Origin of the sequence: Halococcus salifodinae DSM 8989, from assembly GCF_000336935.1 — an archaeon.
Lineage (GTDB): Archaea > Halobacteriota > Halobacteria > Halobacteriales > Halococcaceae > Halococcus > Halococcus salifodinae.
On record NZ_AOME01000022.1, the window covers coordinates 1 to 44,974 of the forward strand.

Here is a 44,974-nt window from a genome sequence, read left to right on the forward strand (position 1 = left end):
TCCGTACACGACAGAAGATCTGTGATTGGCAGCATCGTCCGCTACCCTCGCCTACAACGCGGCGCTACTTAACGTGCAAAGCTGAGTACCACACTGGATCAAATGGTTTTCATGCCCAATGGGTACGATGTTGTTATCGCTGGCGCTGGTCCCGCCGGCGCGCAGTGTGCCCGAGATCTCACGGAGCGCGGCTACGAGGTGCTCGTTCTCGAAACCGAACCCGAGAAGACGTTTCCGGCCCAGAGCAACAAGTCCACCGGCGGAACCTTCCCCTCGATGATGGGGTCGTTCGGTATCCCTGACGATGTGGTGATGAACTACACCGATAGCGTCGTCTTGGAATCACCAAGCGAAAGCTTCCAGTTCCTCCAGCCGGGCGCAGTTCTCGAATTTGCTGATTTTAAACGCTACCTCGTCCGTGACGGCCGCGAGCGCGGCGTGACCTTCCATTTCGACGCGCGGGTCTCGGAGCCCATCCTCGAAGATGGAGACATCACCGGTGTTCGTTACGATGGCAACGAGGAGGCCTACGCCGATATCATCGTGGACGCGACTGGCCCGGCCGCACCGCTTGCGAAGTCTCTCGGGGTGAGCGATCTTGAGCGGGACAAGCAAGCCGTCGGCATCGAGTGGGAATTCGAAGATGTGGACCTCAATCATCCCGACTACACCGACCTAACCGACACGATGATGCTTCGGCTCGACCACGACCTCGCGCCAGGCGGGTACTCGTGGATATTCCACACTGGCGCGGATACGGCAAAAGTTGGTCTCTGCTTCATCCAAAACGAGAAATACAGTTCGAACGCCGATCGTATTCTCATCGACGACGCGCTCACGCGCTGGCTTGAAGACGATCCTCGGTTCACGAACGCCGACCGTATCGACAACAGCCAACATCGCGGCTCCGCACATATCCAGCCACCCGGACGTCTCAGCACGGACGGGTTCATGGCAATCGGCGATACCGTCCCTTCTATCGACCCGCTGTGGGGACAGGGCATCGATAAATGCATGCGATCTGGGCGCGCGGCGGCCGTCACGGCCGATCGCTGTTTTACTGGCGGGATCGACACGTCGGCCGACGAGATGACGATCTACGACACCCTCTGGCATCGCAACGTGGCACCGAAGGCGTCGATGCGCCTGCTAATGGCCCACTTGCTCTACTACGCCCCGACCGAACGCTACAACCGCTTCATCCGCGACCTCCGCCGGCTCAGCGACGATACGCTCTCGGCGGCCAACGGAGGCAATCCGCTCGCGCTGGCGAAACTGTTCCATCCTGGCGATATCTCCCTACTCCGGAAGTTCGCAGCCGAACACCGCGACCTGATTAGCCAACTGCTCCCCAGTCTGTCCTCACTGCTGTCAGAGTGACTATAGCAACGGTGAAACTGTTGCCAGGTCGCTCTTACTTGTACTTCTGCGGTTAAGCGGCGGTACTGTTTTGCAACGGCTCATGCTTCCTGTGGAGGTCACCACAGTTGCAGAGAATGGGCGATTTCAGCGGATTCGGTGCAATGGTGCTCAGATAGCCTTCGTCCCAATGCCGATCGGGCGTCTGAACGTTCCCACACTCATACTTCCTTGCTACCGTCTACATGGATTCGGGGTCCCACTCAGTGGTTTCGCCGGGTGCAGGTGGCGTTCGATCGGAGTACCCTTTTCGCCCGATCGCTCTGTCATCAACCATGTTCAGTACTGCTTGGCGAGCATCCGCAGCTGAGTCGAACACCTCGCCTTGCAGTGGCTCGAAGAGATCTGCAAGCGTCTGTGTCCCATCTGGCAGTTCCACCTCCTGTTCACCGTATTCGTCGATGAGAGTGGTACTTGTCGCTGGATAACTATGGTCGTCGATCAACGTGGCCAGCGTGCCGAACTCTACGCCCTGCTCACGTGTTTTGTCTCTCCCCCATAGGATGACGACCTTCGAATCCTACACAAAAGTTCCTTATGGCCAGCACTACTTCACCGGTTGCCGCTGAACGAGTAGCATGATTTACCTTGAAGATGGTGCAGTTGTGCGGTTTTGCGGGTGCAAGCGGTGGTGGCTTGAATCAACCGTGGAAAGTCACGCGGGAGACACTTCGACTTTGACCACGCCGAAACTGCCCGGGAATCGGTCTTGTGACCGGTAGTTAATGGCCATGAATCAGCTTGAAACGACAGCCATCCCCAACCGACGAAGTAGTACTAATGAATTAAGTTTAATAGATAAATACTTCTTCGTTTAGGGTGAGTTCTTCGTGCATATCTCATCGAGCCAGACATATTCTGAAACGATCTCTGATTGAGATTACAGCAAAAATTACGGTAAACAAAATCGGGAATTGCCAGCTGTTGGCTGTGAAACATTGATGTGTCTGACGGCTTTGTTAGTACACCGTCCGTGTAGGGGGTCTTCTCGAACTGGTTCGAAGAGTTCGGCACAATTAACTCTGCAGAGGACCCACTACTTGGAGCATGATTCGCAACAATCTCAGCATCCTTGGTACCGTCTGTGGAGCCGTGTCCGGATATGCAATTGGTGGATTCGAAGCCGCGAGTCTGGGGACACTCGTTGGGTTTTTTCTTGGGAAGACTGTCAACAGTCTGCTGCGTGCTGTCGACGATTTTGATCTGTGAGGGAGAGATGTTCCCGATTCTTCGGCGACTCGGATATCGTGATCAGCTCTCTCCAGCCTCACTCTCTGAATCCGCTCCACCATCAGCGATCGCGGTCTCGGTCCGACGTTCGTGCCACTGCCATTCCTGGGTGAACTGGCCGCTCTCCTTCAGATTCCATGGGTCAGCGTCCTCCATCGAGGGGGCTTCGTACCACGACTGGACGAAATTCCAGACCCAGATGACCTGACCGACGAAGATGATCAGCGCGCCGAGCGTTGCGAGCTGGTGGAAGACGGTAATGATGTTCACCGGTCCGAGCGGGAAATCGTACGTCGCGTATCGACGGGGCATCCCGAGATATCCAAGGAACAGCATCGAGAAGAACGTGAGATTGGTTCCGATCATCGTCAACCAAAAATGGGCTTTCGCCAGTTTCTTCTGATACATCTTCCCGGTGAAGATCGGATACCAGTAGTACAGTCCAGCGAACACCGCGAAACCGATCGCGCCCATCACGATGTAGTGGAAGTGACCCACCACGTAGTAAGTGTCGTGGAGGACGAGGTTAACTGGGATCGAGGCAAGGAACACGCCGGTGACGCCGCCGATAATGAAGTTCGAAACGAACCCGATACAGAACAGCATCGGCGCGGTCAGCTTCACGTTGCCGCCCCACATCGTAGTGGTCCAGTTGAACGTCTTGACCGCACTCGGGATTGCGATCGCAAGCGAGACCGCCATGAAACTCGCCCGAATCCGCGGGTCGATCCCGGTCGCGAACATGTGATGCGCCCAGACGCCAAACGAAAGCACCCCGATCGCAAGCGTCGAGTATACCACGAACTTATATCCGAACAGTTTCCGATCCGAGAATTTCGGAATGATGAGGCTGACAAGCCCCATCGGCGGCAAGACGAGGATGTACACCTCGGGGTGGCCGAAGAACCAAAACAGGTGCTGCCAGAGGATCGGTCCGCCGCCCTCTCCGACCGCGAAGAACGTCGTCGCGAAGTTGCGGTCGAGCAGCAGCATGATGAGCGCGCTCCCCAGTAGCGGAAACGCGAATAGGATCAGCCCTGACTGGGTGAGCATCGTCCATGAAAACATATCGAGGTTCGCCCAGTTGACGTCGGGCCCCCGCTCGGCGAAGATTGTGGCGATGAAGTTGATCGCCCCGATCGTCGCCGAGACCCCGGTGAGGTGGAGGCCGAGTAGCATGAAGTCGACGCCGACGTTCGCCTGCGTGCCGGCCCCGACGCCGGCCGACAGCGGGGTGTACATCGTCCACGCGGTCTGGGCCGGGACGATGTCAAGGCTTGCGATCGGTGCGGTGAAAAAGCCGCCCCAGACCAAAAGCGCGCCCGGCGGCAGCAGCCAAAACGCGATGGCGTTGATCCGCGGGAACGCCATGTCGTCTGCGCCGATCAGGAGGGGAACGAAGTAGTTCCCGAATGCTGAGAGGATCGGTGTTCCAAATAGGAACAGCATCGTGATACCGTGACTCGTGAGCAGGGAGTTGTAGAACTCCGCGCCGATGACGTCGGTGGCCGGTGCGATGAGTTCCGCGCGCATCAACATGACCATGATGCCGCCGACGGAGAAGGCGATGAGCGCGTAGGCTCCGTACAACATCCCGATGTCTTTGTGGTCCACAGTCGTCAACCACCGGATGATCCCGCTTGGCTTCTCCTCGTGGGCGTAGTCAGTCTCCTCGCCGACGGCACCACCGCCAGCCAGCGGCGTGTACGACCGCCAGTCCTCGATTTGGGTGAGCCAGACCGCCACGCCCGCGAGGAACAGTCCCATCAGGACCGTTAGCGCGAGCTGGGCTTGTGCCATGTCTGTGACTGCGATCCAGAGCCTAAAGAAATCTTAGATTCGCTCAACCCTAGATCAAGAAGTGAGCGCGGAAGAATGATCGCTATGGTACAAGCCCCCGCGCTCCGTGATACTTTCTTGAGCAAGGATTATAATAGTATCGGGGCACTGCTAGATTGAGCCCTCCCGTCCGAGCGCTCCGATTGGCGGCTGTTTCTCCGGCGTTTGGTAGCTCCGGAGATAGTTGTTGTAGGCAGTCAGTCGGTGCTCCGCGCTGATCTGACTACCGTTCCACGTCTCGTGGAATCGACCGATGCGCATGATGTAGGCTGGAACAGCTTCTCGACGATATTGCGCTCGGAGTAGTTTGAGGTCGCCGAGAAGGTCGATTTTGGCCAGTACCGTCAGGTAGCTCATGCCGTCGACGAGGAATTCCGTCTCAGAAAGGTTGTGTCGCTCTTTCAGTTCGGCAGGGAATGCACTGGCGGCCGCGTGCCCCGCCAGTGCGAGACACTCACACCAAGCAGCAGCTTCGAATCGATATCGATCACCGCGTACACCCAGCATTGTTCGTGACCAACCCAAACCGTGATTTCGTCGATCGCGACTCGCGATAGCTCCACTGTCGGTGGATAAGGAGCTTTTTCGTCCACGTGGTGAACCCACTGAAACACAACTACGAGAGGCAGACGCCAAAGGTTTCGAGCGCTACGTCCGTCTCTCGCAGCGAAATACCTGTCGAATGGAACTGCACCGCGAGCGGCCTTAGTGACCTGCGTCACGTTCGGATGGTCGATAAGCACGGCTGTTTCTGTGTGGCGGAAAATAAGATGACAGGAGTGAGTCGGCTGGCACGCTCTTCATCCAGTTTTCATTTCTTACACAGACCACTCAGAGCGCTCGCGGTACTCTCGTCGTCCCAATACTCCTAGAGAGTCTGTCCGTTGTCTGTGATGAATTTTTGAAACTTACTCATGCCAATTAAGAACACCTCATGAATCGAATAGATAGCATCTCACTGACATCGAAGATGTCGAATCAATGACCGAGTCTCGGTGATTCCGGCGGTTTCGGTAGCCGTCCGGGAAGCGGAAAACACATGTGCTGCACTAACTAATCATATAGTCAGCCAACGAATGAACGTTGACGAAGCCGATGAAGCGGACCGCGCGGATGACACGGCGAGATTTGACTCGAACGCGCGCGAGGCGATCATGGAAGCGACCTACCGGGCGCTGTGTGCGCACGGTGCAGTCGACCTCACCACACGAGCCATCGCCGACGAGTTCGATAAGAGCAGGTCGCTCATCTTCTATCACTACGACTCGAAGGAGGACCTCCTCGCGTCGTTTTTGGCGTATCTCCTTGAGAGGTTCGAGGAACGTATGGGAACGACGTGCATGGAGGACCCGACCGAGCAACTCGACGCACTGATCGATGCATTGTTGTTCGGTCCCGCCGACCACGAAGACTTCCAGACCGCGATGCTTGGACTCCGGTCGCAGGCTCCCTACAACGGGGCTTACCGCGAGCAGTTCCGGATCAACGGCGAGTACGTGCATGGCCTGTTCAGGGGGGTAATCGAGCGCGGCGTCGAACGGGGAGCATTCGCCGAGGTTGATCCGTCACGCATCGCCACGATGCTTCTCATCACCATCGACGGTGCGCGGATGCGCTTTGTCACCCTTGGCGACGACGAGTCACTCCACACCGCGCGCAAGGTAATCGACGACCAGCTTGACCGCACGCTGTTTGCCGGGACCGGACCCGAGTGATTACATCGAAACGGTTCTATTGAATCCACCGAAGGCGTCGGGCTAAGCCATTAGAACGACAGAGATGAAGCGGAAGAAGCCAGTTGTGCAAAAGGTCCTCCTCCACTTTGTCACACAGGCTGTCTCGATAGCACTACTCGTCATCGCTAGATTTCTCTACCCGACTCAGAGGAAAACCATCTTAATACAGCAAATCTTGCTCGATAATTACCACAGCTTCGCTCTCCTGAGGTTGGCGGTCGGATCGTCGAGGCGGTTCGATAGTGTGGTGAGGAGGCGGTCGATCAGCAACAGGCCGACGTATGTTTCTATCCGATGACGGCCTTGTACGCGGAAGTCGAGGCGACGACCGTCCCCTTTGGCCGTGCTGAAAAAGCGTTCGACGGCGATGAGTGGTCTGCGTATGCTTTGAATACTCGATCGGCAGGGTCCAGAATTAGTACGGTAGAACCGAGCGCTTTGAGCTCTAAAGCGGTGATCAGACCTCGTGAGCAGTATCCAGACGTCGCGCATATCACTCTCTGCTGTCGAACGCGTCCTGTAGTGCAGTACGGTTGAGCTGGACACCGCTCTCTTCGGCAAGTGCTTCGATTCGAAACACGATGTCAAGTGGATCGGCCGTGTTCCGAGGATTGTACGTGCAGACCGGCAGGATCTGCCGGTCTACACACCGGTCGTGAAACTCTAGCGTATCAAACGCCGAATCGCCGAGAACCATCGTGACGTCCGTGTTTTCGACGAGACGCTCGAAGCATTCGAGCGTCGCGGTTTCTGGGTGCTGTTTGCGCTGGACAACGACTGCGCCAACGGGGAGATCGCTGGCGCAGTCGACCGCGACGAGCAATCCGTAGCCGTAGACCCACTCCTCGGCAGCTGATTCCCACATCCACACCCCGTCAGGATCGGTTTGTGAGCATGGGAGATGCGTCGAATCGAACGCGAAGCGATCGCCATAGAGGCCGACCGAATCGTGCTTGCTCGATTCGGTCGAAGACGCGTTGGATGTAGGGTTGGAGCCTGTTCCAGCACTCCCAGATAGTGCTGAGAACGGGCGTCTCATCGTCGAAANATTCGGTCGAAGACGCGTTGGATGTAGGGTTGGAGCCTGTTCCAGCACTCCCAGATAGTGCTGAGAACGGGCGTCTCATCGTCGAAATCACAGATGAGACGCCCGATCCCGAATCGAAGCACTCCTCGAGTTCGCGGAACTGGAACTTGACTTCGGCCGTACAGAGCAGCAGCCCGCGGAGTATCTGTGATCGGTCGTACTTTGGATTGCGGCTAGGACCGTTGTCCATCCACTCGTCGAGAAAACCGCGGTCAAGCGCCGATGCGGCGCTTTGTCGACCGCAGCACCTTTGCAACCGGCGTGTCATCCAACACATCGGCCGGCGAGGCAGTTTGAGAGGACACAGTTAAACTGCTACTGCCGGCCACTTTTGCCGTCTCATTCGATCTCCGAAGCAGCAGACGGCGATGCGATCACGAGTCGCGATCAATTACCGAACAGGGTCGCTGACTCTGGACCTACAGCCACTCCGCAGACCAGGCTTCGATTTCTTCGAAGACGGGGCGGAGCGACTGTCCTTTCTCCGTGAGCGAGTAATACGTGGCGACGGGTGCGTCTTCTTCGAGCCGACGTGTCACGAAGTCGGTTTCTTGTAAATCGTCAAGGACACGGGAGAGTGTTCGTGAACTCGCCCCGGTCGAGCGTTTGAGTTCGTTGAAGCGTTTCTCATTACCTTGGAGGTCGTGGAGGACGATGAGTCGCCACTGGGAGCCGATCTGGTTCAGCGAATCGATAACCGAACACGCCTCCTCGTCGTACCGTTCGTCAGTTTCGGACAGGCTGTTTGCTTGGGCCACTGGTTTGCTCCTTGGATGTTCGTAGGCGCTGCATCCGCAAATAGGTTCGCTTCCGAACCTGGTAGCATTATGAAACCTGAAGTAACACCAGCGTCACCGGCTAACACCGTCGCTCCCTGATATCACTGGTGTCAGATTAAGTATAAGTAGGTTCCAGAACGAACTAGATATCGTTGTGATGGCAGCTACGATCGCACCACTGACCGCACCGCATACCAACCAATCGCAGACGCAGGAGGTGAGCTGATAATGGCGATCGATGCAGGACTCGGCGCAATCGGCTTCCTCGTCGCACGGATACTCTTCGGCGGCCTCCTCGCGTTTCAGGGCCTCAACCACTTCCAGAACGTCGGCGCGATGAGCGGATACGCCCAATCGAAGGGTGTCCCTGCAGCCCGGGCGAGCGTCCTGTTTTCCGGTGGAATGCTCATCTTCGGCGGCCTCGGCATCGTCCTCGGAGTGTTCCCTGCGATTGCCGCGGGGGCAATCGCGGTCTTCCTCCTCGTTACGACGCCGATGATGCACGACTTCTGGGCAGTGCCCGAAGACCAGCAGCAGGATGAGATGACCAGCTTCATCAAGAACGTCGAGCTCCTCGGCGCGTCGGTGGTCTTCCTCGCCCTCAGTAGTGAGGCGTGGGCGTACGCACTGGGCATCGGTCTCGGACTCTAATCGGACACGAAACGATCGACTTCCGGGATAGCCTTTCGAACAATACACTCAAACAACACATGATTACCGAAACACCCGGACTCCACCACGTAACATCGATCGCGAGTGATCCCCAACGGAACGTGGATTTCTACACGGAAGTCCTCGGTCTGCGCCTCGTCAAACGGACCGTCAACTTCGACGACAAATACACGTACCACCTCTACTACGGTGACGAGGTTGGCAACCCAGGTACTGTGGTGACGTTCTTCCCGTTCGAGGGCGGTCGACAGGGCCGCGTTGGCCGCGGTCAGACAAGCGCGACCGCGTTCGTCGTTCCCGAGGAGTCGGTCGACTACTGGGTCGACCGGCTCGAATCGAGAGATGTCGACGTCGACACACCGCATACCCGGTTCGACGAGACGGTCGTCCCGTTCCGCGATCACGACGGCCAGCCGTTGGAACTCGTGACCGGCACGAGCGACATCGAACCGTGGGACGACGGGCCGGTACCCGTAGACAACGCTATCCGCGGGTTCCATAGTGTGACGCTGGATTCCCGCAACCCCGAGCAGACGAAAGCGGTGCTTGAGACGTTGGGATACGAGTCAACTGCACAGGACGGGGACCGGACGCGATATCGGGCATCCGGCAACGGCAATCGCGATTCGTTCATCGACGTTCTCGCTCGGCAGGATGCTCCGCGAAGCCAGCAGGGTGTCGGCACCGTTCACCACGTTGCGTTCCGAACGCCCGATACGCAGACCCAAGAGGAGTGGCGCGAGCAGCTTTCGGAAATCGGACTTCAGGTAACGCCGCAGAAGGATCGGCAATATTTCAAATCGATTTACTTCCGAGAGCCCGGCGGTATCCTGTTCGAGATTGCGACCGACGGGCCGGGCTTTACCCGTGATGAGTCCGTCTCGGAGCTAGGAGCGGAACTGAAGTTGCCGCCATGGTTGGAGTACGATAGGGCGATGCTTGAAGAACGTCTTCCGGAGATCGAACCCGCCAGCATACTGAAGATGAACTGACATGACTGGACCGCACCAAGACCAACCTCTCGTGACGGCCGGCGCACCTCTCGATGTCGCCGAGGTCGCACTCGTCCTTGTTCACGGACGGGGAGCGACCGCGCAGAGCATCGTCCAGATGGCCGACGAGTTCCACCAGGACGGAGTCGCGTATCTTGCTCCACAGGCCGCCCGTAACACGTGGTACCCGAACCCATTTACCGCTCCTGTCGAGTCGAACGAGCCAGGACGGACGTCTGGCTTACAGGCCATCGACGACACCGTGAGTACGGCCACCGAGGCGGGAATCCCACTGGACCGCGTCATGGTGCTCGGGTTCTCTCAGGGAGCGTGTCTCGCCAGCGAGTTCGTCGCGCGCAATCCCACGCGTTACGGTGGACTCGCGGTGTTGAGCGGCGGGCTCATCGGTAACATCGTCGATCAGGACGACTACGACGGTGACCTCGAAGGAAGGCCGGTGTTTCTCGGCTGCAGCGATGTCGACCCGCACATCCCCGAAGACCGGGTACACGAGTCGGCGGCCATCTTTGAGCAACTCAACGGCGACGTGACCAAGCGCCTCTACGAGGGGATGGGTCACGGCATCAACCAAGACGAGATCGACCAGGTCTCCACGATGGTTGCGGGGCTCGTCGAATAGGAAGATCACCGATCAGATGACGGCGAACGAGGCACGGACGCGCCTCACTGCCCTGAAAACGGTCGTCGCCGCGCATGAACGTGGGTATTACGAAACACCTCGCAAAATCACCGCCAGCGAACTCGCCGAAGAACTCGACCGAACGAAGAGACACTCTCTGAATATCTTCGCCGTGGTTCTTCGCTTAGCAGACGGATGGAGAGCAGACAAAGTCGGGCGACGAGTTACGTTTCGACTCGGAACCGAACCTCGATTTCATCCGGGCCGATGACTGAGATCCCATCGGTCGTCTCAGTCACGGCGAATTGACTGCCCGCTACTCGGTCTCGAATGGTCTCAAGCGCCTCGGTCTCTGGCAGGACCACTTCGAACCAGGACAGTCCTCTGCCACTGACTGGGCCCGTACGATGGTGCCACGTGTTTGCACCGATATGGTGGTGGTACCCTCCAGCAGACACGAACGACGCGTTCGGCACGGTCGTTTGGACGTCAAATCCGAGGGTATCGACGTAGAAGTCTCCGAACATCTCAAGCGAGGTGACCTCGAGATGCACATGCCCGACATCCGTTCCGACTGGAACTCCTGGCTTGCCTGTGGCAGCCGCTTCCACTGGTTCGAGGTCGATGGAGTAGGTCCCAATCTGAACTCTCCCGTCGTCGGCGATGGGCCACTCTTGACGGGGAAAGTCTCGGTAGATTTCGACACCGTTTCCCTCCGGGTCAGTGAGGTACAACGCCTCACTGACGCCGTGGTCGGACGCACCACCGAGATGCCAACGGTCCCGTATGCGCGTCAACGCGTCACCTAACGCGCCACGCGAAGGTACTCTGAACGCGTTGTGATAGAGTCCCGCTCCTGACTGATCTCGTGCGAGTGCGTTCTCATCTTCCTCCAGGACGAGGAGTGGTGTCTGCTCGACGCCGAGGATTGCTGTCGTCTCGGAGTGACTGAGAACGTTCAGACCAACGACCTCTCGGTAAAACTCAGCCATGTCACCGAGGTCCGACACCCGGAGTGCCGTTCGGCCTATCCGGGTCTTGGACGGAAGCACGTGCGAATCGGGGTCGGATTGCATTCTCGTTCTATCTCCAGTGCTGGACGCTCGTTCTGTCTGCTCCATCAAACCTCTTTCTCCGGCTGTCCGCCGGTCGTTTGGATGACCTGCCCCCTAACGCCCTCGTTCGCCAGCAGGTGGAGGACGATATCCGTGATCGCTTCGGGCGCGGTCCACTCGGAGAAGTCGGCGTCGGGCATCGCTTCCCGATTGCCTGGCACGTCGATAAGGAACGGGGCGACCGCGTTGACCCGCGCGTCGAGTTCGACATCGAGCGATTCAGCCAACGTTCGAACCGCACCCTTCCCAACATCGTACGCGAGCGTTCCTCCAACTGGATCGAGAGCGCGGTCGGAGCTGAACAGGACGACGCCGCTTTGCGAGTCGAGATGATCCGCGAAGGCCTTGGCGGTCAGGAACGCCGTCGTTGCGTGACGACTGAGCGCGGCTTCGAACGTGTCTCCATCGGTATCGCTGATGCCGCCCATCGAAAATCCGCCGGCGAGACCGACGATGTGATCCACCGACCCATATTCCTCGTGGACAGTCTCGGCGAAGGCTTCGACCGCTGGCTGATCCGTGAGATCGACCTGGTGATACGAGACTGCACCGGACTGGTCGCCATGTTCTTCGGCCTCGGTTCGGTCGGTTTCGGTGACGTAGGTACCGATGACGGTGGCCCCCTGGTTAACGAGTGCATCCGTGACGTATGGACCCATGTTGCCAGTGGCACCGGTGACGAGCACCGTCGCGTTTTGCAGTTCCATTACAGTACCTAGTTTGGTTCCAAACCCATATATAGATCAGGCAACAACAATGTGACCAGGTTATGGCGACCCAACCACCTTCGGCTGACACTGAGAAAGAGTCCGATGTCGAACAGCAGAATGCGGATGTCTGTACCGTCGTTGGAGCAGTCGAGGAAGTGGGCTCGAAATGGAAACTCGTCATCCTGAATGACCTCCGGGATGGCGAAAAGCGGTTTAACGAACTCAAGCGGTCAACCGGGGCGAGTTCGTACACGCTTTCGCGCGTCCTCGATGGATTAGAGGAGAACGGGTTTATTGACAACCGCAAGGAGTTGGAATCGCCAGTCGCAAGCTACTACATATTGACCGAGAAGGGAAGCGCACTCTGTCCCGTGTTTGATGCACTCGACGAGTGGGGAGCAGACTGGCTCGAATCGACCGGCGAGTGATCTGAAATCACCGAGTTGCTGCATATACTCTCTGTATCTTGCACGGCGATTTCAACAGGGGCATTTCGTGATGTAGGAACGTGCGAAGACTTCCGGTGCTTCCTATAGCAGGCCAGTACAGCGGATGTGGTCACTGTCTCACCTTCGGTGAAAAGCGTCTCGGTGACTCTCGATCAATCAGGGGACGGTGAAGCACTATCGGCGAGAATCGATGCGTAGCCCTCAATATATACGCTTTCGTAAGCGGAAGTAGTGATTCAAGGCTTCAGTGGAGTACTGTTCGTGGACCCATTTGCCGTGATGAACACGATCGGACTGGTCGCGTTCGCACTCGTCGGGTCGGCGAAAGCGATCCGCGAGGAGTTCGATTTATTCGGGATTGCTGTCGTCGGCCTCGCGATGGCGTTTGCCGGCGGGGTGACGCGAGATCTCCTCGTGAATCGTGTTCCGTTGGCACTCCAGTCGCCGATCGAGATCAGCCTCGGACTGCTAGGTGTGAGCTTGGCGGTCGGACTGAGCGTCGTGCTCGATTCCCCGGACGACCATCCGATTTCGCTTCTCTCCGATGCCGTTGGGCTCGCTGCGTTCGCGACGACTGGCGCTATCGTCGCAACGGACACTGGCGTTTCCGCGTTCGGTGTCGTCGCTGTCGCGACGATCAACGCGGCCGGTGGCGGCGCATTCGCGGATATTCTTCTGGACCGGTCCCCGTTTATCCTCTTTGATGACTTTTACGCGAGTTGTGCCGTGCTGGGCGGGAGCGCATACTGGCTCGTGGTCACTGCCGGCGGGGCTGGCAGTACCGCTGCGGGAGTGTGTGCAGCGGTGACCGTCGGGATACGACTGGCGGCAATCAACTACGGCTGGGGACTCCCTACAGCACAGATACTGGGACTGACGCGTCAAGAAGGCGATGACAACCCATAGTGCGATTCAATGGCACAAGCCCTGCTGGGCCGGTGTTGCCATAGATGCTGATTCATACTCATAGGGTCGTGCATAAGTAATTGCCACACTATGGGCAGAGATAGTTCCAGATATTCGGCTCTTCGACTGTTGGCAGACCTCGTTGTATCTGGTGTTTCAGCGTCGATAGGTCGGGGACAAGCCGGTGTTTGAACCATTCTTGGAGACGATCCCAGCACCCCTCCACAGGGTTGAGTTCCGGTAGTTTCGGCGGGAAGTACCAGACCTCAAGATCCTCTCCGCGCACGCACGCGACCGAACTGTCGGAGACAGTTTCGGTCGCTCGCTCGCCACTCACATACTCCCAGAGATCTCGTGTGTAGAAGTAGCTGGCTCGATCCAGAAACACTACCAGCTCCTCGCCAAACTCCTCCTGAAGTGCTTTGAGTAACCAGAGTCCGTGCTGTGTCTTCAGGGAATCTTCCGTCCAGCAGTAGAAGCTCTCGCCGTCGTCGGTGACAGCGCCGAGCGCTGTCACCTTGTCCCAAGAGTTCGTCATCTCGATCGACGGATCTGATCCGATCGGATACCACCCAAGCCGCTGAACGGTACCAACACGCTTGGTGAACTGGTCGACCACGACAACGGTCTTCTCGCTCAGCTCGGGCCGTTTTTTTGAACTGTTCGCTGGAACTCTCGCTTCTGCTCTAGGTCGGCTTCGTGATGGCGCGGCCGTGCTGTCCGATAGGACAGCCCGGCCTTGCAGAGGAGCTTACGCGCATGACCGCCGCTGTACTCAACGCCGTATGCCTCTTTGACGTGGTGGAGCAGCAGCTTCGTTGACCACGCCTGCTGCTCGTACCCGAGCTCGGTCGGTGAGTTTTGGAGGTGTTCGAACAGTTGCTCGCGTTGTTCGTTTTCGAGTTTCGAGGGACGGCCTGGACGCTGTTCATCGTAGGGTGCCTGCTCGATCGGTTCTTCGGCGAACCGATCGAGCCAGTTGCGGATGGTTTTCTCGACAACACCGTGGCGTTCAGCAAGTCGCGGTAGCGTATCTCCCTGCTTTCGGCCGATCGCCGCGAGAACGCGTTCTCGCGGCTTCTCTCCGTCTGTTTGCTCTCGAACTCTGTGGAGTTCTTCCAACGTGATATCGTCCAGGCGGCCCATTACGCCACATTCGCCTAACCCGGTAAGTATCTTCGCACACCCCTATCAGGGATGACGTGCATGTCCTTGGGTCCGACACCGAGAATGTACGGTTCGCTCCAGTCACGGAGCTGTTTGCGAAAGGACCGGAGTTCACCATAACCGGAGTCGGCCCCCACGCAGGCGTGGGGGACCGACGCCTCTCGTGCACGGGCGAGAAGCTCGAGTGCGATCTGTGGTTTCGTCCGGAATGAGAGGTCACGAGGAACGCCGCAGTCGTGGCGGCGTTCCGCGAATTCATCACTTGTCGCCCAGTTTTGTGGGAGGTAGAGTTCACAGCCAAGTGGCCAGGTGAGTTGATCGGCGTTGTAGTGGTCACCTGGGACGGCAAGAACGCAATCGACGCCAACCTGGCAAGAGGAAATTTTGCCAATCGAGCCAGCGTACTGTGATTTGACGCCGACACTGTCGTAACCGTCTTTGAGGATATCGACATCGTCGACGATCAGCATCGCCTCGGGCGATGCGATCGTCTCAGGGATGTGCTCGTTGAGATGATCTTGGACAGCGTTGTGTTCACAAGGACTCTCACTGATGAATCGGCGGACTCGATGCTCATTGATGTCGAGACGTTTGCCGATGCCACGGAGTGTCTTGTGACTGCCCGGACGAATCAACCCCTCAACGTAAGCGGGCGCGATACGCCAGGTGTTTGCTGCCCGTGGCCAAGAAAGCCCACCGGGACGCGTCGTGAACGCGTCCCTGAGGGGCGCAAGAAACCGACGGATATCGATCTTCGGCGTGTGATTCCTGTAGGGAATAGCACTCATAACTCATCTAGGTTAGATAAGGAGATAGCATCACCGTTTAACCGCAGAAGTACAGACAAGAGCGTCCGTGGTTTAGCAGAGAGGCGTTTCGAGGTCGTTTTCGCGTGTTACGGAGGAGGTCTCTCCGCAGCGTCTGTACCGTTTCAGCGGTAGTAGGTTCCCACGCTGGCTTCATGGTGAAGTGTGTCCAATCGGTGACGTCTCTCCCAACTCATCAATCAAAATCGACAGACTGCACCGCCTTCCAAAGAAATCGTGCTACTCGTTCCGATTAAACCGCGGAAGTAGGATTAGCCTAGAACGGATGTTCAATGTCCGTCTCACGCTTGTGATCACCGACACGCAGCCACTCGGTATTGGGAAGTGCATCGTCGCTCCAGTAGAGTTTCGGATGGGATGCGAGCACTCGGAGGCCGCTCCGGACCAGTAGCGTGATGAACAGGAAATTAAAGAAGTGTGTCACTCGGAGCCACCATGGGTAGTCGAGGGGCATATCGGCGTGCATAATCGTATCAGTAAAAAAGCACCGGCGAACGTGTTCTTCTGTGATTTCGCGGGAACAGTGTCAAGAGGTTCACAAACGAAATGATTCTGCATGCCAAATCCGAGTCTGACTGAACTCGACCTCGCCATGCTGGCAGAACTCTATCGGAACCCGACGGGTGCGACCACACTCGCTCAAAGCGTCGATATTCCACCGAATCAGGCCTCCAAGCGCCTCATATTCATGGTGGACAACGGACTCGTTCGCGAAACTGACGGCGCGTATAAACTCACTGCCAGCGGTTCGCGTGTACTCCGGACACCGGGGGATGAGAGCGCGGATGATTCCATCGACGCTCCACGATCAGTGCTCTGGTCGTTGCAATCGCGCGGCCTCCGTGCGGACCGGCTCGACGCTGTTCTCGCCACGTTCGCGTTTCTCCGGTACTGGGGAAAAGCTACCGCGGCGGAACTCAAGGACGGCGTATTCAGCGAGGTTCCTCTCGAATACAAAACGACCGAACGATGGTGGAGGGAATTCGTCCGCGATCATCTTGCTGTCGTGCCGACCATCGAGCCCCCTCCAACTGAGAGTGGTTTTTGGCGCTTCACCGGCACTCCCGGTATTGCTGACTTGAACGAGAATGGCTGGAGAGTAGTGTTCGGACGAGGAGCCGACACGCCGGGGCGGTACGCGAGTGCAACCGAGGCCATGGTGGATATGGGATTAACGGACGAGGATCGTCTCGCCGTCGCGGCGGCCCTTACGACTCTTCAACGCGAGAGGGAGGCCGACGTGGAATCGCTCCGGACAGTTGTGACGACAGTTCGAAATAGCGACGAGAATATCGACGAAAGTATCAATGACACAGCACTTAAAATTCTCGGTCGCCTGCCGGGTGTCGTTCGCTCAGGAAACTATTTACGGTACACGCTAACGCCCGATGGATACGAGTCGTGGGAGTAAGCCACTTGAATCATAGCTCCCAATTACTGTAGCAAATAGCACGGTTCGTCGTCCGGACAAAGTGACTCAAGAGTAGTTGAAGCAGCTACATATTTTTATGACAGACAGAGGAATAGGATATGCCTGCAACCAATCCTTCGACTCAAAGCTCGGAATCGTGAATGAGACAACAACTGAACCATATTGAGTGGGATGCCGTTGCGGGAATCCTTGCTGCCGTTCTCGACTTGCTCTCACTTTCTGCATATCATCGAAAAGAGCGTCCTTCTCAGGATTACGGTCGCTCTCATCGCACTCTCATAGTGGTCGTCGAAAGTACTTACCGCATGAGACAATCCCCGATGGCCAAGACAGACGGTAATTATCTACGCATCACCCTATCAGTACCTCGCAAAGCTCTTCGGCTGACTGTTTCTGAGATGTGAATCTAACAGAACAGCTGACCATGAGAAGTTGCTAGAAATACATGTTGAGATGCGCGAACGCATCACGCCGAGAAGTACCTGTTCTCTTCTCATGCCACTAGCTCAACGAGCGTGTCTAGCTGGGGTGGTCACCACCATATCCTGACCTCAAATGCAACCTGTCAATATACTTTCGGGATAGCCTTATCACGTATTAGGATGAATTTCTGGCCGCATGTACGAGCGAATTTTGCTCGCCACTGATGGAACTGCTGCTTCGAAAAACGCGGAATCCCATGCAATCGACCTTGCAAACACCCATTCCGCTGTCCTCCACGTCCTCTTTGTCATCGACGAGAACATCTATTCTGCATATAGCGGGGATGAGTATGTAGACGAAGCAGAGGGACCGGAACATGGTCTCCAGGAACTCGGCGAGGAAACAATAGCACACGTGCGCTCTGCCGCAGAAGATGTCGATATCGATGTTGTCACCGATGTAGAACGTGGCGATCCGGTTGAGACGATTCTCAACTATGGTGACCGTGAGAACGTCGATATGGTTGTACTGGGCACGAAGCATCGGCCAGCGGAATACCGTGCCTTGCTCGGAAGCGTGACCAATCGTGTGCTCAGACTGACTACTCGGCCGACCGTGGTCATAAAAACAGAGGTCAACGAATAATTGCGGCCATATGACCTTGTTTGGTAATCGGCCTCAATGCGTATCGTCTCCCATCTTGCCAATAATGTGGATAGAACGAGACAGAAATGCATAATGTTCGCTATATCTATTCTTCGGACGTTACAGAAGAATTCAGACCACTGTGGTCAATTTTGTGCAAATCTATTAGTCACCATTCACCAGAATTTAATATCATTCTTTATGCTTTCGCGTTTCATTTCCTGGATTTCTTCAGTGATTGGGATATCTCGTGGACAGACGGTCGTACACGAGAACTGAGTCTGACAACCCCACACACCATGCGCTTGTTCAAGAATCTCAAGGCGGTGTTCCCGTAACTCTTCTCCCTCGCGCTCGTCCATATAGAATCGATATCCGTTCACGATTGCAGCGGGACCGAGGTACTGGTCATCACCCTGTACGATGTTGCACGACGATGTACAGCAGCCACATTGGATACAGTGACTGGCCTTTTTGATCTTCTCGCGGTTCTCGCGTGATTGTTGTTGCTCTTCGAGTTCACCCTCGGGAAGGTCATTGGTCTGAAAGTACGGCTCGACCGATTCCATCTGTTCGTAGAAGTCCTCCATATCCACGACGAGGTCCTTGATAACCGGCATATGAGCCAGCGGTTCGACACGGATCGGCTCGTCGAGATCCGTGATCTGTGTCTGACAGCCCAATCGCTGGCGACCATTGATGAAAAAGCCATCACTCCCGCAGATCGCCATACGGCAGGAGTGACGAAACGTGAGCGCGGAGTCGAAGTTGTCACGGGCATAGATAAGCGCATCAAGAACGCTCATACTTTGTTCTTGAGGGACCTGAAAATCGTCGAATCGTGGCTCTTGTTTCTCCTCGACGTCCGGGTCGTATCGGAATACCTTGAGATGGACTCGATCTTCAGTCGATTTTGGCCCCGACTGCTCATCCTCAGCAGTGCGTGCTCGTGCCTGCTTCGCTTCGAGCCGACGCTGCTGTGGCGACCGCTCGCTCTCCGAGTCGGAGTCCGTCTCCGGAGTGGCTTGTTGGGAACTCATGCGTATCGGTGATGGATTCGGGGTTGATTTCGCCTTCGCTGCAATGGGGAACCGCGATCCACATACGGAGCGACACGACGAACAGGCAAATAGTTGACCCTGAACAGGGGCGTGGAGGTTATCACCGTGGCCGGAGAAGTCGGAAGGTGAAGACAAATGGCACCTGAGAAATTCGCGGAGATCGAGGGTATCGAAATGGACCGCGAAATGGTCGATGCATTCCTCCGTGAGCAAGGGCGGGGCATACTGTCGCTCACTGACGGCCGAGAGGGCTACGGTGTCCCGGTTTCGTTTGGCTACGATAGTGAGGATAGTCTCTACTTCGTGTTCCTCCGCGTCGGTGAGCAGAGCAAAAAGTCACGGTTCGCTGAACAGACTGAGCGCGCGAGCCTCACCGTCTACGACGTAACCTCGAAGCACGTCTGGACGAGTGTTATTGCCTCTGGTCCGCTTCACCAGATCTCCGACGATGAGTGGAGCGAACTCGAAGCGGCGGTCGAGGACAACGCGTGGTATCCGAGCCTGTTCTCTGAAGCCGAACCCATGCAGGACATTCAGGGCTGGGAACTCCGCATCGAGGAGGTCACCGGCCAGCAGAGCGAGGGATAGCCTCGCCAGCATCATCCATTGAGTACGCCACCCCGAGACGGCCACGACATCGGGTTACGGTACGGTTAGAGTTGGGCAAATGAATCATCAGGATATCCAGCTCGCCGCCGGGCCTGCCTCCGTTCATGATCAGTCAGCCGGTATTTCGCCAGTTCGTCTTCGACCGGCCCCAATTTCGCCCGCCGCTTCTGATGTGCATCGAGGAAGTCCGTGATCTGTTCTGCCGCGATTTCTTTCAGTTTGCCACTCAATAGCGACCCGTCGCGGTACTCGCGGGCAAGTCGTTCCATCCGCTCGTCGCTCTCCTCGAAGAAGTAATACAGAAACTGATATGAGATGTCGATCTCAGGATTCCCACCGAATTTCCGATGAGCGTCGATGCTCGATTGGCCACCGGAATACGCATGGGTGCGAATTTTCTCGAAGACCGTCTCACGGTTGTCGGTGAGGAGAATGCTGGGTGCATTGTCCGAGGAGCTCATCTTTCCCGGGCCGAGTAGACTCGGCAGGAACTTCGAGAGCAGGGCCCCCGGCTTGTCTACAGGATATCGTTGTTTAGCTGCGATGTCCCGGCAGACGCGAACGTGTGGGTCTTGGTCGACTGCAATCGGCACGAGCGTTGGATGACGACCCGCAACCAGTTGGGGAAGGAGGAGGTGTGCGGCTTGAACAGCGGGATAGAACGAGAGTCCGATGTTCTCAGGCTCACCATATGTCGCATCGACGGTCGATTGCGTGATTTCTTTCGCAAACGCGGCAGCGAGCGGGTATATCACATCTGCATCCGCCGTATCGACGATAATGCGCGTCCGTTTGGGGTCGAAGCCGATAGCGAGCAGATCCCGAAGGTTTTCGCGGGTGTGATCGCTGATTTCCGCGATGGAGCTGTCTTTGAGGAAATACTTCTCGTCGTCGGAGAACGGGATATAGACGAGTGTGTTAGTCTGGTCTTGGAGGTGTTTGGCGAAGTAAAACGGAAAGACGTGGCCGATGTGCATCGGTCCGGAGGGTCCGCGCCCAGTCACGATAGAATGAGGCTCGCCTGCATTGGCGGCAGCGAGAAACGGACTCATATCGCGTTCGGCGTAGAAGATCTTGCGCCGCACGAGCGGGTGAACTGGGTCTGGGAAGCTCGCAATCTGTTCGTCGGTGAGTCTATCTGCTCCAAACTGGTCAAGGAGCGTCTCGTAGTCGATATCACCTCTCACAGCATAGGGGGTGACGGTCGGTTCTTCATCGTCTGGTGCTGGCATACGTATTCTTGGGTGAGCGATCATTTCTGAGGCGGTACAACCAAGAAAGTATGGAAGCACCGTGGCCGATTGATTGGTATAGATCCACGCAACCCGGACCATGATACTGTCCACTTCCTAAGAAGTTGTTACGGACACCACCAGTGATTAGTCGCGTGGGAAGTGGATTCCATGCTTGAATGATGTCGTTTGAGGGATTTATGCATTCTGCTGCTTACGTCGGATTCGGGCGAGAGCGAACACTATCACCCTCCGCAAAGAGATGTCTGATCGAAGCAATGGTGAAGGTAATCGCGCTCGCAATGATAAGCGTATCACCAGGGAGCCGTGCCCACGACAGTTTCTGGACAAGCGGCCGGTCGTAAAACTCCACATCTCGTGCAGCAGCGAACCCTTCCTCATAGACGGTTTTCAACTGAAGAAATCCTACTGGGAGGAGTGAGGCAAAGACCATGATCGCAAGTCCAGCATTCGCTAACCAGAACGACCGGCGGAACCACGTCGGGTTCCAGACTGCTTCGGGTGTCACGACACGGAGGATATAGACGCCCAAGCCGAGTGCGAGGAGTCCGAATGCCCCAAACGTCGCTGCATGGGAGTGTGCCAGCGTCAGAAAGGTACCATGCTCATAGTAGTTGAGCACCGGGAGATTGAGGAAAAACCCGAGTACGCCTGCACCCACGAAGTTCCACACAGTGGCTCCAACGATGAACAGAAACGGTACCGAATAGGGGAACTCTCTCCCCTGTGCCGCGAACGAGCGATACTCCCCAAGCGCCCGGTAGAGGACGAAGACTATCGGTATGAATTCGAGCGTCGAAAACGTCGTTCCAATGGGCACCCAAAGGTCGGGCAAGCCGATCCACCAGTAGTGGTGAGACACGCCAATAACTCCCGCGCCCATGATCGCAAATACCTCGAAGCGAATCGCCCTCTCAGCGTCTACTTCTTCAAGGAGATTCATCGAAACCAGTGCAAGCGAGACGACCGCGACCATGAAGAACTCAAACGCTCCTTCAACCCACATATGGACAACCCACCACCGCCAAAACTCCGTGACAGCAATGTTCGTTTCCGGGCGATAGAGCATACTTGCACCGAACAATAGCGCAATGGAGCCACCCGCATACACGAGGAGGTGGCCGATCCCGGATCGAGATTCACGCTGAAGCAACGGGGCCACTCCGCGAACGACCAACCCCGTCCAGCCGACGAACCCCACCAGTAACAACAGTTTCCAGAGTCGTCCCACTTCGAGATATTCCAGCCCCTCGTTCCCAATCCACCACCACAGGTCACTCTCGGATAGCGGGTCGAAGACGCCCTGAATCCCGAGCCAGACGCCGACGAACGCACCGACAGTGGCGACAACGATCGCCCCCAGTAGTGCGGTAATCCCCTGTGCTTGGAATCGTGGCTCGTGATCGGTCAGCAGTCCGGGTAAAAAGAGGCCGCCCGCGAGCCAGAGCGTCGTGATCCAGAGTATTGCAAGGTTGAGGTGCCACGTTCGCGCCGCCGTGAACGGTACTAGGGAGACGATATCAACGTCTATCGCCTCGAAGATACCGAAAAAGCCCGTTCTCTCTACGTGATAGTGTGCGAGGAGTGCCCCCAACAGCGTTTGCACGGAGAACAGAATCCCGGCAACGGGAATATATCGGGCCGTGGCCCGCTGAGAAGGCGTGATCGACAGGTCATCAGGCCTCGGGACGTCGATTTTCTCGGTGGCAGGTTCAGCGAGGTCGAGTGTCTGGTGCGCCCATACGGCAATACCACCACCCGCGACGAGCAGGATAACGCTCACCGAACTCCAGAGCAATGACTGTGACGTCGGTCGATTTCCAGCCGCGGGCACGTATGGCCAGTCGTTGGTGTACGAATGGTTCGCTCCGGGTCGATCCGCGTGGGCGATCCACGCCGTCCAGAGCGCGAAATCCGCAATCCGTCGTGCCTGTGTCTTGGTATCGACAAATCTCGATGGAATCCCGCGGGCGGCATCGCCTTCGTAGTATCGGTCTACGTACTGTTGACGGATGTGACGGTGGGCATCGACCTCCGCGGGCGAGTATTGAGCAGTCGGACCGCTGGCTTCGTCGAGTTCGGTTTCGACGCGCGCTCGTACTGAAATCTGTCCGTCGTCATCGAGATTTTCAAACGACGAAGCGCCCCGTTCGCGAGCGTAGTAGTGGCGCATCCACGTCGCTTTCAACTCTAGTGCATCTGCTGTGAGATCGGTCCCGAAGTACGCGCCGTTTCCGAGGATCGACCCCTGATTCATCAACCCGGTTGCCTGAAACGCTTTCTTGCCTGCTCGGATCTGTTCGCCAGTGACAAGCGGTTCTCCGTCGGAATCTTCGATTTGCTCGGGGATCGGAGGTGCATTCCGACGAGAGACCCACGCTCCGAGACCCATTGCAACGAGGTTTGCAATGAACAGCGCACCAAGTGCCCTCGAACCGGAGTTTTGGTCAGTATTGTCTGACTCGTAATGGTCCAGTGTTCTCTCGATAGCGGTAGATACTATCGAACCAACTCTCCGGAATTCGTCACTGTCCGGTTCGTACTGGTTAAGCGCCGTTTTGAGAGCATTGAGAAATAGTGAGGCCGTTCCACGAGAGTCATCGTTGTTTGCTTCATACTGAGCGAAAATCGGCATGAGAACTGCGAGCGTCGGTCCGAGAGGATGGTGAGAGAGACCATTATCGGACCCTTCTCGATTCCGGATTCGATCAAGCGTGCGTTCACCAAGATAGGCGTCATTCAATCCGTACCGGTCCAGTACCGCTTCGAGGTAGTGTTCTCCAGTCGCATCGATATCTACATCAGGGTGTTCGGATACTATGTCGAGAATCAGTTCGAGCAGGTGGTCTTCGTTCGGATCGTATCGGCCGAGAACTTCCGCAAGAGCGCTATACAGCTTCGATTGGGATGATTCAGGACGGTTCTGCTCGACAGCCACCTCACACTGGTTGAGGAGTTCTTCGAGCATCCGTTCGTTTACGTCATCAAGCCGAAGGTCGTACTCGTCGAGTTTTCGCTCGATAGCGTGCTTGCTTTCTGAGCACGCCCGAGTGGCTAGTCTCTCGACGGTTGTTTTTCCACTGGCAACGAGTTCGGTGATACGAGCATCTATGCGATTGTTCCGGCCAGTACAGCTCCGATTTGAGGGAGTGTTTCTGTCTTTGCTGGAGAGAAACGATGGGATAGGCATCGATGCACCCGTTTCGGAGGGATTTTGTATAACAGTATCGGAATGTCAATTGATAATCGTTTTGTGGATATATGTCAGAACCCATCCAGTACTTACATGTGCCTGTGGCTAGAACTATTTGTATGACGCTTTACCAACAGCTTGCTGATCTTTCTTTGAATATCGAAGAATACGATTTCCGTATTGAACAGAGCGATACATCAAGTGGATTCACACGGGCAACCACTGTCGTTACCCTCCGTGGCGATGGCGAAACTGGATACGGTGAGGATGTCGCCACTGATACCGATGTCCACCACGCACTTGTTGGAAATAATCCTGACTTCCCTCTCATAGATGAATTCACTCACCGCGAGTTTTCTACGGTAATCGATTCTATAGATCTCCACCACGGGCACAACCCTCCTCACGAAATCTTCCGCAACTATCGTCGCTGGGCCTTTGAGAGCGCTGCTCTCGATCTCGCCCTGAAACAGGCTGATACAAATCTCGCAGCCGTTCTTGACTACGAGTATAATCCGATTCGATTCGTTGTGAGTACTCGTCTCGGCGAACCGTCGACGTTTGATCGTATCGAGACTCTCCTCCAGTACAACCCAGATCTAGAATTCAAGCTTGATCCAACGCCAGACTGGTCCGACCGTCTCATCAACCAGCTTACTGATAGTGGACGTGTTCAAATATTAGATCTGAAAGGTAATGCTCCAAGAACATCGCTCGCTCAGCCAGCAAATCCGGACCTCTACCAGCGAATCATCGATGCATTTCCGGATTCAATTCTTGAAGATCCAGTGTTCACTGATGAAACACGGCCACTCTTTGATGGTCACGAAGACCGTGTCTCGTGGGATGCTCAAATCACCGGGGTGGAAAGTGTTGAATCAGTCCCGTTCCAGCCTGAGTTTCTGAATATCAAGCCGCAGCGATTCGGCTCTGTCGAATCGCTTCTCGATACAATCGAATACTGTAAACAGAATAGTATTCGTCCATATGGTGGCGGTCAGTTCGAACTCGATGTCGGCCGCAAGTACCTCCACGAACTCGCCTCACTATTCTACCCCGAGGCACCGAATGACATTGCGCCGAGGATCTATAACAAATCCGAGATAACAGGTGATCTCCCAAGAAGCCCACTATCCCCACCGGCAGACTCTCCTGGACTGAGTTAGTATACCCATGATGGACATCGCTCATATCAAGAAGGAATAGATATTCAGCACTGTCGTGAATAGAAATCGAGCACTGCCTGTCCGATTTCGCCTCCATCAGAGGCGGGACATCGGCCACCGCGCGCTATGGCAGTCGGATTACTTCGCTGAAGTCGGTTCTGGCGGCGGTGCAGTCCGCTCGGTTCCCGACAAGTTGGGAAGGCTGAGGTCTGCCCGCCGAAGGAACTGGGCATTGACCGCGACGATCACCGTCGAGAGCGACATCAACACTGCTCCGACCGCGGGCGAGAGCAAAATACCGATTGGCGCAAGGACGCCTGCTGCCAGCGGCAAGGCCAAAACATTGTACCCAGCGGCCCAGACAATGTTTTCCTGCATTTTCCGATAGCTTTTCCGGCTGAGTGTGATCAGCCGAACGATGTCGACGGGGTTGTTCTGCACGAGGACGATATCGGCTGATTCAACCGCGACATCCGTGCCGCTGCCGATGGCGATACCCACATCCGCACGGGCGAGGGCGGGTGCATCGTTGATACCATCACCAACCATCGCAACCAGCTTGCCTTCCGACTGAAGTTCGGCCATCTTCTCATCCTTCTTTCCCGGGAGAACTTCCGCGAAGTACGTATCGATACCCAACTCGTCGGCCACTGAACGGGCGACTGCCGTCGAATCGCCGGTCAGCATCGCCACCTCAACGCCAAGATTGTGGAGCGCGTCGACGGCGTGGCGGCTTTCCTCGCGGATGACGTCCGCAAGCGAGATCGCTGCAACAGCCTCGCCATCCCGGACGAGATAGACAACCGACCGGGCATTCGCACCTGCGTCCTCGGCGAACACGGCGAGATCGGACGGTGGGTCGATTTCCAGCTGTCTGAGCAGATTCGGGCCACCGACATGAACCGTCTCGCCATCGACGGTCGCCTGTACCCCGCGGCCCTTGAGTGCCTCAAAGTTGCTCACGGCCGGCAGCGATAGAGCTCGCTCTTCAGCGGCCTCACGGATCGCACGAGCAACCATATGTTCAGAGTCGCCTTCCACGGCAGCTGTAAGAGCGAGTGCTTCATCTTCGTCGGTTCCTGTGGTAGTTTCGACAGCGACGACACCCTGTTCTCCTTTTGTGAGCGTCCCTGTCTTATCGAAGACCACGACATCGAGTTCACGGGCTTGTTCCATGGCGATCCGATCACGAATGAGCATTCCGTTACGGGCCGCGAGCGAGGTATTGATGGCGACGACGAGCGGGATCGCCAACCCAAGCGCGTGTGGACAAGCGATCACGAGCACGGTTACAACGCGCTCGATCACCACCACGTCGAATGATTGGACGAGGGTCCACGCAACACCGGTCACGACGGCAGCAGCGAGTGCGACATAGAAAAGCCAGCCCGCCGCTCTATCCGCGAGCATCTGCGTGTTCGATTTGCTTGATTGAGCATCCTCGATCAAACGCATGATGCCTGCGAGCGCGGTATCGTCGCCGGTTGCACTTACTCGCACTCGGAGGCTGCCCTCGTCATTGATTGCCCCAGCGATGACCTCGTCACCGGGGCGTTTCTCGACTGGCATGGATTCACCGGTGATCATCGCCTCGTTGACTGCCGATTCTCCCTCTTCAATCACACCGTCAGCAGGGATGTTTGCACCGGGACGCACAAGAACGACATCGCCCTCTTGGAGGGCGGTGGCTGGCACCTCTTCAATGTCCCCATCACTAGTAACCCGCTCGGCAGTATCAGGCATCAATTTCGCCAGTTCGGTGAGTGCGCTCGAAGCTCGACGGACGCTCCGCATTTCGATCCAATGACCGAGCAGCATGATGTCAATGAGTGTCACCAATTCCCAAAAGAAGCTCATTCCTGGAAGAACAACGACTGTTGCGAGGCTATAGACGAATGCGACAGTAATCGCTAGTGAGATGAGAGTCATCATACCTGGCGCGCGAGTACGGACCTCGGGAACCGCCATCTGGAGGAACGGCACTCCGCCATAAATGAAGATAATTACTGCGAAGACAGGGCCGAGCCACTCGCTACCCACGAATGCCGGCATAGAGAACCCAAGTAGCTCTTGGAGGGTTTCGCTGTAGAGCAAGACTGGAATCGATAGCACGAGACTGACGAAAAACCGGCGACGAAACATCTGTTCGTGGCCAGCGTGCATCCCACCACTGTCGTGACCCTCGTGCATACTGTGTTCCCCGCTACGGCTTGTGTGAGAGGTGGAGCCGTTGTTTCCATCATGGGTGGCAGGCCCTGCGTAACGGCGGTGTTCGTCCATGCGTGGATGATCGCTCTGGTGTGCCTCCTGCGTGCTGTCCTCCGGAGACGATCTATCAGCAGATGTCATACGAATTGTTTCGGATGGTGAAGTGTTGTACGTTGCGCCCACTCAATCGTAGCAACGGCGACGGAATAGACAGAGCCAGAACCACCGCAACCATGGTCATTCGACGCGCCCACTGGATGGGTTCCATTGACTACACTGATCTTACATGATCATCACTCAATCGGCAGGTAAAACTTCCTCAACCAGAGTTTTACCGACGGTGCCCGTAGGCAATGGTATGCCGTCAGATTCGCAGGATCATCCACCGTCGGATTCGCCAGAATGGGATAATCCCGACTTCTGCCCGTTCTGTGGCGCAGCATTACGAGACGGAGGCGCTGGTTTCATGGAGCATATCGAAACGGCCCCTACCTGTCGAGAGCGATTCGAAATCTGGCGAGGAAACGTTAGTGACGATATCGGCAGTGAATGGAGCGGCTAAAGGAGGATATAGCGAGAGCAGGACGGGGCGATTAACGAATGACGGTAACGTCCACCGGCGAACGGCGGACGACTGACTTGGCGGTGTTGCCAAGCAGCACGTGCGGGAAATCGCTTCGGCCGTGATTGCCGATAACGAGGTGATCGATATCGTGGTCCGACACGTACTCGACAATTTTCCGCGCGGGTTGACCGAACACGATGTCACTCGACACCGTCCGGTCGTCCTCGACGGCCCGTTCACGTGCCTGCTCGTGAAGCTCTTCAGCGTCGTTTCTTGCGCCTTCGTACCACTCCTCGGAGTAGCCGGGCATTCCTGGGACACCTGTTGGAGACTGATATCCCGGCGAAATCGGATTGGTATCGAACGGGTTGATCACGGTGAGGACGGTAATCTCCGTATCGTGAAACCGAAGGGCGTATTCGAGTGCCCGCTCGGCCTGTGGCGATCCGTCCATCGGGACGAGGAAATGTTCGCCACTGAACGAGTGCTCGCTCATAGGAGCGGATAGCCGTCCCATGCTAAAGCGGTTTTCCTCCCCCAGCACAGCGAGCATTCGTTCGTTTCTGTCGAATATCAGAACCCGAGCGCGAAGACGAGATATGACCCAATGGCGGAAATCGTCGGTGTAAGGAGCCACAGCGTGACGATGCGACCGGTGGCCGCCCGGTCAAACAGGGTTTCGGATACCAGCGCTTCCGGGTTTTCCTCACCAATCTTCGGGACAGCTTCGTCGGCCCCGCTCTCGTCGCTCGCCACGGATTCGTCCGGCATCTCGCCGGTAGCGAGGTCGCCTACTGTCGGACCGGGAGCGGTCGTTTGACCGACGCTCGTTTCTTCAGTGTCAGCGGCACTCGTGGCGATGAGCGCGCCAGCCGAGAGGTCCGGGCCGCCCTCACCCTCGATGGCGGCCTCGGCGGCGTCGGCCAGCGTGACCGCACGTGACGCTCGCCCCCAGCCAAGCCCGATGATGCAAGAGGTCATGCTCACTGCGAGGCTCGCTGGAATTCCAAAGCCCGACAGTACAGTGATAATGGTCGCACCAACGAGTGAGACGAGTATCGCCGCCAGAATCGGCAGGTCAGTAATACCATCACCGACCGTATCGAGCGTGCGCCGAGCGATGGTGAACGCGCCGATCGCCATCGCCCCGACCGCCAGCAGAACTCCTTGCTCGACGGTGATCGCGTTACTTCCCACCAGCGGTGCGACCGCGTTCACGGTGTTCGACGCACCTGCGCTGAAGCCGTTGTAACACGCGACCACGAGCACCACCCCCGCGCCGAGAACGTCACGGGTGGTCGCGTTCTCGGAGAGAACCGGCCGGGGTAGGACACCCGACCGATCGAAGCGGACGAGCCCGTCCTCAATACGACCGAACGAGACTCGCGCGTCAAGGTAGGGATAGATGTATCGGCCCAAGATGACCCCGATCCAGAACGCGACGAGGGGCGCGACGATCCACGCTGAGACGATCCCGAACATTACTGTTTCGTTGAGCGAGTCGGTTGCCACGCCGAGACCCGCAATTGCGCCGACCGCGGTCATCGAGGTCGAAGCGGGAACGCCGAAAAGATTCGAGATGAGTAACGAGAAGCCCGTGAAGAAGAGGACGACGACGCTGGCGGCGAGCGTGAACTCATCGGCAGGAACGATCTCGCTGCCCATCGTCTCGACGACTTCCCGCCCAACGGTCCAGCCGCCAAGCAGTGCGAAGCCAGTAAACAGCACGGCAGCGGCGGTCTTGCCGGTGATACGGCTTCCGACAGCCGGTCCGAACGCGACGCCCGTCGAGGACCCGCCGATGTTGTAGCCGACGAATACTGCGACGGCCAACCCGATTACGAGTAATGCTGTGACCATTACGGCTACGCTCATCCCGATAAGTCGTCACTCATAAACTCGGATCCTGAGATCCACAACTGAGGCGTTAAGATAACCGTGCACCGGGTGCACAGCTATCTTAGAGAGATCAATCATGGGACGAGAGAAATTCGGCGTGGCTGTTGCGGAAGAACTTGTAGACGAACTTGAAGAACTGGTCGATGAATGTGCCGATCTCGGAGCGAGAGGCTCCGAGATCGTGGAAGCCATCCTCACTGCGCACTTTCGATCAGACGTTGATCACGTAGCACGTGTTCGAGAGCTCATTATACGCCGCCGTGAAGAAGATATCTAACTGATTGTGAGCCTCGTACACCGAGTGCACGGAGTTCTCTAATCGTTACCGGCACAAACTCCGAGTAGTCCAAGATGACAGTCCCAATGCGTAGGATTTCGGGCGGAACCGTACTGGTCGAGTCGGTGGTGAACGTCAGTTCCTATGCGTTGGTCTGAGTGATCAGTGGGCCATCGGGTTCGCCGATGGCCCACACAGCCACCACACGCGGCGAAGCGTTCGAACCGTTGCGCGATCAATCAGACGACTACGCCCGCAGATGCTGGGGATTCACGGATAGCGATCTTGAGCAAGAACCCGTGTCCTGGCGAGGGTTCCACCTCGCATCGTACTGGTTTGGTCACTCCGATCACACTGACGTGGAAACGTTTCTCGCATGGTTTCCGATCACGATCGGCGGAACGCCGATCGCTGATCCATACGCCTCCTGGCACACCAATACGATCGATTTCGGCGTCATCTCGCGGCTCCATCTCATCCGTCTCTATCACGGCTGGGAGCACGAAACGGCACTCTGTCAGTATCTCGACGCCGAGCCGTCGCTGCTCGACGCGCTCGGCGTCGAGTTCTGTCCCGATCAGTCGACGCTGTACACTGCGTGGCATGAGCGGTTCACTGAGGAATACCGCGAAGTGCTCTATTGAAAATGCGGTACGGGAGTACGATCATAGCGTCTTGGCGAGTTTCTTGATGTTGTTGAGCGCGAACAGGAGAACGATCTCACGAAACTGGCGATACCAGAACCGCGAACGCAGGGCGGAGTCCTGCGTTCGCTTGACCGTCGAATAGGAGGTTTCAGACATCCACCGCTGGGTGTAGCCCTTCGCTCGGATGAGAGCGTTATTCGCTGTAGCCATCGGTTTCGATCCTTGATGCTGAACGAGGTACTCAACGTCCAGTGCGGCGATTTCGTATTCGGTGTGCCAGTCCTGGAAGCCGTTGTCAGCAGCCACGGACCGCAGGTCGTCCGCGTTCCGGCGGACGATCCGCGGGCCAGCCTTCGTATCGTGTTCGCGCTCGATACAACAGTGGACGTCCAGCACCGCAAGCGACTCCGTATCGGTCAACGTCGTCGCTTTGATCGTCTTGACGCGTCGCCCACATCGCTGGAGGTAGTACTGAGAGGCTTGCTTCCGCTCGAAGAACGTACTGTCCAACGCGGCGTGTCCAGACTGCGGGTGTTGCTGCGCTGAGATGCGCAGCAACGCCCGCCAGACGTACATCGCGTACCGATCGAGTGAGTGGTAGAATGCGGTAGGGTCAGGCAACGCATCCGGATGAAGGCCGAGCCGGTCACATATCTCCGGCATGAGGCTCAANTAGCCCTCTTCCTTGCGAATACAGTGTGCGACGATGTGAGCCTCGCGGGCAAGCCCGCCCGAGTCGGGCTTGCCCGCTCGCTTCCCCAAGGCTTGTTTGGCTACACGCAGTGCTGTCTCAACGAGGTCGAGAAGCGCGACTCCCATGATCGACTTCTCGACCTCGTTTCCTCAAACTCATTACGGAGTAATCCCGTCACCGTCGTCCATTTTCAATAGAGCATATCAGTAGACGGTCGGAATGCTTTCGGTTGGTCGTGAAGAACCACGAAACATGGCCACAACCGTCGAGATTCCCGATACAGACGAGACGTGTGCATACTGTGGTTCGCGTATCTTCGACCACGATCCCATCTGTGTACGCGACTGCACCGCCGATTGTGGCTCACCTCTCTACTTCTGTAACTACGCGTGCCTATCGGCGTATATCACCGAGAACGAACTGACCTACGGCGACGCCTGCGAGTGGTCGCCCGAGTAACACTCGTTTCCTCCGGGTCGTCAACCCTCTCAGTCCTCGGGGCCGCTCAGTCGCGAGAGGCGCATCGCGTTACCTGTCACACCCAGACTCATTCCCATATCACCCACCACGACCGCGAGCGCAACACTCACGTATCCCAGCGGGACGCCGACAGCGAGTAACGCCTTCACACCGAGACTCCCCCAGATATTCTGCCGGATCACTCCATTTGCCGTGTGCGACAGTCTGTATAGGTATGGCAGTTTCCCGATGTCATCGCCCATCAGTGCGATATCCGCGGTTTCAAGCGCCGTATCCGTCCCTGCTGCGCCCATCGCAATGCCGATGTCAGCGGTGGCGAGTGCAGGTGCGTCATTGATTCCGTCGCCGACCATTGCGACATCTCCGTGCTCGGCCTGCAACTCCTCGATGGCATCCACCTTTTCGTCCGGCAGCAGTTCTGCACGGTACTCGTCGACACCGACCTGCTCGGCGATAGCCCGCGCTGTCCCCTCGTTGTCGCCAGTCAACATCACCACGTGGCCGACACCACGGTCATGGAGACGCTCGACTGCACGCTGCGAGGTCGAACGTACTTCATCAGCGATTGCGATCCCACCGACCAACTCGGCTTCCGTTCCAACGAGGACGACTGTTCGTCCGTCTTGTTGAAGCTCGGTGAATACGCTCCCGGTGAATTCTTCCTGCTCTGGCGAAGGGTTTCGAGAAACACCGTCTGAGACAGTCCCTCCGTCGGTCACACCACGAGTTTGTGAGAGATCGAAGCCGAGTTCCTCGAACAGCGCTGGCTTGCCTGCATAGTATGTCTCGCCGTCGATTTCGGCTCGAATGCCCTTTCCAGTCAAACTTTCGAAATCAGACGGGGAAGGGAGATCGGTCACGGTAGCCTCGTCCGTGCGAGTGAGAATCGCCTCAGCAATCGGATGTTCACTACGCTGTTCCAACCCTGCGCCATATCGAAGGACATCCGTCTCGCTGTGCTCTCCGAGCGGAACGATGTCGGTGACCGTCAGTTCGCCCTTGGTGAGAGTCCCGGTTTTGTCCATCGCGACGACGTCGACCTCACCCATCGTTTCGAGGTGGTTGCCGCCTTTGATCAGTACGCCGTTTTTCGCAGCGCTCGTGATTCCGGAAACGACCGAGACAGGTGTCGAGATAACGAACGCGCACGGACACGCGATGACGAGCAAGGTAAGCCCGCGGATGAACCACGTCTCCCACGGCAACCCAAGCGCGAGTGGCGGCACCGCTGCCGTGAGGATCGCCAGCACGACGACTGCGGGTGTGTAGTAGCCAGAGAATCGGTCGACGAACTGCTCCTGTTCGGTTTTCTTCTCCTGAGCGCCCTGCACCATCTCGATGATCTGCGAGAGCGTTGAATCACCCGCCGTCGAAGTGACTTCCACTTCGAGATAGCCTTCCTCATTGATGCTCCCGGCGTAGACTTCCTCGCCTAGGGACTTGTCGACGGGGACGCTCTCGCCGGTGATCGGGGATTCATCAACTGCGCTCTCACCTTCGACAACCGATCCATCGAGCGGAATCTTGTCACCGGGACGGACGATGACGGTCTCACCCACTTCTACGTCTTCAGCCGGCACGGTCACCTCATCGCCATCCCGACGGACCGTGGCCTCGTCCGGCGAGAGCTCCATCAATTCACGTAGCGAGTTCCGTGCCCTGTCCATCGCGTAATCTTCGAGGAGTTCTGCGATACTGAACAGGACGGCAAGCGTCGCGGCTTCGACGAAATAGCCGATGCCTGTGGCTGCGATGATCGCCGTTCCCATCAGAAGGTCGATGTCGAGACTCAGATTCCGCGCGGAGTAATACCCACCACGAACGACGGGATAGCCGCTGACAGCAATTGCGACGAGAAACAGCCCATCCGCAAGCGTCAGTGGGTAGCCGAGAAGGGACGCTACCTCCGGATTCTGTCCGGCAAGAACGAACTCAAAGAGAAGGCCGAGGACGACGAAGGCTGCGCCAATCCATGTTTTGATCGCGCGAGGACTCGTCCAGATCTCCGACGGCGGCGCAATGTCCATTTCACTACCTGATGTCCCATTAGAATCAGCTTCATCGCCAGTAACCTCGTAACCCGCTCCCTCGATAGCTGCAACCACGTCAGCTTCGGCAGTACGGTCTGGATCATAGGTTACCGTGGCTGTGCCGGTAGTCGGTTGGAGTGTCGTCTCAGTGATTCCGTTGACGCGCTGGAGACTCTTGTCGACTTTCTGTGCACAGGAGGGGCAGTCCATCTCTGGGACAGCAAGACGGACAGATAATTGCCGTCCCTGCCCCGAGTTGCTCGCCTGCCCCGCTGCGTCCAGACCTTCAGTCATCGTCGTAAGATAGGGTGGACAGCTCGATAAGCCTTAGTTGGAATATTCCAAATCCGGACTTCGCATCAAAGCGGCGGCGATGGTTCGTCTGGTAACTGCTCACGGGTAATGTACTGCTTCGCCAAGTGTTCTTCTGCTCGCCTGAGTCGGTAGGTGAGCGTCGACCGTGGTATATTGAGATGCTCAGCTAGCTCACCGACATCGATTTCTCTGGGAGATTCGTAGTAACCATGTTCAACAGCGGCTTGAACCGCTGCCTGCTGTTCGGGTGCCAATTCAGTGTTGCTGTTGGAGGTGCCGTTTGTGGATGGTGAGGCGACCGCCGTTCGAAGCATCTCCATCTGGGCGCAATCGCCGACTGTCGTTTCAAGCTCATCGAAGAATTCGCTCACATTGCCCTCGCCGGAATGGATGATGCGCCACGTGTAGTGGCGGCTCTCGTGGCGTGTATCGAACAGTAGCCCGTCACCGAGATGATCGCGGGCAATGTGAGGGATAGAGGCACAGAGAGGGGTACGCTCCCAGTACGAGTAGAGAACGAGCGTCTCAGTGGTATGGTCAAGAACCTGTGTGGTCTGAGTCGCGTTACAGTCCTCGGTCGCGAGACAGTCCGCGTAATAGTCGCTGTTGAGAAAGGCGTCTTCGATGGCAGCGAGAGCATCGGGCGTCCCCGTAGCATGGTCAACGCGCCAGAGTCGGTCATCAGTAGCGTGCAGGGAGAGCGAGCGAACCGAAGCATCTGGATGGTTAGCGAGAGTATCAGCCACCCGATTGCACCCGGGTTCGTATTCGAGGGCAAAGACGAGTTCGCGCATAGGTTGCAATAGGTACTACAGTGCCATAACAGGTGGTTTCAGCCTGTTAGATTCGGCTGGTCGGGTCAGATCACATCGTCGGGGTCGTGCGTTTCCTGCATCCGCTGTGCCTCGGCGGCGTACCGCTCTTGGAGGTCGGGATCATCGACAGTGCCGAGATTATCCGATTCAGCATCGGCGGCCGCGGTGGTGTCGCGCACGTCGGTGAAGGAGGTGAGTGCCCGCTCCTTCCGGTAGTATTGTTCACCGTTAGTGGTCGCGTAAGTGAGGATGATCAAATTCTGCTCGTCGTCAGAGTAGGTGCGTTCAACCAGCCAGACACGCACATCGTCGTCCAGTTGATCCGGCATATTCGTCTGGTTATCGCTCCTAGGAGTTAAGTGGCAGAAATCACGTAATGGATTCCTCGCACCGGCAGTGTAGAAAACAGCAGTTTTCCATAGCGATGCGAAAACCACCGTTCTTGATATGCTGAATCGCGGTACGATTAGGACGTCCGAGCACGCCATGCAAATCGTCGCCTACGTCCGCGTTTCGACTGTCGGTTCTGTATCGGGATCATCAATCCTCACCAATGAGCGTTGGAAGCTTTTCCTCAAACAATCGATTTCCGGCTTCCCAGAGGATCTCTGTCGGGACGGTCTTGGAGAACTGCACACGCACGTGATCGTGCTCGCCCGTCGTTGAATTCTCGTACTGGAAATGAACCGGCCCGAGATCAGGGTGGTCATCATCGCGGTGCCATCCGCAGTTGAAGCCCGTATTCGGGTCGTAATAATGAATCTGATAATAGACTGCATCACCGTGGAAGCGCCACTCGACTCGGAGTTCTGGAGCCTCGGGTCCAGTCGGCGGATGTACTCGATCTGGATCAATGGTCGCCCGTAGCCACGCTTTGATGATGCTATCGGGTTCATACTGGACGGCCGTAATCTCCGGCTGACGGTCGAGTACTCCCCTCAATCCACGGTAAACACTCGGATCGGTTGTGCCTGGAAGACCCATCAAACGGATCTCAGGCGGTGATGGTTTCGCGTTCGGTCGCCCAGTCGTACTCGCGGAGGGCCGTTTGCACGAGTGGGAGGCGGGTTTCGAGTTGCTCCCACTCGCTGGCAGCCTCACGGCGGGATTCCCTCTCCTGCTCGTCATCGAGAGTGGCGAGACTCGACCGGAGTTCGCCCGGTTGGTCAACGTCGTAGGTTGCCTTCCAGTCGGTGATGCGGTCGCGCATCGATTCGAGCGCGGTAGTGAGTTCCTCCCGGGTGTGCTCGCGCTGAAGGGTGGCCACTTCGCGGTAGGATGCCATGAGTTGATCGAGAGCGTAGAGCGTCTGTTCGCCTTGCTCGACTCGCAGAAGTACGTTGTCCTCGACGAGTTGGTTGAGGTATTTCTGGGCGGTCTTAACTGAGACCTCCGTCTCTTCGGCGATCCACGAGGCGGTACGAGGCTCCCGAAGCGTCCAAGCAGCCGCTCGGACGCGTTCGCCGCGGGTTCGCGATGAACGGGTGCTGCGGTCGGCGCGTTCGGAACTCTCGGAAGGAGCAGTCGGTTGCTCCTGCTCATCCGAATGCTGAGCTGTTCCAGAATCGGACTTTTCAGACATATCCTGTCTACAACCTGCTGGAACATATATCCAGCGGTTTGTGTATATATTCTCATCCGCCGCGAAAAATCTATATCGCCATGCAGTTTACAGCACCGGATATACACTTCTGTAGACCTGAAGTGGCTGTAATCGGCGGAATTAGCGATTTTGCTGTTTACTCGTGCTTAGTCCAATAAGGACGAGTACTTTTACAAGCAACCCCGCCCTCTGCCACAGCACACCAGATGCGACAACCCAGAACCCGGGTTACTCGCCCCGAGAACGACGATCGATCGAACGAACGCCACGGAGGTTCGTAGCGTGGTCCGGATCGACGCCGTCATTGAGGACTTCCTAACGGACAAGGGCAAGGGCCAGCGCGGCGAGAGCGGGAACTACCGCCAAGACGCTAGTCGAGAGCTCGGTCGGTTTGTCGACTTCCTCGCTGATCACGAGGACGTCGTGACGACATTCGATGGACTGGAGTCGGGCCACCTCCGCGAGTACGCGCGCCACCTCGCCCGCCAGGGCTGGACCGCGGGCACAGTCCGCACCTACTACGCGTACATCTCGGCGTTCTGTAGCTGGGGAGTTCGCGAAGGTCATCTCCCTGAGAACGTCGCCCAGCGCCGCAACGCGACCGAGCCGATTCCCGACGACGGCGGTCACAAGAGCGGCGACCAGCAAGCGTGGTCTGCCGAGGATCGCCAACAGCTCACCAGCTTCGTCGACGAGCAGACCCACACTGCAATCGATGAGATCGGTGAGGCTCGAGAGGCAGCAATCAAGGCCTGCCGCGACCGCGCGCTGGTGTACCTTTTGTCGTATTCCGGCGTGCGGGGTGCGGAGGTTCTTCGCGATCGGGGTGATGAGAGACGTCAGGGGCTCTACTGGGAGGATGTCGACCTCGAAGACCGCTATGCGACCGTGTTCGCGAAAAAGCAGCGTCTCGACGATCGGGGGCTTCCCCAGCCAGTACTCCATCCACTACAAATGTCCCAGAAGATCCTCGACGCGCCGAGCGAGAACTGGCCGGTGTTCCCCTCGTTCCATCGCCCGACGCTCTCGGAGTGTCTGACCGANATGTCCCAGAAGATCCTCGACGCGCCGAGCGAGAACTGGCCGGTGTTCCCCTCGTTCCATCGCCCGACGCTCTCGGAGTGTCTGACCGATGGGCTGACCGCCCGCGGATACACTGAAACCGAGATCGAAGAGCTGCGCGCGGACCGCTCGCAGATCGAAGTCTGCATCGAATTCGATGTCACGCCTCCGTCGATGACGACCGGTGCCGGGCGACACGTCCTCAAGGGGCTGTGTGATGAGGCAGGTATCGAACTCGGTGACGTCCACGACTATCTGATGCCCCACGGCGCTCGACGCGGTGCCGGTGAAGTTCTCGTGCGAACGTCCGGACACGCGGCTGCCGCCCGAGCTCTCGACAACTCTGAAGAGGTCGTTCGCGAGCACTACTCGCATATCGAAGCCGGCGAGCTCGCCGACCAGATGACCAACGCGTTCCAAGAAGCGGATCAGTCAGGCGGATCCGGCAACAAACGAGAGTAAGAGACTCTTCTGGTAGCCTCGATCAGTGATGTTCCTGAGAGCGTCTATTCATTGTCGGACTTAGTTAGCAGACGCACTATCCCGATCGCAAGCCCAGAAACCGCCGTGAGCGAACGACGTTCAGATACAGCTGAAAAGCGAGGCGCAGTGAGATTTCAGTGCTTCATGCTAAAATCCACCGGACTCGACGATTGTTTGTACGAGATCGACTTGGATTTTGTGGAGCGAGAAGCAACGCTATAACTGTTTATAAGCCTAAGTATCAGTTGTATTTTATCAATCTTTCTATTTCAAATACTGTATTAATTCTTGGAGTATCGGGAATCACTCGTACACGGTCCATGATCCATAACTGGGTACACAAGGCAAAGCTACAGCCCGAGTCCGGGCGGACGCCGGATCACGTCGCGGTCGACGAGACGGTGATCCGACTCGATAACGAGCGCTACTGGCTGTACGTTGCCGTCGCTCCCAAACCCAACGAATAATTCCAGAAAAGCTTGAGACCACTAGAAACAACGCTCTCGCTCATAGCTTCTCCGCCGAACTCCGTGAGAGATACCACGTCAAGGGTGCCACGTTCCTCGTCGACGGTGCGGCACCGTTACACGAAGCCTGCCGCCGACACAGCCTCGATTTCCGCGACGAGTGACACGGAAATCGCAACACCGTCGAACATATATTGTTGATAAAACGGCGTATCTTCTCGTTTTCGTATTGTTTTAGTCATACCAAGGCAGAAACTGACGGCGAGTGGTTGCGATCATTCGCCTTCGTACAGAATCTACTTATCTAAACATTACCGTTTCAGAGACAACAAACAGGATCCGGGCTTCGAGGATTGCGAGGTCGAGCGGACCGTAGGTGTCAATCGCATCGTATCTGCTGATGTTGGCCTACAGAATTTTCCGGTTGAGTGTTGCCGATAGCGCTCTGGGAACCGCGCTGTCACAAACGACGTCGCTGTGTAACGATCTCAAACACTCGTTGAAAGAGTCGGTGCAGAATCTGTTGCCATGGACGCTGAAAACCGCTGATAAGGGCGTAGACGGTCTCATGGAGGAACTTGAAGGGTCTTTGTATAGGTGCGAGGTCACGTCACCTATTCGTCTACGTGCAAATCTGAGTAACAAGTGTACTACTGTTATTCTAATGTTTCCGACCGAATCTGGATAGTCGTCGTTGGGGGTCCGTCTCGTCCGACCCCTCCCTCCACCAGTCGTCGGTATCGGTTTGACTGATCACCGAGGCGACAGCGATATTGGACGTGCGGATAATAGAGACATGCTTGTTATTCGGTTCCGCGTCGGTTTGCTTCCACGCCCTGCAGGATGCGTTCACCGCCTCAAGTCGCCGAGAATACGAGGAGGTGCGACAGGATGAGTAGAGACCCTGTTCGGTAATTGATCGCGGTTCGTGATCGGGTCGCCGTCTGCTGATTCTACGAACGAATGAGACGGCAAAAGTGGCCGGCAGTAGCAGTTTAAGTGTGTCCTCTCAAACCGCCACGCCGGCCGATGTGTTGGATGACACGCCGGTTGCAAAGGTGCTGCGGTCGGCAAAGCGCCGCGTCATCGCGGCGCTTGACCTCGATTTCCTCGACGAGTGGATGGACAACGGTCCTGGCCGCAATCCGAAGTACGACCGATCACAGATGCTCCGCGGGCTGCTGCTCTGTACGGCCGAAGTCAAGTTCCAGTTCCGCGAACTCGAGGAGTGCTTCGATTCGATGATCGGGCGTCTCATCTGCGATTTCGACGATGAGACGCCCGTTCTCAGCACTATCTGGGAGTGCTGGAACAGGCTCCAACCCTACATCCAACGCGTCTTCGACCGAATNTTTCGACGATGAGACGCCCGTTCTCAGCACTATCTGGGAGTGCTGGAACAGGCTCCAACCCTACATCCAACGCGTCTTCGACCGAATCGTGCAGTTGCTCGATTCGGTCGGCCTCTATGGCGATCGCTTCGCATTCGATTCGACGCATCTCCCATGCTCACAAACCGATCCTGATGGTGTGTGGATGTGGGAATCAGCGTCCGAGGAGTGGGTCTACGGCTACGGATTGCTCGTCGCGGTCGACTGCGCCAGCGATCTTCCCGCTGGCGCAGTCGTTGTCCAGCGCAAACAGCATCCGGAAACTGCGACGCTCGAATGCTTCGAGCGTCTCGTCGAGAACACGGACGTCACGATGGTTCTTGGCGATTCGGCGTTCGATACACTGGAGTTTCACGACCGGTGTGTAGACCGGCAGATCCTGCCGGTCTGCACGTACAATCCGCGGAATACGGCTGATCCGCTCGATATCGTGTTCCGGATCGAGGATATCACAGAAGAGAGTGGTGTCCAACTCGACCGTGGCAAACTTCAGGACGCGTTCGACGGCAGAATCGCCGTCGAACGCTTTTTCAGCACGTCCAAAGAGGACGATCGTCGCCTCGCTTTCCGGGTGCAAGGTCGCCAACGCGTAGAAACACACGTTGGCTTGGTGCTGATCGACCGCCTCCTCACCGCGCTAGCGAACCGTCTCGATGATCCGACCGCCAACCTCAGGAAAGCGAAGCCGTGGTAATTACCGAACAGGGTCTGAGTAGAAGTTGATCTGTACTCGCTGAATAACACGAGATGCCCCGTCCGAGAGTATCGTACGATATATTCAAATACGGGTACAGGCGTGCAATCTGTTGTGGAAACGCTTATAGAACAGTATCAATACAAAAGAAATAATCGCCGATGATCGGGGTTCCGACCGCCATCCGGAGTTAATTCGCCGGCAGTCGGTCTCGGTTCGAATATTGCGAACACTATCTCTTATTGTAAAATATTCTGACCGAGAACACCGACTTGTGCTCGCATGCGAGATGGTACTATGGACTTGTCTCGATCTAGGGGCTGCACGGCAAAACACTATAAATGAAGGTAAACGCTATGTATACTCACCTATACGTCGACCATTGTTCGGGCTAGTTCCCCTTCTCCATGGTATTTGAGGATGTGCCACAAATTTACACGGATACTGCTTCCCTCATTCGCTGCGTCTCGACGAAAAACAGAGGTTCTGGAGTTGTTCTTCCGTTCGAATCGATCGTCACGAATCGTCGGACGAACGAATCGACGTATCTTCGAATCAGATTTGGTATATCCATTATATTTCTTGAAGAAGTTCTGCGGTGGCCGACGGTTCGTTGCGGCGCGTCATCAGTTCACATATTCCAAACGTTTATAGTAGCCGCCACGAACTATCGTATATGACCGCCTCGTTTTCCAGCCGGGAGCTCACGACCGTCACGACGGCGATAGACATCCTTGAATTTGTCAAAGGTCGGAACGGCACGACGATGGCCGAACTCGTCGACGAGTTCGGGATGGCCAAAAGTACCGTCCACGGGTACCTGTCGACGCTGGAGCGAAACAGCCTGATCGTCCGCGAGGAAGAGGAGTACCTGCTCGGACTCCGACTAGCTAACCTCGGCGAGCACGCCAAAACGAGAAACGACCTCTACCCGCTCGCAGAGTCGAAGGTCGTGGAACTGTCCGACCGACTCGACGAAGGGGCGAACTTCCTCGTGCCGGAGGGCGACCGAATGATCGCGCTGTACTGCAAGCAGAACAACCCGAAAGACCCCATCTTCACCGTTGGCCAGCACTTTGGCCTTCACAATACGGTCAGCGGGAAAGCCGTACTGGCGGAACGCTCCTACTCTCGTTTCGAAGCGATGCTTGATCGGATCGAGCTCGCGGCGACGACGCAGAAGACCATCACGGATCAGGGGAAGCTCCACGAGGAGATCGAGCGAGTTCGGAAGCAGGGGTACTCGACCATCGACGGCGAACTGGTTGAGGGGCTCCGTTCGGTCGGTGCGGCTGTCACGTACCCGGACGGGCGCGTCTTCGGTGCGTTTGGAGTCGGCGGGCCCGAATACAGGATAGACGAGAAGCGCCTCCACACGGAATTCGTCGACGTGATGCTGGAGGTCGTCGACGAACTCGAAGCGGAGATCGAACGAGCACTCCAGGAGGAGCCGGACGTGAACTGACGAGGGACGAACACCCCCGTCCCACCATTTGACCGCCTCCGACCACGGTCCTGGCTGTACGTATAGTCGCATGGAGATGGGCGAATGACTGGGATACGCCGACCGAAGACGCCATGTCCGCGACCATGCGTATCGCCCATAACGGGTCGTGTGGTCCCTCAACACAGGTTTTTTGTACGGGAGTACCGACGCTACGCGTAGATGGCGTACATCGTCCGGATGCCCAAGATGGGCGTAGAGATGCAGACCGGGATTCTGCTTGACTGGCACGTCGACAAGGGGGACGCCGTCGAGGAAGACGACGTGCTCGCCGAGATCGAGTCCGAGAAGACCACCGCAGAGGTCGCTGCCCGGGAGAGCGGTGTTCTCCGCAGCAAGGTCCTGGAGGCCGGAGTCGAGATCCCTCCCGGGACCGCGATGGGAGTCGTAGCCGGTGCCGAGGCGTCGATCGAGGACCTACTGGCGGAAATCGAGGCAGAAGGTGGCGACATCGAGACCGACGCCGAACCTGATAACGCCGCCACTACGACCGCCGACGGTGCGGAGCAGTCAACCGCGGAGGGATTCGGACAGTCGCCCACCACCGAGCGCTCGACCGCGGGACACATTGACGAGGAAGGCCGGGCGACACCGAAGGCTCGTCGCCAAGCTTCTGAAGCCGGCCGCTCACTGTCGGGAATCACCGGTTCCGGTCCAAAAGGAGCCGTGACGGAGGATGATGTCGCCGCGACACTCGGCGAGGGTCCAGCCACGAACGCAACAATGGGGACGGTCGAACCGGCTTCGGCGACGCCAGAACTGGTAACCCCTCGTGCACGAAAACGGGCATCGGAACTGGGAGTTGACCTGGCGGAGGTGGCAGGAACCGACCCGCACAGTTCGGTTCAGGCGGCCGATGTCGAGTCGGCAGAGCCGGTCACTGCGACGGGTACGCCGACGGCTACCGGTGGGGGGGACGACTCGACTCGTCCGGGGGAGGGTGAGCGGACGGTCGTCGAGGAACGGGCTCTTGGTGGGATGCGGTCGACGATAGCGCAGCGATTGAGCCAGAGCTGGGACGCCCCTCACGTCACCGTCGACAGGCGGGTCGACGCCGAGGCGTTGCTCCTGGCGGGAGCCGAGAGCGACGACGTGATCTCGATCACCGACGTGCTGTTGAAGGCCGTCAGCCACACTCTTGCCGAGTATCCGGCGTTCAACGCGACGTTCGAGGACGACGCCCATCGAATCTTCGAGGAGCACAACGTCGGAGTCGCCGTCGACATCGACTCCGGCCTGGTGACGCCTGTCGTGCGCGACATCGGGTCGAAGTCGATCGCCGAGATCGCCTTCGAACGAGGGTCGTTGACCGAACGTGTTCGGAGCGGACGACAGCGCCCAGAGGACCTCCAGGGCGGGACGTTCACGGTCTCGAACCTCGGTGCGTTCGGTGTCGACTCTTTCACTCCTATCATCAACCCACCGGAAGTCGCTATCCTCGGCGTCAACGCAATACGCGAGGACCCCCACCGGACGGAAACCGGCATTGAGTTCCGGCAGACCATCGGGTTCAGCCTCTCGTTCGACCACCGGGTCGTCGACGGGGCCGACGCTGCCAGGTTCCTCGGGACGCTTGCCGACTGCTTGGAGGACGCCACGGACCTTGTCTGACGGATTCTCCTGAAAACCGTATCCTCATTGATCAAAACAACTATGTGCGAACGTGGATAACCGAATATCGATGACAGAGATCGACTTTACTACAGCCGACGGTAAAGCGGAGGCACTCCGCCGGATGCTCCTCGCCAGGGAGTTCGAAGACACCGTCCAGGACCGATTCGCTGACGGGGAGATTCCGGGATTCGTACACCTCTCGCAGGGCCAAGAGGCGGTCGCAGTCGGCGTGTGTGGGACGCTGACCGACGACGACTATATCACGAGCACGCACCGCGCCCACGGGCACAGTATCGCGAAGGGACTCGACCCAAACCGGGCGCTAGCCGAACTGTACGCCAAGGAGACCGGCTACTGCGAGGGCAAGGGCGGGTCAATGCACGTCGCCTCCCTCGACGAGGGGATGCTTGGCGCGCAACCGATAGTCGGCGCGAGCGCACCGCTGGCAGTCGGTGCCGGAATTACCGCACAGTACGAGGACGCCGACTGGGTCTCCGTCGCCTTCGTCGGCGACGGCGCAACCGCCGCGGGGCAGGTCCACGAAGCCTTCAATTTCGCCGCCACCTGGGGACTACCGGTCGTGTTCGTCGTCGAGAACAACCTCTACTCGGAGGGGATGCGGTTCGACGAACAGCACAACATCGAGGACCTTGCAGACATGGCCGCGAGCTACGGCATCCCGGGTGAGATTGTCGATGGACAGAGCGTCGAAGCGGTCCACGAGGTAACGGCAGAGGCACGCGAGCGCGCTCTCGAGGAGGGTCCGACACTCATCGAGGCGAAGACCTACCGGTACCGGGGCCACTTCGAGGGAGACCAGCAACCCTACCGGACGAGTGAGGAGATAGCGGAGTGGCAGGAACACCGCGACCCGAT

44 protein-coding genes and 1 pseudogene are annotated in these 44,974 nt (G+C 57.2%); 22 read left to right on the forward strand and 23 right to left on the reverse strand.

The genetic code is table 11. The features are described from left to right. Positions 1-111: 111 nt before the first annotated feature. Entirely contained in the window at positions 112-1,380 is a 1,269-nt protein-coding gene (locus C450_RS04465) for a digeranylgeranylglycerophospholipid reductase (protein WP_005040586.1), read from the forward strand. Positions 1,381-1,600: 220 nt separating this feature from the next. Here C450_RS04465 and C450_RS23420 read toward each other — a convergent pair whose 3' ends face one another. The 3 genes from C450_RS23420 to C450_RS21435 all read right to left on the reverse strand — a co-directional run bounded on the left by C450_RS23420 (position 1,601) and on the right by C450_RS21435 (position 4,845). After that, the gene (locus tag C450_RS23420) at positions 1,601-1,924 is read right to left on the reverse strand and encodes a DUF5789 family protein (RefSeq protein WP_080510255.1); all 324 of its coding nucleotides are present in this window, start codon (positions 1,922-1,924) and stop codon (positions 1,601-1,603) included. Between the two features lie 746 nt (positions 1,925-2,670). After that, complete coding sequence (locus C450_RS04470; protein ID WP_005040589.1) at positions 2,671-4,416, reverse strand: cbb3-type cytochrome c oxidase subunit I; 1,746 nt, start codon at positions 4,414-4,416, stop codon at positions 2,671-2,673. 183 nt (positions 4,417-4,599) lie between these two features. After that, complete coding sequence (locus C450_RS21435) at positions 4,600-4,845, reverse strand: hypothetical protein (RefSeq protein WP_152424396.1); 246 nt, start codon at positions 4,843-4,845, stop codon at positions 4,600-4,602. A gap of 719 nt (positions 4,846-5,564) precedes the next feature. Between C450_RS21435 and C450_RS04480 the strand changes: the two genes are divergently transcribed. Continuing rightward, positions 5,565-6,203 carry a TetR/AcrR family transcriptional regulator gene (locus C450_RS04480; RefSeq protein WP_005040596.1) on the forward strand — a complete coding sequence of 213 codons (639 nt, stop codon included), beginning with the start codon at positions 5,565-5,567 and terminating at the stop codon, positions 6,201-6,203. A gap of 514 nt (positions 6,204-6,717) precedes the next feature. Here C450_RS04480 and C450_RS04490 read toward each other — a convergent pair. Together C450_RS04490 and C450_RS04495 are read right to left on the reverse strand one after the other, a co-directional pair. Then, positions 6,718-7,263, reverse strand: coding sequence for a transposase (locus C450_RS04490; RefSeq protein WP_080510256.1), 546 nt, complete (start codon positions 7,261-7,263; stop codon positions 6,718-6,720). A gap of 467 nt (positions 7,264-7,730) precedes the next feature. Beyond that, a complete protein-coding gene (locus C450_RS04495) occupies positions 7,731-8,069 on the reverse strand; it encodes a winged helix-turn-helix transcriptional regulator (protein ID WP_005040606.1) in 339 nt (112 codons plus the stop codon). A gap of 249 nt (positions 8,070-8,318) precedes the next feature. On the opposite strand from C450_RS04495, the gene C450_RS04500 reads away from it, so the two are divergent. Genes C450_RS04500 through C450_RS23425 form a run of 4 tightly spaced genes read left to right on the forward strand, consistent with a single transcriptional unit; the run spans position 8,319 to position 10,665 of the window. Beyond that, a complete protein-coding gene (locus C450_RS04500; protein ID WP_005040609.1) occupies positions 8,319-8,741 on the forward strand; it encodes a DoxX family protein in 423 nt (140 codons plus the stop codon). A 59-nt stretch (positions 8,742-8,800) separates the two neighbouring features. Further along, positions 8,801-9,754, forward strand: coding sequence for a ring-cleaving dioxygenase (locus C450_RS04505; RefSeq protein WP_005040612.1), 954 nt, complete (start codon positions 8,801-8,803; stop codon positions 9,752-9,754). A gap of 1 nt (position 9,755) precedes the next feature. Beyond that, positions 9,756-10,394 (forward strand): alpha/beta hydrolase, encoded by a 639-nt coding sequence (locus C450_RS04510; RefSeq protein WP_049909837.1) that lies wholly within the window; start codon positions 9,756-9,758, stop codon positions 10,392-10,394. A gap of 16 nt (positions 10,395-10,410) precedes the next feature. Further along, on the forward strand, positions 10,411-10,665 hold the full coding sequence (locus C450_RS23425; RefSeq protein WP_080510257.1) for a helix-turn-helix domain-containing protein: 255 nt from the start codon (positions 10,411-10,413) through the stop codon (positions 10,663-10,665). Here C450_RS23425 and C450_RS04515 read toward each other — a convergent pair. Continuing rightward, on the reverse strand, positions 10,619-11,470 hold the full coding sequence (locus C450_RS04515) for a VOC family protein (RefSeq protein ID WP_005040616.1): 852 nt from the start codon (positions 11,468-11,470) through the stop codon (positions 10,619-10,621). The genes C450_RS23425 and C450_RS04515 overlap by 47 nt on opposite strands. Positions 11,471-11,514: 44 nt before the next feature. Then, positions 11,515-12,216, reverse strand: a complete 702-nt coding sequence (locus tag C450_RS04520) for an SDR family NAD(P)-dependent oxidoreductase (RefSeq protein WP_005040618.1) — start codon at positions 12,214-12,216, stop codon at positions 11,515-11,517. Between the two features lie 62 nt (positions 12,217-12,278). On the opposite strand from C450_RS04520, the gene C450_RS04525 reads away from it, so the two are divergent. Further along, positions 12,279-12,647, forward strand: a complete 369-nt coding sequence (locus tag C450_RS04525) for a winged helix-turn-helix transcriptional regulator (RefSeq protein WP_005040622.1) — start codon at positions 12,279-12,281, stop codon at positions 12,645-12,647. A 300-nt stretch (positions 12,648-12,947) separates the two neighbouring features. Next, on the forward strand, positions 12,948-13,574 hold the full coding sequence (locus C450_RS04530; RefSeq protein ID WP_005040625.1) for a trimeric intracellular cation channel family protein: 627 nt from the start codon (positions 12,948-12,950) through the stop codon (positions 13,572-13,574). Positions 13,575-13,662: 88 nt separating this feature from the next. Here the strand turns inward: C450_RS04530 and C450_RS04535 are convergent, their stop codons facing one another. From C450_RS04535 to C450_RS04550, 4 genes are all read right to left on the reverse strand, one after another. Then, positions 13,663-14,193 (reverse strand): transposase, encoded by a 531-nt coding sequence (locus tag C450_RS04535; RefSeq protein WP_005040628.1) that lies wholly within the window; start codon positions 14,191-14,193, stop codon positions 13,663-13,665. A 17-nt stretch (positions 14,194-14,210) separates the two neighbouring features. Further along, entirely contained in the window at positions 14,211-14,720 is a 510-nt protein-coding gene (locus C450_RS04540; protein ID WP_005040630.1) for a winged helix-turn-helix domain-containing protein, read from the reverse strand. Between the two features lie 14 nt (positions 14,721-14,734). Continuing rightward, on the reverse strand, positions 14,735-15,529 hold the full coding sequence (locus C450_RS04545) for an IS701 family transposase (protein WP_049909839.1): 795 nt from the start codon (positions 15,527-15,529) through the stop codon (positions 14,735-14,737). A 295-nt stretch (positions 15,530-15,824) separates the two neighbouring features. Then, positions 15,825-16,022, reverse strand: coding sequence for an oxidoreductase (locus tag C450_RS04550; protein WP_152424397.1), 198 nt, complete (start codon positions 16,020-16,022; stop codon positions 15,825-15,827). Between the two features lie 102 nt (positions 16,023-16,124). Here C450_RS04550 and C450_RS04555 point away from each other — a divergent pair, with 102 nt between their 5' ends. Further along, complete coding sequence (locus tag C450_RS04555; protein ID WP_005040636.1) at positions 16,125-16,979, forward strand: hypothetical protein; 855 nt, start codon at positions 16,125-16,127, stop codon at positions 16,977-16,979. Positions 16,980-17,618: 639 nt separating this feature from the next. Further along, on the forward strand, positions 17,619-18,068 hold the full coding sequence (locus tag C450_RS20600; protein WP_005040638.1) for a universal stress protein: 450 nt from the start codon (positions 17,619-17,621) through the stop codon (positions 18,066-18,068). A gap of 176 nt (positions 18,069-18,244) precedes the next feature. On the opposite strand, the gene C450_RS04565 is transcribed toward C450_RS20600, so the two are convergent. Further along, positions 18,245-19,108, reverse strand: coding sequence for a succinate dehydrogenase/fumarate reductase iron-sulfur subunit (locus C450_RS04565; RefSeq protein ID WP_005040640.1), 864 nt, complete (start codon positions 19,106-19,108; stop codon positions 18,245-18,247). A 156-nt stretch (positions 19,109-19,264) separates the two neighbouring features. Between C450_RS04565 and C450_RS04570 the strand changes: the two genes are divergently transcribed. After that, on the forward strand, positions 19,265-19,717 hold the full coding sequence (locus tag C450_RS04570; RefSeq protein WP_005040643.1) for a pyridoxamine 5'-phosphate oxidase family protein: 453 nt from the start codon (positions 19,265-19,267) through the stop codon (positions 19,715-19,717). A gap of 65 nt (positions 19,718-19,782) precedes the next feature. Here the strand turns inward: C450_RS04570 and C450_RS04575 are convergent, their stop codons facing one another. Together C450_RS04575 and C450_RS04580 are read right to left on the reverse strand one after the other, a co-directional pair. Beyond that, positions 19,783-20,970: a tryptophan--tRNA ligase gene (locus tag C450_RS04575; RefSeq protein WP_005040645.1), complete on the reverse strand. Its 1,188-nt coding sequence runs from the start codon at positions 20,968-20,970 to the stop codon at positions 19,783-19,785. Positions 20,971-21,184: 214 nt separating this feature from the next. After that, the gene (locus tag C450_RS04580) at positions 21,185-23,626 is read right to left on the reverse strand and encodes a nitric-oxide reductase large subunit (protein WP_005040647.1); all 2,442 of its coding nucleotides are present in this window, start codon (positions 23,624-23,626) and stop codon (positions 21,185-21,187) included. 677 nt (positions 23,627-24,303) lie between these two features. Here C450_RS04580 and C450_RS20605 point away from each other — a divergent pair. Beyond that, positions 24,304-25,350 (forward strand): hypothetical protein, encoded by a 1,047-nt coding sequence (locus tag C450_RS20605; protein WP_080510260.1) that lies wholly within the window; start codon positions 24,304-24,306, stop codon positions 25,348-25,350. A 138-nt stretch (positions 25,351-25,488) separates the two neighbouring features. Here C450_RS20605 and C450_RS04595 read toward each other — a convergent pair whose 3' ends face one another. Then, positions 25,489-27,540 carry a heavy metal translocating P-type ATPase gene (locus C450_RS04595; protein WP_005040652.1) on the reverse strand — a complete coding sequence of 684 codons (2,052 nt, stop codon included), beginning with the start codon at positions 27,538-27,540 and terminating at the stop codon, positions 25,489-25,491. 376 nt (positions 27,541-27,916) lie between these two features. Between C450_RS04595 and C450_RS23655 the strand changes: the two genes are divergently transcribed. Then, complete coding sequence (locus tag C450_RS23655; protein ID WP_080510258.1) at positions 27,917-28,120, forward strand: DUF7501 family protein; 204 nt, start codon at positions 27,917-27,919, stop codon at positions 28,118-28,120. Positions 28,121-28,151: 31 nt separating this feature from the next. Here C450_RS23655 and C450_RS04600 read toward each other — a convergent pair whose 3' ends face one another. Together C450_RS04600 and C450_RS04605 are read right to left on the reverse strand one after the other, a co-directional pair. Then, positions 28,152-28,619 carry a universal stress protein gene (locus tag C450_RS04600; RefSeq protein WP_005040654.1) on the reverse strand — a complete coding sequence of 156 codons (468 nt, stop codon included), beginning with the start codon at positions 28,617-28,619 and terminating at the stop codon, positions 28,152-28,154. A 77-nt stretch (positions 28,620-28,696) separates the two neighbouring features. After that, the gene (locus C450_RS04605) at positions 28,697-29,983 is read right to left on the reverse strand and encodes an inorganic phosphate transporter (RefSeq protein WP_005040656.1); all 1,287 of its coding nucleotides are present in this window, start codon (positions 29,981-29,983) and stop codon (positions 28,697-28,699) included. A gap of 115 nt (positions 29,984-30,098) precedes the next feature. Here C450_RS04605 and C450_RS21440 point away from each other — a divergent pair, with 115 nt between their 5' ends. Together C450_RS21440 and C450_RS22840 are read left to right on the forward strand one after the other, a co-directional pair. Continuing rightward, positions 30,099-30,299, forward strand: a complete 201-nt coding sequence (locus C450_RS21440; protein WP_152424399.1) for a hypothetical protein — start codon at positions 30,099-30,101, stop codon at positions 30,297-30,299. 359 nt (positions 30,300-30,658) lie between these two features. Beyond that, positions 30,659-30,943: a hypothetical protein gene (locus tag C450_RS22840; RefSeq protein WP_241430252.1), complete on the forward strand. Its 285-nt coding sequence runs from the start codon at positions 30,659-30,661 to the stop codon at positions 30,941-30,943. 21 nt (positions 30,944-30,964) lie between these two features. On the opposite strand, the gene C450_RS04615 is transcribed toward C450_RS22840, so the two are convergent. After that, positions 30,965-31,765: an IS5/IS1182 family transposase gene (locus C450_RS04615; RefSeq protein ID WP_005040659.1), complete on the reverse strand. Its 801-nt coding sequence runs from the start codon at positions 31,763-31,765 to the stop codon at positions 30,965-30,967. Between the two features lie 127 nt (positions 31,766-31,892). Between C450_RS04615 and C450_RS04620 the strand changes: the two genes are divergently transcribed. Continuing rightward, positions 31,893-32,099, forward strand: coding sequence for a hypothetical protein (locus C450_RS04620; RefSeq protein ID WP_049909842.1), 207 nt, complete (start codon positions 31,893-31,895; stop codon positions 32,097-32,099). A gap of 29 nt (positions 32,100-32,128) precedes the next feature. Here the strand turns inward: C450_RS04620 and C450_RS04625 are convergent, their stop codons facing one another. The 5 genes from C450_RS04625 to C450_RS04645 all read right to left on the reverse strand — a co-directional run bounded on the left by C450_RS04625 (position 32,129) and on the right by C450_RS04645 (position 36,862). After that, the gene (locus tag C450_RS04625) at positions 32,129-34,444 is read right to left on the reverse strand and encodes a heavy metal translocating P-type ATPase (protein WP_193790500.1); all 2,316 of its coding nucleotides are present in this window, start codon (positions 34,442-34,444) and stop codon (positions 32,129-32,131) included. A 65-nt stretch (positions 34,445-34,509) separates the two neighbouring features. Then, a complete protein-coding gene (locus tag C450_RS04630; protein ID WP_005040665.1) occupies positions 34,510-35,259 on the reverse strand; it encodes a helix-turn-helix domain-containing protein in 750 nt (249 codons plus the stop codon). 65 nt (positions 35,260-35,324) lie between these two features. Next, on the reverse strand, positions 35,325-35,609 hold the full coding sequence (locus C450_RS04635; protein ID WP_005040668.1) for a hypothetical protein: 285 nt from the start codon (positions 35,607-35,609) through the stop codon (positions 35,325-35,327). A 211-nt stretch (positions 35,610-35,820) separates the two neighbouring features. After that, on the reverse strand, positions 35,821-36,264 hold the full coding sequence (locus tag C450_RS22540) for a hypothetical protein (RefSeq protein ID WP_193788297.1): 444 nt from the start codon (positions 36,262-36,264) through the stop codon (positions 35,821-35,823). Between the two features lie 10 nt (positions 36,265-36,274). Then, a complete protein-coding gene (locus C450_RS04645) occupies positions 36,275-36,862 on the reverse strand; it encodes a DUF7342 family protein (RefSeq protein WP_005040673.1) in 588 nt (195 codons plus the stop codon). A gap of 303 nt (positions 36,863-37,165) precedes the next feature. Here C450_RS04645 and C450_RS04650 point away from each other — a divergent pair, with 303 nt between their 5' ends. From C450_RS04650 to C450_RS04680, 6 genes and pseudogenes are all read left to right on the forward strand, one after another. Then, complete coding sequence (locus C450_RS04650; RefSeq protein WP_005040675.1) at positions 37,166-38,407, forward strand: tyrosine-type recombinase/integrase; 1,242 nt, start codon at positions 37,166-37,168, stop codon at positions 38,405-38,407. 165 nt (positions 38,408-38,572) lie between these two features. Further along, positions 38,573-39,203, forward strand: a pseudogene (locus C450_RS04655) (IS6 family transposase). A gap of 964 nt (positions 39,204-40,167) precedes the next feature. Further along, the gene (locus C450_RS04665) at positions 40,168-40,980 is read left to right on the forward strand and encodes a transposase (RefSeq protein WP_080510259.1); all 813 of its coding nucleotides are present in this window, start codon (positions 40,168-40,170) and stop codon (positions 40,978-40,980) included. A gap of 676 nt (positions 40,981-41,656) precedes the next feature. Further along, positions 41,657-42,445 (forward strand): IclR family transcriptional regulator, encoded by a 789-nt coding sequence (locus C450_RS04670; RefSeq protein WP_005040686.1) that lies wholly within the window; start codon positions 41,657-41,659, stop codon positions 42,443-42,445. Between the two features lie 201 nt (positions 42,446-42,646). Further along, a complete protein-coding gene (locus C450_RS04675; RefSeq protein ID WP_005040688.1) occupies positions 42,647-44,095 on the forward strand; it encodes a 2-oxo acid dehydrogenase subunit E2 in 1,449 nt (482 codons plus the stop codon). Positions 44,096-44,165: 70 nt separating this feature from the next. After that, positions 44,166-44,974: thiamine pyrophosphate-dependent dehydrogenase E1 component subunit alpha (locus C450_RS04680; RefSeq protein ID WP_005040690.1), on the forward strand; the 809-nt coding region annotated here is incomplete at its 3' end.

What these genes read in the sequence shown, in the direction of transcription:
- C450_RS04540 (WP_005040630.1), bottom strand. Translation starts at nt 14,720, where the DNA reads ATGGGCCGCCTGGACGATATCACGTTGGAAGAACTCCACAGAGTTCGA.
- C450_RS04575 (WP_005040645.1), bottom strand. Translation starts at nt 20,970, where the DNA reads ATGCCAGCACCAGACGATGAAGAACCGACCGTCACCCCCTATGCTGTG.
- C450_RS20600 (WP_005040638.1), top strand. Translation starts at nt 17,619, where the DNA reads ATGTACGAGCGAATTTTGCTCGCCACTGATGGAACTGCTGCTTCGAAA.
- C450_RS04675 (WP_005040688.1), top strand. Translation starts at nt 42,647, where the DNA reads ATGGCGTACATCGTCCGGATGCCCAAGATGGGCGTAGAGATGCAGACC.
- C450_RS04565 (WP_005040640.1), bottom strand. Translation starts at nt 19,108, where the DNA reads ATGAGTTCCCAACAAGCCACTCCGGAGACGGACTCCGACTCGGAGAGC.
- C450_RS21440 (WP_152424399.1), top strand. Translation starts at nt 30,099, where the DNA reads ATGGGACGAGAGAAATTCGGCGTGGCTGTTGCGGAAGAACTTGTAGAC.
- C450_RS04605 (WP_005040656.1), bottom strand. Translation starts at nt 29,983, where the DNA reads ATGGTCACAGCATTACTCGTAATCGGGTTGGCCGTCGCAGTATTCGTC.
- C450_RS04600 (WP_005040654.1), bottom strand. Translation starts at nt 28,619, where the DNA reads ATGAGCGAGCACTCGTTCAGTGGCGAACATTTCCTCGTCCCGATGGAC.
- C450_RS23655 (WP_080510258.1), top strand. Translation starts at nt 27,917, where the DNA reads ATGCCGTCAGATTCGCAGGATCATCCACCGTCGGATTCGCCAGAATGG.
- C450_RS04625 (WP_193790500.1), bottom strand. Translation starts at nt 34,444, where the DNA reads ATGACTGAAGGTCTGGACGCAGCGGGGCAGGCGAGCAACTCGGGGCAG.
- C450_RS04530 (WP_005040625.1), top strand. Translation starts at nt 12,948, where the DNA reads ATGAACACGATCGGACTGGTCGCGTTCGCACTCGTCGGGTCGGCGAAA.
- C450_RS04510 (WP_049909837.1), top strand. Translation starts at nt 9,756, where the DNA reads ATGACTGGACCGCACCAAGACCAACCTCTCGTGACGGCCGGCGCACCT.
- C450_RS04520 (WP_005040618.1), bottom strand. Translation starts at nt 12,216, where the DNA reads ATGGAACTGCAAAACGCGACGGTGCTCGTCACCGGTGCCACTGGCAAC.
- C450_RS04490 (WP_080510256.1), bottom strand. Translation starts at nt 7,263, where the DNA reads ATGAGACGCCCGTTCTCAGCACTATCTGGGAGTGCTGGAACAGGCTCC.
- C450_RS04635 (WP_005040668.1), bottom strand. Translation starts at nt 35,609, where the DNA reads ATGCCGGATCAACTGGACGACGATGTGCGTGTCTGGCTGGTTGAACGC.
- C450_RS04595 (WP_005040652.1), bottom strand. Translation starts at nt 27,540, where the DNA reads ATGCACGAGGGTCACGACAGTGGTGGGATGCACGCTGGCCACGAACAG.
- C450_RS20605 (WP_080510260.1), top strand. Translation starts at nt 24,304, where the DNA reads ATGACGCTTTACCAACAGCTTGCTGATCTTTCTTTGAATATCGAAGAA.
- C450_RS04580 (WP_005040647.1), bottom strand. Translation starts at nt 23,626, where the DNA reads ATGCCGATTTTCGCTCAGTATGAAGCAAACAACGATGACTCTCGTGGA.
- C450_RS04620 (WP_049909842.1), top strand. Translation starts at nt 31,893, where the DNA reads ATGGCCACAACCGTCGAGATTCCCGATACAGACGAGACGTGTGCATAC.
- C450_RS04525 (WP_005040622.1), top strand. Translation starts at nt 12,279, where the DNA reads ATGGCGACCCAACCACCTTCGGCTGACACTGAGAAAGAGTCCGATGTC.
- C450_RS04470 (WP_005040589.1), bottom strand. Translation starts at nt 4,416, where the DNA reads ATGGGACTGTTCCTCGCGGGCGTGGCGGTCTGGCTCACCCAAATCGAG.
- C450_RS04545 (WP_049909839.1), bottom strand. Translation starts at nt 15,529, where the DNA reads ATGAGTGCTATTCCCTACAGGAATCACACGCCGAAGATCGATATCCGT.
- C450_RS21435 (WP_152424396.1), bottom strand. Translation starts at nt 4,845, where the DNA reads ATGAGCTACCTGACGGTACTGGCCAAAATCGACCTTCTCGGCGACCTC.
- C450_RS04670 (WP_005040686.1), top strand. Translation starts at nt 41,657, where the DNA reads ATGACCGCCTCGTTTTCCAGCCGGGAGCTCACGACCGTCACGACGGCG.
- C450_RS04550 (WP_152424397.1), bottom strand. Translation starts at nt 16,022, where the DNA reads ATGCCCCTCGACTACCCATGGTGGCTCCGAGTGACACACTTCTTTAAT.
- C450_RS04515 (WP_005040616.1), bottom strand. Translation starts at nt 11,470, where the DNA reads ATGCAATCCGACCCCGATTCGCACGTGCTTCCGTCCAAGACCCGGATA.
- C450_RS04465 (WP_005040586.1), top strand. Translation starts at nt 112, where the DNA reads ATGCCCAATGGGTACGATGTTGTTATCGCTGGCGCTGGTCCCGCCGGC.
- C450_RS04555 (WP_005040636.1), top strand. Translation starts at nt 16,125, where the DNA reads ATGCCAAATCCGAGTCTGACTGAACTCGACCTCGCCATGCTGGCAGAA.
- C450_RS23425 (WP_080510257.1), top strand. Translation starts at nt 10,411, where the DNA reads ATGACGGCGAACGAGGCACGGACGCGCCTCACTGCCCTGAAAACGGTC.
- C450_RS04500 (WP_005040609.1), top strand. Translation starts at nt 8,319, where the DNA reads ATGGCGATCGATGCAGGACTCGGCGCAATCGGCTTCCTCGTCGCACGG.
- C450_RS04630 (WP_005040665.1), bottom strand. Translation starts at nt 35,259, where the DNA reads ATGCGCGAACTCGTCTTTGCCCTCGAATACGAACCCGGGTGCAATCGG.
- C450_RS04570 (WP_005040643.1), top strand. Translation starts at nt 19,265, where the DNA reads ATGGCACCTGAGAAATTCGCGGAGATCGAGGGTATCGAAATGGACCGC.
- C450_RS04645 (WP_005040673.1), bottom strand. Translation starts at nt 36,862, where the DNA reads ATGTCTGAAAAGTCCGATTCTGGAACAGCTCAGCATTCGGATGAGCAG.
- C450_RS22540 (WP_193788297.1), bottom strand. Translation starts at nt 36,264, where the DNA reads ATGGGTCTTCCAGGCACAACCGATCCGAGTGTTTACCGTGGATTGAGG.
- C450_RS04480 (WP_005040596.1), top strand. Translation starts at nt 5,565, where the DNA reads ATGAACGTTGACGAAGCCGATGAAGCGGACCGCGCGGATGACACGGCG.
- C450_RS04505 (WP_005040612.1), top strand. Translation starts at nt 8,801, where the DNA reads ATGATTACCGAAACACCCGGACTCCACCACGTAACATCGATCGCGAGT.